47 protein-coding genes and 1 pseudogene are annotated in these 55105 nt (G+C 64.8%); 9 read left to right on the forward strand and 39 right to left on the reverse strand.

The window, feature by feature from the left end; translation table 11 throughout:
• Window positions 1-548: ATP phosphoribosyltransferase regulatory subunit (locus HMPREF1023_RS03600; protein WP_198006013.1), on the reverse strand; the 548-nt coding region annotated here is incomplete at its 3' end.
• A 104-nt stretch (window positions 549-652) separates the two neighbouring features.
• Between HMPREF1023_RS03600 and HMPREF1023_RS15400 the strand changes: the two genes are divergently transcribed.
• Window positions 653-1162, forward strand: a complete 510-nt coding sequence (locus HMPREF1023_RS15400) for a hypothetical protein (protein WP_139019518.1) — start codon at window positions 653-655, stop codon at window positions 1160-1162.
• Here the strand turns inward: HMPREF1023_RS15400 and HMPREF1023_RS03605 are convergent.
• The 6 genes from HMPREF1023_RS03605 to gatC form a co-directional block, all read right to left on the reverse strand.
• Entirely contained in the window at window positions 1159-2052 is an 894-nt protein-coding gene (locus HMPREF1023_RS03605) for a DUF2797 domain-containing protein (RefSeq protein ID WP_009304792.1), read from the reverse strand. The genes HMPREF1023_RS15400 and HMPREF1023_RS03605 overlap by 4 nt on opposite strands.
• Window positions 2053-2265: 213 nt before the next feature.
• Window positions 2266-2550, reverse strand: coding sequence for a hypothetical protein (locus tag HMPREF1023_RS03610; RefSeq protein WP_009304793.1), 285 nt, complete (start codon window positions 2548-2550; stop codon window positions 2266-2268).
• Window positions 2551-2628: 78 nt separating this feature from the next.
• A complete protein-coding gene (locus HMPREF1023_RS03615) occupies window positions 2629-4143 on the reverse strand; it encodes a sodium:alanine symporter family protein (protein WP_009304794.1) in 1515 nt (504 codons plus the stop codon).
• A gap of 63 nt (window positions 4144-4206) precedes the next feature.
• Entirely contained in the window at window positions 4207-5781 is a 1575-nt protein-coding gene (gene gatB, locus HMPREF1023_RS03620) for an Asp-tRNA(Asn)/Glu-tRNA(Gln) amidotransferase subunit GatB (protein WP_009304795.1), read from the reverse strand.
• 2 nt (window positions 5782-5783) lie between these two features.
• On the reverse strand, window positions 5784-7472 hold the full coding sequence (gene gatA, locus HMPREF1023_RS03625) for an Asp-tRNA(Asn)/Glu-tRNA(Gln) amidotransferase subunit GatA (RefSeq protein WP_009304796.1): 1689 nt from the start codon (window positions 7470-7472) through the stop codon (window positions 5784-5786).
• The gene (gatC, locus tag HMPREF1023_RS03630; RefSeq protein ID WP_009304797.1) at window positions 7472-7783 is read right to left on the reverse strand and encodes an Asp-tRNA(Asn)/Glu-tRNA(Gln) amidotransferase subunit GatC; all 312 of its coding nucleotides are present in this window, start codon (window positions 7781-7783) and stop codon (window positions 7472-7474) included. Before gatC ends, gatA begins: the two co-directional genes overlap by 1 nt.
• A gap of 857 nt (window positions 7784-8640) precedes the next feature.
• Between gatC and HMPREF1023_RS03635 the strand changes: the two genes are divergently transcribed.
• The 3 genes from HMPREF1023_RS03635 to HMPREF1023_RS03645 are packed head-to-tail and all read left to right on the forward strand — an operon-like array spanning window position 8641 to window position 10611.
• On the forward strand, window positions 8641-8955 hold the full coding sequence (locus HMPREF1023_RS03635; protein WP_009304798.1) for a PadR family transcriptional regulator: 315 nt from the start codon (window positions 8641-8643) through the stop codon (window positions 8953-8955).
• Window positions 8952-9584, forward strand: a complete 633-nt coding sequence (locus HMPREF1023_RS03640; RefSeq protein ID WP_009304799.1) for a DUF1700 domain-containing protein — start codon at window positions 8952-8954, stop codon at window positions 9582-9584. Before HMPREF1023_RS03635 ends, HMPREF1023_RS03640 begins: the two co-directional genes overlap by 4 nt.
• A complete protein-coding gene (locus tag HMPREF1023_RS03645) occupies window positions 9577-10611 on the forward strand; it encodes a DUF4097 domain-containing protein (RefSeq protein ID WP_035578348.1) in 1035 nt (344 codons plus the stop codon). The genes HMPREF1023_RS03640 and HMPREF1023_RS03645 overlap by 8 nt, the downstream gene beginning before the upstream one ends.
• 74 nt (window positions 10612-10685) lie before the next feature.
• Here the strand turns inward: HMPREF1023_RS03645 and HMPREF1023_RS03650 are convergent, their stop codons facing one another.
• A complete protein-coding gene (locus HMPREF1023_RS03650) occupies window positions 10686-11393 on the reverse strand; it encodes a pirin family protein (protein ID WP_009304801.1) in 708 nt (235 codons plus the stop codon).
• Window positions 11394-11559: 166 nt separating this feature from the next.
• Window positions 11560-13605: an ATP-dependent DNA helicase RecQ gene (locus HMPREF1023_RS03655; RefSeq protein WP_009304802.1), complete on the reverse strand. Its 2046-nt coding sequence runs from the start codon at window positions 13603-13605 to the stop codon at window positions 11560-11562.
• Between the two features lie 706 nt (window positions 13606-14311).
• Between HMPREF1023_RS03655 and HMPREF1023_RS03660 the strand changes: the two genes are divergently transcribed.
• The 3 genes from HMPREF1023_RS03660 to HMPREF1023_RS03670 are packed head-to-tail and all read left to right on the forward strand — an operon-like array spanning window position 14312 to window position 17027.
• Window positions 14312-14764, forward strand: coding sequence for an RNA polymerase sigma factor (locus HMPREF1023_RS03660; protein WP_227100943.1), 453 nt, complete (start codon window positions 14312-14314; stop codon window positions 14762-14764).
• Window positions 14754-15350 (forward strand): hypothetical protein, encoded by a 597-nt coding sequence (locus tag HMPREF1023_RS03665; RefSeq protein WP_035578351.1) that lies wholly within the window; start codon window positions 14754-14756, stop codon window positions 15348-15350. Before HMPREF1023_RS03660 ends, HMPREF1023_RS03665 begins: the two co-directional genes overlap by 11 nt.
• 21 nt (window positions 15351-15371) lie before the next feature.
• On the forward strand, window positions 15372-17027 hold the full coding sequence (locus HMPREF1023_RS03670; RefSeq protein ID WP_009304805.1) for a VWA domain-containing protein: 1656 nt from the start codon (window positions 15372-15374) through the stop codon (window positions 17025-17027).
• Here the strand turns inward: HMPREF1023_RS03670 and HMPREF1023_RS03675 are convergent.
• The 4 genes from HMPREF1023_RS03675 to HMPREF1023_RS03690 all read right to left on the reverse strand — a co-directional run bounded on the left by HMPREF1023_RS03675 (window position 17024) and on the right by HMPREF1023_RS03690 (window position 21274).
• Window positions 17024-18334: an amidohydrolase family protein gene (locus tag HMPREF1023_RS03675; RefSeq protein WP_009304806.1), complete on the reverse strand. Its 1311-nt coding sequence runs from the start codon at window positions 18332-18334 to the stop codon at window positions 17024-17026. The genes HMPREF1023_RS03670 and HMPREF1023_RS03675 overlap by 4 nt on opposite strands.
• A gap of 137 nt (window positions 18335-18471) precedes the next feature.
• Window positions 18472-19419, reverse strand: a complete 948-nt coding sequence (locus tag HMPREF1023_RS03680; RefSeq protein ID WP_009304807.1) for a HipA domain-containing protein — start codon at window positions 19417-19419, stop codon at window positions 18472-18474.
• Between the two features lie 101 nt (window positions 19420-19520).
• Window positions 19521-20153 carry a 7-cyano-7-deazaguanine synthase gene (locus HMPREF1023_RS03685; RefSeq protein ID WP_009304808.1) on the reverse strand — a complete coding sequence of 211 codons (633 nt, stop codon included), beginning with the start codon at window positions 20151-20153 and terminating at the stop codon, window positions 19521-19523.
• Complete coding sequence (locus HMPREF1023_RS03690; protein WP_009304809.1) at window positions 20150-21274, reverse strand: aldo/keto reductase; 1125 nt, start codon at window positions 21272-21274, stop codon at window positions 20150-20152. The genes HMPREF1023_RS03685 and HMPREF1023_RS03690 overlap by 4 nt, the downstream gene beginning before the upstream one ends.
• Before the next feature lie 336 nt (window positions 21275-21610).
• Between HMPREF1023_RS03690 and HMPREF1023_RS03695 the strand changes: the two genes are divergently transcribed.
• Complete coding sequence (locus HMPREF1023_RS03695) at window positions 21611-23446, forward strand: oleate hydratase (RefSeq protein ID WP_009304810.1); 1836 nt, start codon at window positions 21611-21613, stop codon at window positions 23444-23446.
• A 54-nt stretch (window positions 23447-23500) separates the two neighbouring features.
• Here HMPREF1023_RS03695 and ychF read toward each other — a convergent pair whose 3' ends face one another.
• Both ychF and HMPREF1023_RS03705 read right to left on the reverse strand, forming a co-directional pair.
• Window positions 23501-24565: a redox-regulated ATPase YchF gene (gene ychF / locus HMPREF1023_RS03700; RefSeq protein WP_009304811.1), complete on the reverse strand. Its 1065-nt coding sequence runs from the start codon at window positions 24563-24565 to the stop codon at window positions 23501-23503.
• Between the two features lie 1088 nt (window positions 24566-25653).
• Complete coding sequence (locus HMPREF1023_RS03705; protein ID WP_009304812.1) at window positions 25654-27036, reverse strand: sodium-dependent transporter; 1383 nt, start codon at window positions 27034-27036, stop codon at window positions 25654-25656.
• 514 nt (window positions 27037-27550) lie between these two features.
• Between HMPREF1023_RS03705 and asnB the strand changes: the two genes are divergently transcribed.
• Window positions 27551-29500, forward strand: coding sequence for an asparagine synthase (glutamine-hydrolyzing) (asnB, locus tag HMPREF1023_RS03710; RefSeq protein WP_009304813.1), 1950 nt, complete (start codon window positions 27551-27553; stop codon window positions 29498-29500).
• Between the two features lie 35 nt (window positions 29501-29535).
• Here asnB and HMPREF1023_RS03715 read toward each other — a convergent pair whose 3' ends face one another.
• The 24 genes and pseudogenes from HMPREF1023_RS03715 to HMPREF1023_RS03830 form a co-directional block, all read right to left on the reverse strand.
• Window positions 29536-30324 (reverse strand): hypothetical protein, encoded by a 789-nt coding sequence (locus tag HMPREF1023_RS03715; protein WP_035578354.1) that lies wholly within the window; start codon window positions 30322-30324, stop codon window positions 29536-29538.
• 41 nt (window positions 30325-30365) lie between these two features.
• On the reverse strand, window positions 30366-31133 hold the full coding sequence (gene truA / locus HMPREF1023_RS03720) for a tRNA pseudouridine(38-40) synthase TruA (protein ID WP_015760370.1): 768 nt from the start codon (window positions 31131-31133) through the stop codon (window positions 30366-30368).
• 270 nt (window positions 31134-31403) lie between these two features.
• Complete coding sequence (dnaE, locus tag HMPREF1023_RS03725; protein WP_009304816.1) at window positions 31404-34865, reverse strand: DNA polymerase III subunit alpha; 3462 nt, start codon at window positions 34863-34865, stop codon at window positions 31404-31406.
• Between the two features lie 160 nt (window positions 34866-35025).
• Window positions 35026-35496 carry a hypothetical protein gene (locus HMPREF1023_RS03730; protein WP_009304817.1) on the reverse strand — a complete coding sequence of 157 codons (471 nt, stop codon included), beginning with the start codon at window positions 35494-35496 and terminating at the stop codon, window positions 35026-35028.
• Window positions 35497-36141: 645 nt separating this feature from the next.
• Complete coding sequence (locus tag HMPREF1023_RS03735) at window positions 36142-38355, reverse strand: EAL domain-containing protein (protein WP_050784804.1); 2214 nt, start codon at window positions 38353-38355, stop codon at window positions 36142-36144.
• 254 nt (window positions 38356-38609) lie between these two features.
• Window positions 38610-39020, reverse strand: a complete 411-nt coding sequence (gene atpC / locus HMPREF1023_RS03740) for an ATP synthase F1 subunit epsilon (RefSeq protein ID WP_009304819.1) — start codon at window positions 39018-39020, stop codon at window positions 38610-38612.
• Window positions 39020-40459 carry a F0F1 ATP synthase subunit beta gene (atpD, locus tag HMPREF1023_RS03745; protein WP_343085337.1) on the reverse strand — a complete coding sequence of 480 codons (1440 nt, stop codon included), beginning with the start codon at window positions 40457-40459 and terminating at the stop codon, window positions 39020-39022. Before atpD ends, atpC begins: the two co-directional genes overlap by 1 nt.
• Before the next feature lie 12 nt (window positions 40460-40471).
• The gene (atpG, locus tag HMPREF1023_RS03750) at window positions 40472-41380 is read right to left on the reverse strand and encodes an ATP synthase F1 subunit gamma (RefSeq protein ID WP_009304821.1); all 909 of its coding nucleotides are present in this window, start codon (window positions 41378-41380) and stop codon (window positions 40472-40474) included.
• Between the two features lie 12 nt (window positions 41381-41392).
• A complete protein-coding gene (gene atpA, locus HMPREF1023_RS03755) occupies window positions 41393-42967 on the reverse strand; it encodes a F0F1 ATP synthase subunit alpha (protein ID WP_156996442.1) in 1575 nt (524 codons plus the stop codon).
• Window positions 42961-43539 carry an ATP synthase F1 subunit delta gene (gene atpH / locus HMPREF1023_RS03760; RefSeq protein ID WP_009304823.1) on the reverse strand — a complete coding sequence of 193 codons (579 nt, stop codon included), beginning with the start codon at window positions 43537-43539 and terminating at the stop codon, window positions 42961-42963. The genes atpA and atpH overlap by 7 nt, the downstream gene beginning before the upstream one ends.
• A complete protein-coding gene (gene atpF / locus HMPREF1023_RS03765) occupies window positions 43529-44149 on the reverse strand; it encodes a F0F1 ATP synthase subunit B (RefSeq protein ID WP_009304824.1) in 621 nt (206 codons plus the stop codon). Before atpF ends, atpH begins: the two co-directional genes overlap by 11 nt.
• 54 nt (window positions 44150-44203) lie before the next feature.
• Window positions 44204-44422, reverse strand: coding sequence for an ATP synthase F0 subunit C (gene atpE / locus HMPREF1023_RS03770; RefSeq protein ID WP_009304825.1), 219 nt, complete (start codon window positions 44420-44422; stop codon window positions 44204-44206).
• A 148-nt stretch (window positions 44423-44570) separates the two neighbouring features.
• On the reverse strand, window positions 44571-45356 hold the full coding sequence (gene atpB, locus HMPREF1023_RS03775; protein ID WP_009304826.1) for a F0F1 ATP synthase subunit A: 786 nt from the start codon (window positions 45354-45356) through the stop codon (window positions 44571-44573).
• 19 nt (window positions 45357-45375) lie between these two features.
• Entirely contained in the window at window positions 45376-45657 is a 282-nt protein-coding gene (locus HMPREF1023_RS03780; RefSeq protein ID WP_009304827.1) for a hypothetical protein, read from the reverse strand.
• 315 nt (window positions 45658-45972) lie between these two features.
• Window positions 45973-46431, reverse strand: a complete 459-nt coding sequence (locus tag HMPREF1023_RS03785; protein WP_009304828.1) for a cytidine/deoxycytidylate deaminase family protein — start codon at window positions 46429-46431, stop codon at window positions 45973-45975.
• Between the two features lie 224 nt (window positions 46432-46655).
• Window positions 46656-47291, reverse strand: a complete 636-nt coding sequence (upp, locus tag HMPREF1023_RS03790; protein WP_009304829.1) for a uracil phosphoribosyltransferase — start codon at window positions 47289-47291, stop codon at window positions 46656-46658.
• Window positions 47292-47327: 36 nt separating this feature from the next.
• Entirely contained in the window at window positions 47328-48584 is a 1257-nt protein-coding gene (gene glyA / locus HMPREF1023_RS03795; RefSeq protein WP_009304830.1) for a serine hydroxymethyltransferase, read from the reverse strand.
• A gap of 73 nt (window positions 48585-48657) precedes the next feature.
• A complete protein-coding gene (gene rpiB / locus HMPREF1023_RS03800) occupies window positions 48658-49098 on the reverse strand; it encodes a ribose 5-phosphate isomerase B (RefSeq protein WP_009304831.1) in 441 nt (146 codons plus the stop codon).
• A 108-nt stretch (window positions 49099-49206) separates the two neighbouring features.
• Entirely contained in the window at window positions 49207-50709 is a 1503-nt protein-coding gene (gene glpK, locus HMPREF1023_RS03805) for a glycerol kinase GlpK (protein ID WP_009304832.1), read from the reverse strand.
• A complete protein-coding gene (locus tag HMPREF1023_RS03810) occupies window positions 50691-51665 on the reverse strand; it encodes an alpha/beta hydrolase (RefSeq protein ID WP_009304833.1) in 975 nt (324 codons plus the stop codon). Before HMPREF1023_RS03810 ends, glpK begins: the two co-directional genes overlap by 19 nt.
• A gap of 358 nt (window positions 51666-52023) precedes the next feature.
• The gene (locus tag HMPREF1023_RS03815) at window positions 52024-52632 is read right to left on the reverse strand and encodes an L-threonylcarbamoyladenylate synthase (RefSeq protein ID WP_009304834.1); all 609 of its coding nucleotides are present in this window, start codon (window positions 52630-52632) and stop codon (window positions 52024-52026) included.
• Between the two features lie 75 nt (window positions 52633-52707).
• Window positions 52708-53415: an ECF transporter S component gene (locus tag HMPREF1023_RS03820; RefSeq protein ID WP_009304835.1), complete on the reverse strand. Its 708-nt coding sequence runs from the start codon at window positions 53413-53415 to the stop codon at window positions 52708-52710.
• Window positions 53412-54872: an ABC transporter ATP-binding protein gene (locus HMPREF1023_RS03825; protein WP_009304836.1), complete on the reverse strand. Its 1461-nt coding sequence runs from the start codon at window positions 54870-54872 to the stop codon at window positions 53412-53414. Before HMPREF1023_RS03825 ends, HMPREF1023_RS03820 begins: the two co-directional genes overlap by 4 nt.
• Window positions 54860-55105 (reverse strand): annotated as a pseudogene (locus HMPREF1023_RS03830) (hypothetical protein); the annotation flags it as partial. The gene HMPREF1023_RS03825 and the pseudogene HMPREF1023_RS03830, both read right to left, overlap by 13 nt.

Raw genomic sequence — 55105 nt, forward strand, 5'->3', positions numbered from 1 at the left:
GCCAGCACCCGCTCGGTCCACTGCGCGGACGCCCCGCTGGCCGCCAGCAGCGCGCGCAGCACGCCCACCGTGGCCAGGGCCAGCTTGCAGCCGCGCGCGCCCGCGAGCTCCAGCGCCTCCGCCATGAGCTCCACCACCTCCGCGTCGGCTTGCGGCCCGGCCTCGCCGATGCATTCCACGCCGATCTGCGTCATCTCGCGCGCCTGCGCCTGCATGCGCCCTTCGGCCTCGCGGAACACGCGCTGCATGTAACGGAAGCGGAACGGCCCCGGCTGGCCCGCGAGGCGCGTCGCGCACATGCGCGCCACCTGCAGCGTCACGTCGGGGCGCATGGCCAGAAGGTCGCCGCTCGCGTCGAAGAACTTGAAGGGAGAGCCGGGCATACGGCCGCCCGCGCGCATGACGTCCATGACCTCCAGCGTCGGCGTCTCGATGGGCAGGTAGCCGCGCGCCGCGAAGCATGCCTGCACGTCGCGAGCGATGCGCTCGCGCATGCACGCCTCGTCGGATAGCACGTCTCTGAACCCTGCCGGTGTCACGTAATCCATGGTTCTCTTCCTTCGCTGCATCGTTTCGCCGGTTCGCACGCGGCCGCGCACGCCGTTCGTTTGCTGGTAGTACTTTATCACAGTAGAGTAGTAAAGCAAGCCGTTTGCAGAACGTTTCGGACAACCGCTTTATTTTACGTCATAGAAGGAGCGCGATCACGGCTCGCCGCACCTCGAGGAAAGAATGTTTAGCCGAAGAAAAGGACGCTGCATCCTATCGATTCCCCGCACGCGGAAAAACGCCGTCCGCATCAAGCGACGGATGTACGCTTTGGACTGAGCTATCTGCTGCAAAAACGGGTTCTTGGCAGCAATTTCGCGGCTTCAGCGCCACCGAAAGCCCTCGAACACGGGGAAGTCTGAAAAACACCTGGTCGCAAGATTTCCGCCGGGAGCGTTCGTTCCCCTTGCCGCCAAAAACCCGTTTTTGCAGCAGATCGAACCGACCATCCGTGCCGTTCCTGAAAAGCAGCGATTCCGAAGCCGCAATGAAGCCTGCCCGTAGAAAAGGCAAGGAAGTCGAGGGAAGCCGGATCTGCGGCATTTCGGTCGATACCGCACACGCGATGCCGCCGTCGGGGCGAAGGCGCACGCCCTCGCCCACCCCGCCTTAGAACAAGGAGAACTGTTGGGGCGCGAAGTCGTACGTGCACACCACTTCGTCCAGCAGCAGCTCGACCTCGTGCGACTCCCACTCTTTGACTGACACGACGTAGTTCGTGCCCTCCTGCTGGAACACCAGCGCGCCGCCCACCATGCCGATGCAGCGTCCGCCGCATTCGCCGTCGTGGCCTTCGGGCACCTGCAAGTCGTGGCAGTCGGGCGACGGGCCGCCGAAGTAGTGGGGCGACAGGTCCTGAGCCGGCTCAGCGCCCTCGAGACCCAGACGTTCCACCACGTCGTCGAGCACCGCCTTCGCCTCGACGAAATCGAAGCGCTCGTTCACCAGCAAGTCCACTTTCTTCGACGCGCGCATCGTCTCCAGGATGCCGGGCTGCGCGCACAGCGCCGCCTCCAGCTCGCGCGCGTCGTCGGCGCATCCGAAGCGGCCGACGATGCGGGCCGCGCGGGCGCCCTGCTCCAGCAGGCGCTCGATGCCGCGCGTCTCCGACGAGATGCCGGCTTTCACGTGCTTCGGCGAGAAGTACGCCAGGTACGTGAAATGCGGCGTCAGGTTGTAGGCGCGCTGCTGGGCGGAGATGAAGTCGGCGTAGTAGAACGAGGGGTTGAAGCCCGTGGCCTCCTGGCATGCCGGACACATCGTGTCCTTCGCATCGGGAAGCAGCTCCACGTTGAGCGGGCACACCTCCTTCGTGTAGGACGCCAGATCGAAGCGTCCCACGCAGCGGCGCGTGGGAAGGCGGCGCAACGAGAACGTCTTGCCCAACACGGGAAAACGGTGCTGCTCGCCTTGCTCTACGTCGTTGATCAAGAGGTAGGGGCCGGACTCGGCGAAACCGTGGCCTGCCAGGACGGTCGTGTGACCGTTCGCGAAGTTCGTCATATCGTTATCCTTGTGCAACTCGTACTGAATGGATCACTGTTTTCGTTGGAAATGATAGCGCACAAGGAACATTCGCGATACGCTCTTGCGGCGAAAGGCGAAAAATCGCACAGGAGTCGTTCGCCTTCCGAAAAAGCAAGGGTCGTCCCGCTCGGTTGCGAGCGGGACGACCCTTCTTCCGCAGAGAGTCGCGAACCGAGCGGCGCGGACGACCTACGCCATGCCCGCCGCCATGAGCGCTTGCGTAGCCTGGTACATGGTCACCGAGAAGTACACCATGAACGCCACCGCCACCGAAGCGAGGACCTTCGCCACGATATGCCAGCTGCTCCTCCAGCACAGCACGATACCCACCGGCCAGAACACGATGAGGAAGAACACGATCCAAAACGTCTGCTTGCACCAAGCCTTCTGGTTCGGCTCTTCGATCAGGTCGTTCGCGTTCTTGCGCAGGTCGCGCTTCTGCCAGTCGCCCGCGCGACGGTCGTCGTCAGCCATGCCGCTTCCTTTCCCAAGGCGCGCCGCCCGCCCGCGCGCGTTTCCCTCTATCCTACCACGCCCGTCCAGCGGCGCGCGTCAGTTCAGCCCGACGTACTCGGGGTCGAGCGCGTCGTCCAGATACTCCTTGACCGGCGGCTTGCCGTAGTCGTGCACCTCGGACACGTGCCAGCATTCGGTCTTCGGCATACCGGGAATGCGATCGGCCACGAACACCGGATCGATGCCCTCCTTACGCTGGCGCGTGTAGTCGTCGAGCGCCGCAAGCGCCCATTTTCCAAGGAAGAGCAGGGCGATGAGGTTCACGAGCGCCATGAAGCCCATGAAGATGTCCGCGAGGTTCCACGCCAAGTCGAAGCTGTTCACGGCGCCGTAGAACACCACGCACAGGCACACCACGCGGAACACGAACAGCAGCGCCTTGCTGTCGCCCTTGATGAAGCGCAGGTTGTTCTCGGCGTAGAAATAGTTGCCGATGAGGCTGGAGAACGCGAAGGCGAAGATGGCGAACGTGATGAAGTGGATGCCGAACTCGCCCACCGAGTTGTTCACGGCCATCTGCACGAGCGGCATGCCGTTAAGGGCGGAAGCCGCCTGCGGATCCTGCACGTAGAACACGAGCACCATCATAGCCGAGCACGTGCAGATGAGCAGCGTGTCGATGTACACGGACAGGCTCTGCACGAGACCCTGCTTGCAGGGATGCGACACCGACGCCGTGGCCGCAGCATTCGGCGCCGAGCCCATGCCGGCCTCGTTAGAGTACAGGCCGCGCTTGATGCCCAGCATGACCACCGAACCCGCGAATCCGCCGAAGATGGCCTGCACGTCGAAGGCCGAGGCGAACACCATCGCGAACACGCCCGGCAGCTCCGTGATGTTGGAGAGGGTGGTCCACACCGCGATGGCGATGTAGCCGATGGCCATGATGGGCACGATGATGGACGTGATGACGCTGATGCGCTTCGCGCCGCCGAAAATGACGAACGCGGTCATCACCGCCAGCACGATGCCGCAGGCGATGGCCGTGCCGTTCGTGGCGTAGTCGGGAATGTAGTATTCCAGCGCCGAGGTGGCGTTGAAGGCCTGCAGGCCGTTGAAGCCGAACGCGAAGCACAGGATGAGCAGCACGGCGAACAGGATGCCCAGCCAACGCTTGCCGAGCGCCTTCTCGATGTAGTAGGCCGGGCCGCCGCGGAACTCGCCCTCCTTGCCGCGCACCTTCCAGATCTGCGCGAGGGTGGACTCGACGAACGCCGACGCCGCGCCCACGATGGCCATGAGCCACATCCAGAACACCGCGCCCGGGCCGCCCGTGGCGATGGCCGTGGCCACGCCCGCGATGTTGCCCGTGCCCACGCGCGAGGCCGTAGACACCATGAGCGCCTGGAACGACGAGATGGAGCGCTCGCCCTTGACGTGCTTCTTCTCCGTCAACTGCGTGAACATGTCCTTGATGAAGCGGATCTGCACGCCTTTCGTGCGGATCGTGAAGTACACGCCCACGAACACGAGCAGGACGAGCAGGATGTACGTGTACAGAAACCCGCTCACCTCGCCGGTGATGCCGACGAGCATCTCATTGAAATCCATTGGTCTTCCCCTTTACGAGAACGAAGCGCGCCGCCGCCTATCCCGAGGCGGCGGCGCGCATGCTTACCCGAGCTTCTTCGCCAGAAGCTCGTTGATGAGCTTCGGGTTGCCCTGGCCGCGCATCTCCTTCATGCACTGGCCCACGAAGAACCCGATGAGACCGGTCTTGCCGCCCTGGTACTGCGCCACCTTGTCGGGGTTGGCGGCCAGCACCGCGTCGACGACGGCTTCGATGGCGCCCGTGTCGGACACCTGCTTCATGCCGCGCTCCTCCACGATGGCGGCCGGATCCTTGTCCTCGTCGAGCACGGCCGCGAACACCTCTTTGGCCTGCTTGGACGAGATGGCGTCCTCGGCGGTGAGACGCACGAGCGCAAGCGCGCGCGCCGGGGTAAGCGGCGTGTCGGCCAGCTGAACGCCTTCGTGCGCGTTCAGGTAGGCGGTCACGTCGTTGATGACGAGGTTCGCCACCGGCTTCGCCAGCTTGGCCGCATCGGCGCCGGCCAGCTCCATGCACGCCTCGAAGAAGTCGGCCGTGGCGCGATGCTCCACCAAGTGGCGCGCATCGTAGGCGCTCAGGCCGAACGCGTCCTCGAAGCGGGCCGCCTTCTGGTCGGGCAGCTCGGGCAGCTTCGCGCGCACGGAATCGATCCACTCGTCCGTAAGGTCGTAGGGCGCGAGATCCGGATCGGGGAACAGGCGGTAGTCGTCGGCCGTCTCTTTCACGCGCATCACGATGGTGCGCTTGGCCGACGGGTCCCAATGCCGCGTTTCCTGGAAGATCTGGCCGCCCTCCTCGAGCACTTCCGCCTGGCGGCAGATCTCGTAGGCCAGGCCGTCGTGGAGGTTCTTGAAGCTGTTCATGTTCTTGAGCTCGGTCTTCACGCCGAACTCCTTTGCCCCGCGGCGGCGCAGGCTCACGTTGCCGTCGCAGCGCATGGAGCCCTCTTCCATCGAGCAGTCGGAGATGCCCAGCGCCAGGTAGATCTGGCGCAGCTTCTGCATGAACAGGCGCGCCTCCTCGGGCGTGCGCAGGTCGGGCTCGGTGACCAGCTCGGTGAGCGGGGTGCCTGCGCGGTTGTAGTCCACCAGCGAGTGCGTGGCGCCGGCGATGCGGCCTTCGCCGCCGCCGATGTGCACCATCTTGCCCGCGTCCTCCTCCATATGTATGCGCGTGATGCCCACGTGCGCGGTGTAGCCGGTCTCGGTGCGCGTCACGTTGCCGCGGCTCTCGCCCACGTCGAGGCCGTCCAGGTCGATGCGCTCCTTGGCGGCCGCGCCGTCCACGTCGAGGTCGAGGTGGCCGCGCATGCAGAACGCCACGGGGCCCTGCGTGGTCTGGTAGTTCTTCGACATGTCGGGGTACATGTACGTTTTACGGTAGAACATCGAGTGCTTCTCGATGTCGCAGTTCGTGGCCAGGCCCGCCAGCACGATGGACTCGATGGCCGCGCGGTTCGGCACGGGCAGCGCGCCCGGCATCCCCAGGCACACGGGGCACGTGTGCGTGTTCGGCTCGGCGCCGAACTCCAGCTTGCAGCCGCAGAACATCTTGGTGTCGAGCGTGGTGAGCTCGGCATGGATCTCCAGGCCGATGACGGCCTCCCAATCCTCGAGCACCTCTTCGAGCTTCCGCATGGCTACTCACCTGCCTTTTCTACCTGGAACGGGAGCCCTCCGGGGGCATCCAGTCGCTCAGACAGTCCTCGCTTCGCTGCGGAACTCGCTTGGTGGACGCCCCCGGAGGGCTCCCTGTCCATGCATAGTCCCGGCAGGTCGACGCCTGGGGTCGCGTCGGCGGCGTCGGGGATGTCCGCCATCGATCCTTCGGGGTAGGGTTGACCCGGGGCGAAGGCCGGGGCCACGGGGGCGGGGCCGTACACCGTTTCCAGCGCGGCGGCCACGCGCAGCATGTTCTGGTCCTTGAACTGGGGCGAGATGAGCTGTACGCCCACGGGCAGCTGCGTCTGGGCGCCGAGGCCCACCGGCAGGCTCATGCCGCCGTTGCCAGCGATATTGATGGAGATGGTGAACATGTCCGACAGGTACATGTCGGTGGGGTCGCTCACTTCGCCGAACGTGAACGCCGTGCGCGGCGACACGGGCGCGACGATGCAATCCACCTGCTCGTAGGCGCGCGCATAGTCCTGCGTGATGAGCGTGCGCACCTGCTGCGCCGGGTAGTAGTAGGTGTCGTACACACCTGCGGACAGAAGGTAGCTGCCCAGCATGATGCGGCGGCGCGCCTCGGGGCCGAAGCCCTTCGCGCGGCTGGCCTCGTACTGGCCGCCGAGGTCCTTGTGGCCCGGGTCGCAGTAGCCGTAGCGCACCGAGTCGAAGCGTGCGAGGTTGCTGAACGCCTCGCAGGGGCCCAGCACGTAGTAGGCGCTCATAGCGGCCTGGGCGTTGGGCAGCTCCACCTCCACGATGTCGGCGCCGAGCGCGCGCAGATGCTCCACGGCCTCCTCCACCTTGGCCTTCACCTCGTCGGTGAGACCCTGGGCTTCCATGAACGCGGGCACCACGCCGATGCGCATGCCCTTGACCCCCTCGGCGAGGTTCGCCGTGAAGTCGACGTCCAAGTCCTGGCTCGTGCAGTCCAGCACGTCGCGGCCGGCGATGGCGTTGAGCGCGAAAGCCGCATCCTCCACCGAGCGCGTGAACGGGCCCACCTGGTCCAGCGAGCTGCCGAAGGCCACCACGCCGTAGCGGCTGACCACGCCGTACGTGGGCTTGACGGCCACAGCGCCGCAGAAGCTGCCCGGCTGGCGGATGGAGCCGCCCGTGTCGCTGCCCAGCGTGATGGCGGCCAACCCCGCGCCCACGGCAGCGGCGCTGCCGCCCGACGAGCCGCCGGGCACGCGCGAGAGATCCCACGGATTCCTAGTGGAGCCGAACGCGCTCGTCTCCGTGGAAGAGCCGAACGCGAACTCGTCCATGTTGAGTTTGCCCAGCGGAATACCGCCGGCTTCGATGGTGCGCTGAACGCACGTAGCCGTGAAGGGCGACACGTAGTTCGCCAGCATCGCGGACGAGCACGTGGTGTGCGTACCCTCCAGGTTCATGTTGTCTTTGAACGCCACGGGCACGCCGGCCAGCGGGCCGCACGCGTCCAGCGTACCGGCCGCGACGGCGGCGTCGAGCGCAGCCGCCTGCCGAAGCGCCAGCTGCTCGGTGGTTTCGAGGAACGCATGCGTCGCGCCGTCGAGCGCGCGCACGCGGGCAAGCGAGCTCTCGGCGATCTCGCGCGCCGAGAAGTCCTTGGAGGCGAGGCCCGCGCGGATCTCGCGCACGCCCATTGCGGCGAACACGGGTGCGGTTGCAGCCATCAGCGATCGCCCCCTTCGCCCAGAATCGAGGGGATCAAAAAGCAGCCGTCCTGCTGCTTCGGCGCGTTCTCCAGCGCCTCCCCCTGCGTGAAGGAGGGGGATTCTTCGTCCTCGCGCATGACGTTTGAAAGGCCGCCGATGGGGTGGAACGTAGGCTCCACGCCGTCGAGGTCGTATTCGGTGATGGGCTTCAGGCTGTCGATGATGGCGTTGAGATCGACCGTCATCTGCACGACTTCGTCGGCGTCCAGCCCGATGCGCGCGTACTCCGCGATGCTGCGGACGTCGCGCTCGGTGAGGTGTTGGGTCATAGAGCCTGCTTTCCTTCTCTCGTTTTCACGCATCGGCTCCGCGCGTATCGCTCGAAAACCGAAGGTGGCACCGGTGAAAACATAACCCGTCTATAATAGCAAACCTCGGCGTTGCCAACCCACCGCGCTCCCGCCCCGCATGATTTTTCTCAACGCCCGCGCGCCTTGAGGAACGCGGCTCGGATCGCGCCGCGCCGGGTCGTCGCTTCGTGCCGTCGGGCGGGTTCGCGCGTCTCCTCAAGGCGATGTGCAGCAAAAACGAGGTTTTGGCACGCCGGACCCGTCCGGAAACCGCCGAACCGAGGCCGAATGCCGCATTCCCAAGGCTCGATGAAACGCGACCTGGGGTTTTGCTGCAAAGTTTCAACGAGCAAAATGCCGAAGAGCACCGAGGGGTGCCAAAAGCTCGTTTTTGCTGCACATGGAACCACGGAAACATGCCGCGCCGGTCGACGTGCCGCGCACTACCGTAACGGCGCCGAGCGCGCGATCGGCGTCTCCCGCCCGGGTTCTCGCGACCGATACCGTCGCGCCTCGCTTCGATGGAGAACCGCACAAATGTTTCACGTGAGACACTCGCGCACTTCGGCTGAGCGGGAAGGCTCCGCGACCAGGCCCTTCCCCATCTCGGAGCGTCCCCGCAGCCCCAGCAGCTCATCGGCAGCCGTCGCAGCCGTCGCAACCGCACAGCCCCGGCAGCTCATCGGCAGCCGTCGCAACCGCACAGCCCCGGCAGCTCATCGGCAGCCGTCGCAGCCGCGCAGCCCCTTCCCCGCCATCCTTCCCGCGGAATCTCCAAATACCCGTTGACGCCTTATACTATGTGTCATATAGTATAAGGCGAAAGGAGGTATGCGATGGATGCACAATTGAAACGAGGTTTCCTCGATGTTTGCGTGCTCGCATCGATCAACCGCCAGGACTCGTACGGGTACCAGATCGTCAAAGACGTGCCGTCGAGTTTGCATTTGACCGAATCGACGCTGTACCCCCTGCTCAAACGCTTGGAATCGGCGGGGCTGCTGACGGTTTACGCCATCGAGCACAACGGGCGCCTGCGCAAGTACTATCGCATCACGCCGGCCGGGGTCACGTACCTCGACGAGTTCTTGAAGGATTGGGACGACGTATTGGACGTCTACGAATATGTGAAACGAGGTGCCAACCGATGAACAAGACCGAGTTTCTGGATGCGCTCAGGCATGCGCTCGGCAAGCTGCCCTCCTACGAGGTGGAACAATCGATCGCGTTCTACGCCGAGATGATCGACGACCGCATCGAAGACGGGATGAGCGAGCAGGAAGCCGTGGCCGCGCTGGGATCGGTGCACGCCATCGCAGCTCAGATCGTCGCCGAAACGCCGCCCATTCCCAAGGCCATCGCGAAGGCGAACACCGGCAGCCGCACGCTCAACATCGTGCTGCTTGCCATCCTCTCCCCCATCTGGGTGACGCTGGCGCTGGCGTTCGCCTGCATGGTGTTGGCCATCTACCTGGCCATTTGGTCGGTCGTCGTGGCGCTGTGGGCCGTCGTGCTCACGCTGCTCCTATGCGCGCCCATCGGCGTGTTCGGCCTGGCCTGGTGCGCGGCCACGGGGTTTCCGCTCTCGGGCATCTGGGTCTTCGGCTGCGGCCTGGCCGGTGCAGGCCTGGGATTGTTCTCTTGGTTCGGCGTGCTGGCCGCCAGCAAGGGGCTCGTCAACCTCACGCATTCGTTCGCCCGCTGGGTGAAGGGGCTGTTCATCAAGCTGAAGCGCAACGATGCCAGCCCGATCGCGCCGGAAGGAGCAGCTCATGTCTAGCGGCAAAAAGACGTTGCTCGTCATAGCAACCATCCTCGTCATCGGCGGAGGCGCCATATCGTTCGGCGCGTTCGCGGCGGCCGGGTTCAACTTCGAGAACCTCTCGACCGAATCCCGCAATTGGACGTCCTCCACGAAGACGTTCGCACCCGAGACGGAAAACCCCCACACCGCCATCGTCCTGCGCGACATGGGCGAGGACGTGCGCATCGAGCCGACCGACGGCGACGCCATCGAGGTGACGTACTGGACGAACGAGCGCAAGAGCTTCGACGTGGACGACAACGGCGGCACCGTCACCGTCGAAGGCTCGCGCGAGCCGGCCATCGACATCATGATGATCGGATCGTTCGAGGACCACTCTACCGTTCTGAAGGTGCCGCGCAGCTACACGGGCACGCTCGACATCGACCTCATGGGCGGCAATGTGGATGCCGCAGATCTGGACAGGTTGGGCTCAGTGACGGCGAAAACCGCGAGCGGCAACATCTCGCTCTCCCGCCTCGCCGCGGACGATATCGTGACGAACGCCGCCAGCGGCAACGTGCAGGTGCAGCGCGTCCAGTGCGCATACCTGAGCGCAACCACGATGAGCGGCAACATCGAATTCTCCGACGTCGAGGCGACCGAGATCGTGAAGCTGGACACGGCGAGCGGCGGACAGCTGCTTCGAGGCGTGAACACGGCGACCCTCGACGCCCGCATGGGTAGCGGCGACATCCTGGCGGCGGGCGTGGCAGCCACCGACGCGAAGTTCGATGCCGTGAGCGGCAGCGTGAACGCCTCGTTCTCCAGTTCGGACGGCGAATACGCCATCGAGGCCTCCTCGGTCAGCGGAGACGTGCACTCGCCGGCCGGCAGCGCCACAGCGTCGAGGCATGTGAGCGCTCGCACCATGAGCGGAGACGTGACGCTCACGTTTTCCGGCGGCAGCGCGAGCGTCAGCAACGGCAATGGCGTCCGCAGCGACTCCGGCGCGCCGACCGCACCGGAAGCCCCCGAAGCGCCCGAGGCCCCGAAGCTCTAAATCACCCTTCTTCCTGCGCAAACGCGCAACGAAGGCCCGCGGCGTTGCCGCGGGCCTTCTGCATGCCAAAGCCGTTACGCCTCGTCAGCAGCCATGTCGAACATAATGTAGTGCGACGGCGTCTTCGCGCGAACGGACACCTCGCGCGTGGCGGTGATCTCGGCCGCGTCGCCCGCGTCCAGCTCGTTGCCGTTCACCATGCCTTCGCCCTCGATCTGGATGAGGTAGGCTTGCCGCGCCGGGTCGAGGTCGTAGTACAGCGTCTCGTCCGAGCCGATGACGCCTACGAGCACCTTCATATCCTGGTGGATCCGGATAGGCGCGAAGCCCTCCTCGCCCGAGGCGACGGGCATCCACTTCCCCACGCGGTCCTCCCAGTCGAAGCGGTGGTCGCCATAGTTCGGCTCCGCGTTCTTCTCGTCAGGCAAGATCCATATCTGCAGGAAACGCAGCGGCTCGTTCGTATCGTTGTACTCGCTGTGCATGATGCCGCTTCCTGCGCTCATGTACTGCACGTCGCCCCGCTCGAGGCGGCTCCCGTTGCCCAGGCTGTCACGGTGCGTGAGCTGGCCGTCCACGACGTAGCTGATGATCTCCATGTTGTCGTGGGGATGCATGCCGAACCCGCCGTGCGGGTCGAACCGGTCGTCGTTGACCACGCGCAGCGCGCCGAACTTGATGTTATCGGGTTTGTAGTACTCGGCGAACGAGAAATGGAACAGGCTGTGCAGCCATCCCCGGTCGCTTCTGCCCATGTTCTCGTGCTTGATGACCTTGATCATGGCCCATCGCTCCTTCTTGTTGTTTGATGAAGCGATGATAGCGTGCCCCTGCGCGCCACGCGTGGCGGTTGCATGTCGCTCGCGTAACGAGATGATGAGGAGCAAGCTTAGAGGGCAAGCGAGAGCGGGGCGGATTTTTCGCACGGGTCGGAAGCGGCGAGGCGGATCATCGCCCGTTTGCAAGCCCCTGCTCGAACGCGGCTATCTCGGACAGGAAGGCTTCGCCGTAACGGGCGAGCTTCGTAGCGCCCACGCCGCTGACCTCAAGGAACTCCTCGTCGGTTGCAGGCCTTTTCGCGCACATATCGCGCAGAGCCGCATCGGAGAACACGATGTAGGGAGGCTTGCCCGCTTCGTCGGCCAGGCGCTTGCGCAGCGTGCGCAGACGCTCGAACAGCTCGGGGTCGGCATCGTTCGCGGGCGCTCCCGACGAGCCGAACACGTGCGAACCGCCTGCAGCCGAACGCGTGCGCTCGGGCTTTCGCAGAACGCGCTTCATCGACAAGCTGAAACCCTCTTCGGCAGCCTCGCGGGCACGCGGCCCCAGACCCACCACCGGGTACGTCCCCTCGGTAATCAGCAGGTAGCCGCCTGCAGCCAGCAGCTCGATCACTTCTTTCACCTGCGCAGCCGGAGCGTTCACCGTATCGTAGCACGCGGCCTCGTCCAGATGCATGTCCAGCAGCTTCGCGTTCTGCGAGCCGCGCAGCACATCCACCACCATGCCCTTGCCGAAGCGACCCCGCAGCTCCTGCACGCAGCGCATGGCGGCGAGCGCGGTGTCGGTGACGTCCATCGACTCGAACTCCCCCGCGCAGTTCGAGCAGTTGCCGCAGGAAAAACCTCTGTCGCCGGTCGTTCGTAACGTCAGCGAGGAGGCTTCTGGCGCCGAAGATTGCGGTGAAAGTCCGACGTGGCGGCCTTCGGGCCGTGAGGAGGACTTGGAGCCGCAAGGTTCGGCGCCAGAAGCCTCCGCAGCGTCGGCTCGTTCCGTCGGCCGGCAAGCCGACGGAACCTTCTGCTCCCCGAAGTAATCGAGGATGTAGCGGCGCAGGCAGCCGGTGGTGTGGCAGTAGCCGGTCATCGCCGCCAGCAGGCGGCGGCGCGAGGCGCGCACGGCTTCGGCCTCTTCGGGCGAAAGCTCCTCGTTGCCCGATTCCTGCTCTATGAAGAAGCGGCAGGTGGACACGTCGCCGTCGCTCCAGTACAGAAGGCACGTGGAAGGCTCGCCGTCGCGGCCGGCACGACCGGCCTCCTGGTAGTACGCCTCGATGCTGCCGGGCATGTTGTGGTGGATCACGTAACGCACGTTCGACTTGTCGATGCCCATGCCGAACGCGTTGGTGGCCACCATCACCGGCGCGTCGTCGGCGATGAACGCGCTCTGGCTCTCAGCGCGGTCGGCCGCCGACATGCCCGCATGGTAACGCGCGGCGCGGACGCCCTCCTCCAGCAGCGCGGCGTGCACCTTGTCGGTGTCCTTGCGGGTGGAGCAGTACACGATGCCGCTGTCGCCCGCATGCTCCAGCGCGTAGCCGGCGATGCGCGCGATCTTGCGCTTCGGATCGAGCCGCTCAACGCCGAAGTACAGGTTCGGGCGGTCGAAGCCCGTAACCACCTCGTAGGGGTCGCGCAGGTCGAGCAGGCGCACGATGTCGGCGCGCACGCGCGCGGTGGCCGTGGCCGTGAACGCCGCCACGACGGGACGGTTCGGCAGCTGTGCGATGAAATCGCCGATGGTCAGGTACGACGGGCGGAAATCCTGGCCCCACTGGGACACGCAGTGCGCCTCGTCCACGGCAACGAGCGGGATGGCCGCCCTCTGCGCGAATTCGAGGAACCTCGGATCGGCAAGTCGCTCCGGCGCCACGTACATGATCTGGTAGGCGCCGTCCAGCGCGCGGCGCAGGACGGTGGACTGCTGCCCGGGCGTGAGCGTGGAGTTGAGGTAGGCACCGCGGATGCCGGCGTCCAGAAGCGCGCGAACCTGGTCGCCCATCAGCGACACGAGCGGGCTCACCACCAGCGCCAAGCCGTCCATCACCACGCCGGGCACCTGGTAGCACACCGACTTGCCCGCGCCCGTGGGCATGACCGCGAGCGCGTCGCGGCGGCCGAGGATCGCCTCGACGACACCCTCCTGCCCCGGTCGAAAGGCCTCGTAGCCGAAGTGCTGCTTGAGCGCCTGGTGCGCCTGCGATAGATCCGTCACTGCTGCTTCCTCCCCGCCCGTTTCCGGCTTGCTCTCGTATTCCCATGATACTGCATTGTTCCTCGAACACGTCTTGCGCGACGGCAGGAAGCATGTATAATGCAGGGTGTCAGCGGTGCCCGTGGGATTGAAGCTCCGGACGGGTGACGCCGGTACGTTTCGGGGACGGTTAGGGACTAGGACTCCCGCCGTCCTTTCTGTTTCCTCGATGCCTTCCGCTTTCGTCGCGCCCAGTCGTAGGCTGCCATGAAGAATGACAAGATGGAACATAGTCCTGCGATCAGATTGAAACTATCCATCGGGTAATCACCTCCTCTCGAAGGCGCCACCCGCCGGAAACGGACACTGCTGACAGCCATGATTCTAGTGCCTCGCACGCTGTCTGTGAAGTAAAAGTTTTCCCAGATCAAACAATATTTTTGACGTTAGATCCGCGTTGGATCCACGCGTGATCCGCGTTGGATCCGCACTGGATCGACGCGTGCTGCGCGTGGTATCCGCGTACGATCCGCGCTAGAATCGCGCAAGATCCGCATGGACTGCACGCAAGAACCGCGTGGGCTGCGCGCAAGGTTTCGCAGGCTTGCGGAGCGAAGCATCGCCTTCCGCTACAATATCCTCCAAATTCATCCGACAAAACCCGCCGCTCGATCGTGTTGCAGTCAGAAAGGGAAAACCGCTGCAGAACAACGTCGACATAGCCGCACTGTTCAACCGCCACGCCGCGACGGTGTATAGGCTGTGCTACTCGTTTCTGGGCAGCGCGGCCGACGCGGAGGACGCGACGCAGAGCGTGTTCATGAAGCTGATCGACCGCCCGCGCCGATTCAACGACCCCGAGCACGAGAAGGCATGGCTCATAGTATGCGCCCAGAACCACTGCCGCGACGTGCTGAAAAGCGCGCACCGAACGCGGCAGACCGCCCTTCCCGAAGACATCGCGGACGAGAGGCGCGCGCGGCAGGACGAGACGCTGGATGCGGTGCTGGCCCTGCCGGAGAAGTACAAGACCTGCGTGTACCTGTTCTATTACGAGGGGTATCGCACGGCAGAGATAGCGGCCCTGACCGGAGTGCCATCCTCGACCGTGCGCAGCCATCTGAGCGAGGCGCGGGCGCTTCTGAAGACGATGTTGGGAGGTGAGAGACATGGACGATAGCCGTTTCCACGCGGAAGAATCGCTCGAGAAGTGTCTGGCGGATGCCTACGAGAGCATGAGTCCCGACGAAGAGGCCCGGCGGCGCATGCTGGCGGAGCTGCTGGCCGCAAGCGAGCGGCGCGCGCCGAAGCGCCGGTCGGCGCGGCGCGCGCTGATCCCCCTCGCCGCCTGCCTCGTGCTTGCTGCGGGCATCGGCGCGCTCACCTACGCCTCCTCCCTCACGCAGCCCCCGAGTTCCGGCGGTGCGGCGACGATCGCCAGCATCAACGACGAATTGAAATCAGCCGCCCCCTCCTCGGCCGACGAAGCGCAAAGCGAATCGGGCGCGGCTCCGTCCGACGGAGACGCACGTCACCCGTTCGTCACGCTCTCCTCGGGCGAGCGTCTGCGCGTCGCCCTCGGCGACGACGGCCCCCTACCTGCCAGCCCCGAAATCGTCGGAGAAGAATTGGAGCGCACCGTCGCCACCGGCCCCGGCGTAACGGCATCCTCGCCGTGCACGGTGTTCGCGACGAGCGACCCGGCCCACCCTTATGCCATCCGATACGACGAAAACGGCGTCACGTACCTGGCCGACCCCGCGTAAGCCCGACGAACGGAGAACATCATGCACGCTTCCAACCGCAGCCGCGGCAGGCTCGCCGCGGGCTCCATCGCCTTCGCCGCCCTGATCGCCGGCGCATCGCTTGCCGGATGCAGCCCCGACGGTCAGGCGGGCGGCCAGCTGGGATCGGCTGCAAGCGAATTGGAGATCATGGCCATCGGTTCCGCGCTGCCCGAGACAGCCTCCTCATGCCCTCCTCCCTATCCGTACAACCCCTCGCCCTCTCCCGGCGGCACCGAGGAATACCGTGCGCTCGACGAGCCGGGGTTCCTCTCCCCTGCGACCAGCCCGCTGTCCACGCTGTCGGCCGACGTCGACACGGCCTCGTACTGCAACCTGCGCCGCATGGTGGCGCAGGAATACGCGCCGGCCGTCGTACCTGCCGGCGCCGTGCGCACCGAAGAGCTGCTCAACTACTTCGACTACGCCTACCCGGCGCCCGTTGGCTCCGACTTGTTCGGCGTATCGACCCAGATGAGCGACTGTCCTTGGAACGACCAGACGAAGCTGCTGGTCATGGGATTCGCCACCGAGAAGGACGGCGACGCTTCGTCCGCGGGCGCCAACCTCGTGTTCCTCATCGACGTCTCGGGGTCGATGGACGACCCTGACAAGCTCCCCCTGGTCAAAGACTCGTTCGCCACGCTCGTCGAAGGGCTGACGGAGCGCGACCGCGTGTCCGTCGTAACCTACGCCAGCGGCGAGCGCGTGCTGCTCGAAGGCGTGCCGGGCGACGACAAGCGGCGTATCATGCGCGCCGTCGACGGCCTCGTCGCCGAAGGGTCGACGAACGGGGAAGCCGGTTTGGAGCAGGCGTACCGCCTGGCGGAATCGTCGTTCATCGAAGGCGGTGTGAACCGCGTCGTCATGGCGTCGGACGGCGACCTCAACGTGGGCATCTCGTCCGAGAGCGAGCTGCACGACTTCGTCGAGCGGAAGCGCGAGACCGGCGTGTACCTCTCGGTGCTGGGATTCGGCTCGGGCAACTACAAGGACAATAAGATGGAGACGCTGGCCGACCACGGCAACGGCGCCTACCACTACATCGACTGCGCCGAAGAAGCCCGGCGGGTGCTCGGACGGAACCTCCGTGCGAACCTCGTGCCGTTTGCCGACGATGTGAAGATCCAGGTGGAATTCAATCCTGACCGGGTGAAGGGCTATCGGCTGATCGGCTACGAGAACCGCGCGCTCGCCGACGAGGAGTTCCGCGACGATGCGGCCGACGCGGGCGAGGTGGGCGCGGGCCATGCGTTCACCGTGGCGTACGAGATCGTCCCCGCAGGATCGGCGTTCGAGGTGGGCGCGTCCGCATTGAAATACGGAAGCGATGCCGACGACCGGCAGGACGATCGCCGCTCCAAAGCGAACGGCGGGGAATGGCTGACGTGCACGATGCGCTACCGCCCTGCGGGAACCGTCGAAGCGGTGGAGCAGACGTTGGTGGTCGACGACGAGAGCTGCACCGACCGCCCGAACGACGACTGGACGTTCGCAGCCGCCGTCATCGAATGCGGCATGGCGCTGCACCGCTCGCCCCATGCCGGCACCGCCACCCTCGAAAGCGCCCGCGACCTGCTGGCAAGCTGCGAGCTCACCGACCAGCAGCAAGGCTTCGAAACCCTCCTCGCCGACCTCGCCCGCCGGCAGCGCCGCTAGACGGGCTTCGGCAGGAAGCCGTCGAGCTCGACGTCCAGTTCGGCAAGGCGCTTCACGCGAGGATGCTCGTCCAGCACGCCGCGAGCCATGACCATGCGCACGTCGCGAAGCGCCTCCAGGTTCTCCAGGGGGTTGCGGTCGAGCACGATGAGGTCGGCCGCCTTGCCCGCCTCGACGGAGCCCGTCTCGTTGCCCAGCCCCAGGATGCGCGCGTTGCCCAACGTGGCCGTATGCAGCGCCATCTGACGCGACGCGCCCACGATGCGCTCGAAGTACACCACCTCGCGCCACATGTCGTACTGGGTGATGTAGGGGCACGACGAATCGGTTCCCAAACCTACGGGGATCCCCGCCGCCAGCGCCTGCTTCGCCGCCTGCACGATGCCCTCGAACACGATGCGGCCGTTCACCTTCTGCACCTCGGTGGAGTGCGTTTTTGCAGGGTCGAGCTCGACGAACGGCAACGCGGGTGAGACGGTGCAGGTCAACGACGAGGCGCGACCGGCTCCGTTGCGCTTGAACAGCGCGATCAGCTCGTCGTCCAGAGCAGCGCCGTGTTCGATGGTGTCCACGCCGGCTTCGAGGCCCGCGCGCACCCCTTCGGCGCTCTCGATGTGCGCGGCGGTGCGCAGGCCGAGCTTGCGAGCCTCGTCGCAGGCAGCTTGCGCGACCTCGGGCGACATGCGCAGCACGCCCGGCTCGCCCTCCACCTCGGCGTCGAACACGCCGCCGGTGATGAACAGCTTCACGAGGTCGCACTTGTGCGCGAAGCAATCGCGCACGATGGCACGCGCCTCTTCCGGCGTGGACGCGACGTGCGCGAACAGGCCCGCGCCGTGGCCTCCCGGCACCGTGACCCCCACGCCGGATGCGACCAGCCGCGGACCTGGGTACCTCCCCGCGTCGATGGCGTCGCGCACGTCCACGTCGGCGAACCCGGGATCGCCCACCGAGCGCACCGTGGTCACGCCGCTGGCCAGCTGCTGCTGCGCATGCGCCTTGAGCGTGCGGCGCAGGTACCACCTGCCCAACGGGTTGCCCACCACCTTGTCGATGAGGTCGCCGGCAGCGCCCGCGCTCGTCGGCTTGCCCGAGCCGCACAGATGCACATGCAGGTTCACCAGGCCCGGCGCCAGATACGCTCCCGCCAGATCGATCTCGCGCGCGCCCAACGGCCCCACGGTTGAGGCGGCGGGACCCACCTTCTCGATGACGCCCTCGTTCACCACGACGGTCATGTTGGGCTGCGGCTCCATGCCCTCGGTGCCGTCGAGCACGGTCGCATGGGTGAAAACGTAGGAGGTCATGGCGTTCCTTTCGGTTGGGGCAAAGGCGCCGCCGCGCTCGCCGAAGCGGCGCGTCGTGCATCTCCCAGTATACGCCGTCGCGAACAGCGCGCGAAGCCCCGGCGCGTACCCGCCTTGCGCCCCGGGACGAGCGGCGGCTAGCCCTCGCGCTCCACGATGCGCGCGAGCAAAGGGGCGAAGCCTTCGTCGATCCTTCGACGAAGCAGAAGCTTATGGGAGGCTCGGACGGCCTCGGACATGATAGGCCGTCCGTACGCCTCCGCCGGAACGGAGTCGATGAGCGCGTCTATCCGACCCATGTCGACGGAACCCATGAACCGCTTGATCGCCGCATCGAGGTCGGGGTTGACGGTTTGCGCCATATAGGAGAAGGGGTGGATGGACGCCCCCCTCCCATCGCCCGAGGGCAGGCGATAGCACGACACGTTCGTCCCGAACGCATCCTGATCGATATCCGACTCGTCGAGCATCCTCCGCCGTGCAAGCGAATCGCCACGCTTGCTGAACAGCGAACTGCCCAGATCGTACACCGGCGCGAGCTCGTAGGAGAACGACGCGTCCATCAACACGCCCCAGTTACCGTTGTTCCGGTCGGGGTTCTTGATGAACGCGTCCACCACGAACATATCCCAGAAACGCTCGAGCACCCCGGGCACGCTGCGCAGGAGGTCGGATGTCTCTATCGTGGCGAGCACGTCGCCAAGGAAGACGCTCTCGCCGTCCGAGGGAGCCGAATCGAATCCCCCGTCATCGTCGGAAAGGGCGTTCTTGATATCCTTGAACTCGAATAGGCGCTTTCCGGGAAACGTGAAGTCCTTGCACGCGCAGACGATCTTGCCGTTTCGGTAACCGAGCATCGTCTCATGAACGGGAATGCCGAGCGACGCGTAGATTCGCGCGCCGAGATGCTCGGATACAGGGCTCGACGTGTACGGCGGAAGATTTTTGCCCTGGAGGTCGCGCGTCGTACGCGGATACTTCGCTATCCACGGGACGCCGTCCACGAGAATGCCCTCTTTCTGTCCGGCGCGCCCACCGTAGAAAAGGCCGCTGGCGGGACAATCTCGCAAATCCACGATCTTCATTCTGCAGGCTCTCCTTCGCCGACGATTGATGTCGAATCATTGTAGCACGCTCGACCAGCGCGGCTGCAGCCTACGACGAATCGTCAACCGGCGCGTCGCGCTTACGGGCGCTTCCCACCCGTCACGCCCAGGCGTTCGGCCGTCTCGGCAAGCGTCTGGGCGGTGACGGGACGTCCCGCGCCCACGTGCACGGCGATGCACGAGAAGCTGGGCTTGTCGGCCGTGAACAGGCCTAGCTCGCGCGACGCGGCGCGCACGTCGTCTTTCGCCATGCCCGCGCGGCGCAGCGGCGACACCACGCCCAGCTCGGCGAGCGCCCGGAAGCCGGGGCGGTTCGCCGGATCGTCCGTGACGTTCGTGCCGTCGGCCAGCACCTCGAAGCCGTCCTCGGCCATGCGCGCGAGGATGGTGGAGAAGATGAACGTCTTGCAGCGGTAGCACCTATCGGGTCCGTTCGCGCAGATCTCGCCCTGCGCCAGCACGTCGGCGTCGACCAGCTCGAAGTCCGCCCCCAGCTCGGCGGCGAGGCGCTTCGCGTCGTCGATCTCGAAGGCGGGCTGGAACGCCGTACGCACGCCGTACGCTTTCACGTCGCATCCGGCGCGCAACGCGGCGACCAGCAGGAACGAGGAGTCGCACCCGCCCGAGAACGCCACGGCCAAGCGCGGCGTGCGCGCGAAGAACGCGTCGAGCGCCTCGACGCCCACGTCCTGGCCGGGGCCTGTCGCCGTCATGCCGGCTTCTTCTCGAACAGCTCGGCGGCGCGACCCAGCTCCTTCACGATCTCGATATGCTGCGGGCACACGCTTTCGCACGCGCCGCACCCGACGCACGTGGACGCGGGGCCGCTCGACGCGTTCCAATCGTAGTTCTCCTGCGCCCGATGCATGTCGTGGAACAGCTCTAGGATGTTGAGCGACGCGAGGGCCGCCGGGATGCGCACGCCCTTCGGGCAGTTCTTCAAACAGTAGCGGCAGTCGGTGCACGGCACGGTGGACACGCCGTCGAGGATGGCCCGCACGCGCGCCAGCGCCTCGTCCTCCTCGTGCGTCAGCGGATGGAACGAGCGCATGATCTGCGTGTTCTCGCTCACCTGATCGGGCGTGGACATGCCGGACAGCACGGTGAGCACGCCCGGCAGCGATGCGGCGAACCGCAGTGCCCACGAGGGCAGCGACTCGTCCTGGTTCACGGCGCGCAGCACGTCCGCCGCCTCCTCGGGCAGATGCACGAGCGAGCCGCCCTTAACGGGCTCCATCACCACGACAGGCAGCCCGTGGGCGCGCGCAGCCTCGTAGCACTTGCGCGATTCGACGGTTTCGCTCTCCCAGTCGGCGTAATTGATCTGCAGCTGCACGAAGTCCACCTCGGGATGCGCCTCCAGCACCTCTTCCAACACGGCAGCCTTGTCGTGGATGGAGAAGCCCAGGTTGCGGATCAGACCCGCCTCCTTCTTCTCGTGCAGGAAGTCCCACAGGCCGAAGTCGTCGAACAGGCGCGTGCGCTCCTCGCCCAGGTTATGCAGCAAGAAGAAGTCAAAATAACCCGCCCCCGTCTCGCGCAGCGACTTGTCGAACATAGCGCGCGCATGGTCGGCGTTTTTCGCCAGCCACGCCGGCAGCTTCGTGGCAACCTGGAACGATTCGCGCGGATAGCGCTCGACGACGGCCTCGCGCAGCGCCGCCTCCGACCGGCCGTTATGGTAGCCGCGCGCCGTGTCGAAATAGGTGAAGCCCGCGTCCATGAACAGGTCTACCATATGCTTGACCTGCTCGATGTCGATCTCCTTGCCGCCGTCGCCCTCGACGACGGGCAGCCTCATGAACCCGAAGCCCAGCTTCCCGATCTCGTCCATAGATAATCCTCGCTCCCCGACCATGCTCACCCGATCGCGCTCGACACGCGCGGCCGCTCGAACCATCCGACACGCTTCAGCGCATTGTTCGTGATCAGTATACACAAACGGAAAACAAGCCGGCCGCAATCGTTCGAGCGGCAACAAAGCTACGAAGCCGACGCCGAACGCAATGCAAGCCGTTCTGGGTTCTTCGACACCGCGGCATGCGCCAACCCGAACCCCCACGTTACCCCTTCCAAACGAAACCGCATCAGGTCGGTACGCCCTCTTCGCCCTCGGACGCCCCGCATCACAATGGGGGCCGTACCCCCACGTCGAGAGATTGGAGAGCCTGTGTACTATTCCAGCGGAAACTACGAAGCATTCGCCCGCCCGGCAAAGCCGGAGGGCATCGAGGACAAGTCGGCCTACATCGTCGGCACCGGGCTGGCGGGCTTGTCAGCCGCGTGCTACCTGATCAGGGATGCTCAGATGGACGGCTCGCGCGTGCACCTGTTCGAACGCGACGCCGAACCAGGCGGCGCCTGCGACGGGTGGGAGTATCCCCAGCTCGGCTTCACTATGCGCGGCGGTCGCGAGATGGACAACCACTTCGAAGTGATGTGGGACCTGTTCCGATCCATCCCCTCCATCGAGGACGAGAACATGAGCATCCTCGATTACTACTATCAGTTGAACAAGCGCGATCCCAATTATTCCCTGTGCCGCGCAACGGTCAACCGGGGTGAAGACGCCGGCCTCGACAATACATTCAACCTGTCCGACAAGGCGTGCATGGAGATCATGAACCTGTTCTTCACCCCCGAAGAGCAACTCGACGACAAGCCCATAACCGACTATTTTTCCGACGATGTGCTCGATTCCAACTTCTGGCTGTACTGGCGCACCATGTTCGCCTTCGAGAACTGGCACAGCGCGCTCGAGATGAAGCGCTACATCCAGCGTTTCGTCCACCACGTCGGCGGGCTCCCCGACTTCAGCGCACTGCGCTTCACCCGGTACAACCAGTTCGAATCCCTCATCCTGCCCATGGTGAACTACCTGAAAGGCCAGGGCGTGCAGATCCATCTGAACACCGAGGTCGTCGACATCACGTTCTCCAGCACCCCGGAGCGCAAAGTAGCCACCGAGGTGCAGACGATATGCGAAGGGGCCGACAAGACGTTTCACCTCACCGACGACGACCTGCTGTTCATCACCAACGGCAGCTGCGTCGCCAATTCGTCCTTCGGATCGCAAGACGAGCCGGCCCAGTTCAACGCCGTGCTGGAAAAAGGAACCGGGTTCGACCTGTGGCGACGTATCGCACGGCAGGATTCCGCATTCGGGAATCCGGAAAAATTCATCGGCGATCCGGAGAAATCCAACTGGATGAGCGCCACCGTCACGACGCTCGATGAGAAGATCGTTCCCTATATCGAGAGCATTTGCCGTCGCGATCCGTTCTCGGGCGGCGTCGTAACCGGCGGCATCGTTACCGTAAAAGATTCGAACTGGCTTTTAAGCTGGACGTTCAACAGGCAACCCCAGTTCAGAGCCCAGCCCGACGATCAGCTGTGCGGCTGGATATACGGCCTGTTCACCGATGTGCCCGGCAACTACGTGAAGAAAACCCTGCGCGAATGCACCGGCAAGGAAATATGCATGGAGTGGCTGTACCACCTGGGCGTTCCCGAATCGCAGATCGAGGAGCTCGCCGAGAACAGCGCCAACACGGTTCCGTGCATGATGCCCTACATCACGGCATTCTTCATGCCGCGCGCCGCAGGCGACCGACCCGACGTCGTACCTGAAGGCGCGGTGAACTTCGCGTTCATCGGCCAATTCGCGGAAACACCACGCGACACCATTTTCACCACCGAGTATTCCATGCGCACCGGCATGGAAGCCGTCTACACGCTGTGCAACGTCGACCGCGGCGTGCCCGAAGTATGGGGCAGCGCGTTCGACATCCGCGATTTGCTGAACGCCACCACGTTGATCAGGGACGGCAAGCCCATCACCGACATGGAGATGAATCCCCTCGAAAAGCTCGCCCTGCACGAGGGAATCGAGAAGATCAAGGGAACCGACCTCTACGGTCTGCTGGTCGAGTTCGGCGTGATTCCGTCCGATCGCGGCGACGCGCCCGCGCCCGCCACCGGAGCCGTATACCCCGGCATGCATTAGACGTTTCCGTTAAAAACCGAACCCCCTGTTCAAAGGGGGTTCGGAACGAATTCCTTACACGTTGAACTTGAAGTGCATGACGTCGCCGTCCTGGACGACGTACTCCTTGCCTTCCTGACGAAGCTTGCCGGCATCGCGGCAGCCCTTCTCGCCGCCCAGCCCCACGTAGTCTTCGTACGAGGCCGTCTCCGCCTTGATGAAGCCGCGCTCGAAATCGGTGTGGATGACGCCCGCCGCCTGCGGAGCCTTCGCACCGACGGGGATGGTCCAAGCGCGCGTTTCCTGTTCGCCGGTGGTGAAGTACGACTGCAGCCCCAGAAGTTTATACGCCTCGCGCACCAGGCGCGCCAGGCCGCTCTCTTCGAGACCCATGGCCTCCAGGTACTCCTTCGCCTCGGCAGGATCGAGCTCGGCCAGGTCGGCCTCCACCTTCGCGCTGATGGGCACGGGGCGGCAGCCGTCGATCTCGGGCAGATCGGCGTCCAGTTGGTCCTCGTCCACGTTGGCGATGTACAGCATGGGCTTCATCGTCAGCAGGTGCAGATCGTAAATGGCAGCCTGCTCGTCCTCGTCCAGCCCCAACGTGCGGGCGCGGTGCCCCTCGTCCAGGCCCGCGAGCACCTTCTTCGCCACCTCGACCTTCTTGGCGCCGTCCCTGTCGCGCTTCGCCTCTTTTTCCAAGCGCGGCAGGGCCTTCTCGATGGTGGCCATGTCGGCCAGCATGAGCTCGGTCTTGATGGTGTCCACGTCGCTGCTCGGGTCCACCCGGCCCGCCACGTGCACCACGTCGGGGTCGCCGAAGAAGCGCACGACTTCGCAGATGGCGTCCGTCTCGCGGATGTTCGCGAGGAACTGATTGCCCAGGCCCTCGCCCTGGCTGGCGCCGGCCACGAGGCCCGCGATGTCCACGAACTCGATGGTGGCGGGCACGATGCGCGTGGGATGGTCGATGTTCGCCAGCGCGTCCAGGCGCGCGTCGGGCACGGGCACCACGCCCACGTTGGGCTCGATGGTGGCGAACGGGTAGTTGGCCGCGAGGCCGCCCTTGTTCGTGAGGGCCGTGAACAGCGTGGACTTGCCGACGTTCGGCAGACCGACGATACCGATGGATAGCGACATGGAACTTCCTTCTCATACGATGCAGATGTGTCGTCCCATGATAGCAAACTACCTGCGCCCTGCGCGGCCTCCCCTCGCATTCTCCGACGCTTCGGTATCTTTTTCATGCGGAGCACTCGAAGCGCGCCGTCTTGACCGACAGCATGCCGCCCTACGTGCACGGCGGCATACGTCAGCACCCGTCAATGCCGATTTGACGGCGAAATCCCCGCTCTGTGGCAGCAATCGGGCGGTTTGGTAATCCTATCGATTCGCTTTTATTTACGCTTCGAACATCCGACCTGGGAAAACCCCTTCGATCGCGCTCTGCGGGTCCGAGATGCCGCGACCGAGCCCTCGTCGAGATTACCAAACCGTTCGATTTCCGCCGTTCGACTTCGCTTCCGCCGTCATGCCATCTATCGGCGCAAAACCGTTCAGCGCGTCCGTTGCACGGTTTTGCCCGCGATGTTGCACTTCGAGCGCCCTTGGATGCCTCCGCGCCCCAAGACGCGCAACCCGCGACGTTACGCCAGGTCGCGCGAGGTTGGGAGCCGGACAGTCCGAACCGAACGCAACATCCCTGCGAAAACCGATCGCTGCCGCCGTAACGCCGCTTGCAGCGGGATCGCGCCCGAACGAAAACCGGATCCGGTATGCGGCAAAATCAACGGTTTGGCACTACTCGGCATCCCTCGACGCATCTTCCCGAAGGATGCCGAAGCGAAACCCCAGGTCGCATTTCGCCGCCCCCTCGGAATGCCACGCCCGAACGATCCGGCTGTGCCAAACCGTTGAATTTGCAGCACATGACCTTGCAAAAACGCGAAACCGGGCGGCGCGGGGGCCAGGCGTGCAAGGCGCGGACAAGCGAGGTAAGGCGGCCGGAGCTCGGCCAGGCGGAACGGGTTGGTCGAGGCGCGGCCAGGCGGGACGACGCGACCGACGCCTGGTTAGACGAGGCGGCGCGGCCAGGCGAGACGGGGCGGCCGGAGCGGCACAACCGGAACGCACACGAAGCACGAGCCCCATCCGCGCCGCTCGCGCCCGAAACGAAACGGAGCGCCCCGAAGGGCGCTCCGCGCGAATGCCTCGTATGCGCCTGAACGCTAGAAGCTGATGAGCCCGAACGTCTGCGCGACGAACGCAACGAGGATGACCACCACGAGCACCGGCGCCACGTACTTGATGATGACGGTCCAGGCTTTCTCCACCTTGAACTCGCTGGAGATCTTCACCTCGTCGACAATGGCCTTCGGCTTGATGATCCAACCGACGAAGATGCAGGTGAGCAGCGCGACGATAGGCATGATCACCGAGTTGGAGATGAAGTCGAAGAAGTCCAGCAGCGTGGTGCCCTCGCCCATCGGCTCGATGAACGACAAGCCGTTGTAGCCCAGGTTCACGAAGATGCCGGCCACCGCGACCACGCCGATGACGGCGCACAGCGCCTTTTTGCGCGACCAGCCCGCACCGTCCTGCACGATGGAGGTGCAGGTTTCGGTCAGCGAAATGGCGCTGGTCAAAGCTGCGAACAGTACCAGCAGGAAGAACAGGAAGCCCACGACGGTGGCCGCGCCGCCCATGTCGGCGAACACGGTGGGCAGGATGACGAACATGAGCGACGGACCGGAGTTGGCCGCCACGGCCTCGCCCGAGCCCATGGCCACGAACGCGGCCGGCACGATCATGAGGCCGGCGAGGAACGACACGCCGATGTCGAAGCCGCCGATGCGGGCGACGCTCTGCGTGAGGCTGGACTTCTTGTCCAGGTAGGAGCCGTACGTGATCATGATGCCCATGGCCAGCGACAGGCTGTAGAACATCTGCCCGAGCGCGCCGATGACCAGCTCCGGTGAGAACTTGCTGAAGTCGGGCGTGAGGTAGTACAGGGCACCGTCGACGGCGCCGGGCATGGTCAGCGTGTACAGCGCGATGCCTACGGCCATGATGATGAGCGCCGGCATCATGACGAGGTTCGCCTTCTCGATGCCTCCCTTCACGCCCAGCGACACCACGATGAACACGACGGCCATGAACAGGAGCATCCATAAGAAGCTCTCGGTGTTGCTCGAGATGAAGCCCGTGAAGAAGTCGCCGCCGTCGGCCAGCGCCTCCGGGCCGTTGATCAGGTAGGCGGCCGCGTACTTCGTCACCCATCCGCCGATGATGCAGTAGTACGGCGTGATGATGAAGGGCACGGTGGATGCCAGGATGCCGATGAAGGCGTACTTCTTGCCGAACTGCTTGAACGCGCCGATGGCCGACTGCCCCGTCTTGCGACCGAGCGCCGTCTCAAGCAGCAGCAACGATACGCCGAACGTGAACACGAGCACCAGGTAGGTAAGCAAAAACGTGCCGCCGCCGTACTTGGCGGCCAGATAGGGGAAGCGCCACATGTTCCCCAAGCCCACAGCGGATGCCGCCGCAGCCAGAATGAACGCCCACTTGCCCGACCAGGCCGAGCGCGCGTGCGCATGCGTTGAAGCCATCGAAAACCTCCGTTAACGTTCAGTTGGTATTCCCCGGAAAATCCGCTCGCGGAACGCGTCCGCAAAGGATCGGATACGGGCGCCCATCCACGTCGTGCACCTGCGCCGCGATCCAGATGCATCATTATACCGGGAAAACCCTGGTCGCCAACAACGTTTTGCCGAAAGATCCGTTTTGCCAGCAACCGACGCCCGAAGAGGTGCTACGGAAGCGTCCTCCGACGCGCGCACCGCCGCGCGGGAACCGCTTCGCATTCGGACGCCGGTCTCGCCGCTGCCGCACCGAAAGAACGTCCCGGGTCTGCGAACGTGCGCGGCGCTGCATCTTCGCCCGTAAAACACGCCACAGCGCGCGAGGCGTGTTTTACGGGCGAAGATGCGTTCCTACGGTGACTACTCGCTGCCAGCTCCCTCCAAATCTGCGGTTTTGGCGAGGGGGCGGGCAGGGCGCTTGGGGGTTGCGGGGCGCTTGGGCTATCATGGTGTGCAGACCAAACGAGAAGGAGAATCATTCATGTGCGGTATCTGCGGATTCACCGGCGCGACCGAAACCGACGCGCCCACGTTGAAGGCCATGTGCGACATCATGGCGCACCGCGGCCCCGACGGCGAGGGCCAGTACCTTGCCGACGGCGTGGCGCTGGGGCATCGGCGCCTGTCGCTCATCGACCTCGAGAACGGCAGCCAGCCCATGGTGCGCGCCACGGGCGCGCATGACTCCATCGTGACGTCGCCGGCTACGGAAGGCTCCGCTCCCGGATCGTTCACCATCGGCGACTACGCCATCGTGTTCAACGGTGAGATCTACAACTACCGCGACCTGCGCGACGAGCTGGCCGCGGACGGCTGGACGTTCAAGACCGAGTCCGACACCGAGACGCTGCTGGTGTCGTACCTGGCCTGGGGCAAGCTGCTGTTGGATAAGGTGCGCGGCATGTTCGCGTTCGCCATCTGGGACAAGCAGCGTGGCGAGCTGTTCTGCGCGCGCGACTTCTTCGGCATCAAACCGTTTTACTACACCGTGCAGAACGGCGAGGCCGGCTCGCAGTTCATCTTCGCCTCCGAGATCAAATGCATCCTGGAGCACCCCGCCTACGAACGCGAGCTCAACGAGGAGGCGCTGGAGCAGTACCTGTGCTTCCAGTTCTCGGCGCTGCCCGAGACGTTCTTCAAGGGCATCTACAAGCTGGAGCCCGCGCACTGCATGACCGTGCGCGCCGACGGCACGACGGAAACCGAGCGCTACTGGCGCCCCACGTACGACTTCGACCAGAACCGCAGCCGCGAGGACACCGTGAAGGCCATCGACGCCGCCATGCGCGAAAGCGTGCGCTACCACAACGTGGCCGACGTGGAGGTGGGCTCGTTCTTGTCGTCCGGCATCGATTCCAGCTACATGGCCGCATGCCTGGCGAAGGAGAATCCCGACATCAAGACGTTCACCGTGGGCTTCGCCGAGTACGAAGGCGAGCGCGACGAGATTGCCTGGGCGCGCGAGCTGGCCGACGAGCTGCACATCGAGAACAACTCCAAGCACATCGGCGAAGAGGAGTACTGGGAAAGCCTGCCCCGCGTGCAGTGGCACATGGACGAGCCGTCCGCCGACCCGAGCGCCGTGGCGCTGTACTTCGTCGACCAGGAGGCCGCGAAGAAGGTGAAGGCCGTGCTGTCCGGCGAGGGCGCCGACGAGTTCTTCGGCGGCTACCGCATTTACCAGACGCCGTTCGCCAACGCGAAGCTGTCCTGGGTGCCGAAGGGCCTGCTGCGCGGCGCGTCGAAGGCGGCTCACGCGCTGGGCGTGCGCGGCGCGAACTACCTGGAGCGCGCCAGCGAGACCCCCGAGGACTGGTACTACACCAACGCCAACGGCGTGGCGTTCAGCCCCGAGGAGCGCGCCCGCCTGCTGAAGCGCCCCGTGCAGGCGTGCTCGCCGCAAGAGCTGATCGCGCCTGCGTACGCGGAGGTGTCCGACCTCGATGAGACGACGCGCATGCAGTACGTCGACCTCTTCTTCTGGCTGGTGGGCGACATCCTGCTGAAAACCGACAAGATGTCGATGGCCCACTCGCTGGAAAGCCGCGTGCCGTTCCTCGACAAGGAGGTGTTCAACGTCTCGCGCACCATCCCCACCCCGTTCAAAGCGAACGGCGAGCAGACGAAGATCGCCCTGCGCGAGGCGGCCGAGCGCGCCATCCCGAAAGACTGGGCGCAGAAGGAGAAGCTGGGCTTTCCCGTGCCCATGGTGGACTGGCTGCGCCAGGACCGCTACTACAACCAGGTCAAGGAATGGTTCACCGGCGACATCGCGCAACAGTTCTTCAACACCGACGAGCTGGTGCGCCTACTCGACGAGCACAGGTACAAGATCGACCGCTCCCGCAAGATCTGGATCGTCTACATGTTCCTCATGTGGTACAAGATCTACTTCGTGGACAAGACCGTCCCCAAGAAACCGGCGGCGTAAACGAACGAAGGGCCCTACGGGGCTCTTCGCGTTCGCTAGGCGAGCTTCGACGAGTCGACGGCCACGAGGTGCCCGTGCTCGTCCTCGAAGACGCACAGGCCGCCGTCGCGGCTTTCGTACAGGTTGCGAAAACGCGCGAAACGGCGCTGCCGAGGCGGCTTCTCTTTGGGCGCAGCCACGGACTCCGGCTTCGGCTCCGGCTCTGGTCGCGGCTCCTGCTGCGGCTGCGTCGAGGAGGGTTCTTCCGGCTTCGTCGCCTCAACCTGCGCGGCAGGCTCGGCAACGGGCGCAGGATCGACGGGTTCGGGATCGACGGGCAAAGGAGCGGACGGCGAATCGACGCGCGCTACGGCCTCGGCCGCCTCGATGAAGTCGCTTTCGTCGGGATCGTTCTTCGCCACGAGATCGCACTCTGCCTGCACGCCGGCCGCCTGGAAATCGGTTTCGCTGGGTTCTTCCACGAAAACCTCCGGCTCGATCGACGGAGCCTCGATGATCGGAGGACGCCGTCCCCCTCGATCTCCCCGCTTTTCGATGGCGGCCTCGGCAAGCCCGCCCTCCATCACTTCGATACCCGACGCCATCACGCGCGAGGACGAGGGTTCCGAATCGAGGCCCAAGCGCGTGTACAGCGAGCGATTAGATTGGGCGATGGACACGAGCTCGCGCGCCAGCGAGACGCGCTCGGCCTCGTCGACGCCCTCTTGGAGCTGATTGCCTATTTCGAGCACGCGCGTCCACGAGACGGCGTCCATATCCTCTTTGAGCGATACGATCTTTTCCGCCTCGCGCGCCACGCGCTTTGCCGTTGATGTGCTGAACATGATACGCCGCCTTCGGTTTATCGGAGGCCTATTGTAGCACGTCAGTAGATGACTCGCCAGAATACAAGCCCTTGAGCTGGGGCGTTCTCCCCCGCAACCCGACGATCGCACGCCTCCAGCACCTCGCCCACCCAATCGGCGTCGCGCTGGCCCTTCCCCACCATCACCAGCGTGCCCACGATGGTGCGCACCATGGAGTGAAGAAACGCGTTGCCCACCACCTTGATGGACATGAGGTTCTCGCCCATCACCGTCTCGGGATGGAAGGAAATCTCGCGCACGTTGCGGTGCGTGGGCTTGCCTTCCGCCGAGGCGGCCATGCAGAAGCTCTTGAAATCGTGCTCGCCCAGCAGATACTGCGCACCTGCTTCCATGGCCGTGATATCGAGGCCGCCGGGGACGAACCACGAGAAGTCCTTCATGAAGATGGGGCACGTGCTGTCCACGCACAGGTGGTAGTGATACTCGCGCGCCTGCGCGTCGAAGCGCGCCGAGAAGCCCAGCTTCTTCGGTTCGACCTCGCGCACGGTGATGGCGTCATGCGTGAGCGCGTTGAGAGAACGGCGCAAGCTGGGCAGCGAGCGTCCTGCGATGTCGCGGTCGTCCACGTCGAAGCTGACCACCTGGCCGAGCGCATGCACGCCCGCATCGGTTCGTCCCGCGCACGTGGTTTCCACATCGCGGCGGAACAGCATGCGCAGGGCATCCTCGAGGTCGCCCTGCACGGTGGTCTGACCCGGCTGACGAGCGAAGCCGCTGAACGGCGCGCCGTTGTACGACAAGGTCAACGCCAGAGTATGGTCGCGCACGGGTTTATCAGCTGCCGCAGTGGCCGCTGCTTCGCGCTTACGCGCGGTGTTTGGGGTGATGGTTTGCGTATTCATAGCCGACATCATAAACGAACACGCCCCCTCTGCGAAGAGGGGGCGCTATCCGCTTGCCAAATTGTTTAAAAGCGCCGCGAAGCTACGTCGTATCGCGCGTTGCCCACCAAGCGAGTTCCGCACGAGCCGAAGGCCCCAGCGGGGCCTTCGAGCGAGCAGGACTGTTTGAGCGACTGGGCAATGCGCGATACGACGCTACGAAGCCCTCCACACCTGCGAACCGAACAGATCCTGGATCTCGGAACGCATGACGGGGCTGCGGGAATCCACCGACACGGGCAGTTCGGCGCGGAACTTGCGGCCATCGCTCTGCTGCACGAGCAGAACCACGCCGTCGCGACCCGGATACGACTTCAAGATGCGGTTGAGCCGCAGCGACTTCGACTGGTCGAAGTCCGAGGACGCAACTTTCAGCTCAAGGTGCGACGGACGCGCATCGGCCTCGTTCAGCTCGATGACCTCCACCTCGAACGCCATGATCTGATTGCCGCGGTCGTTCGCCTCGAACTTGCCCTTCACCTTCACGATGGCGTCTTCCTGGATGGCCTCGGCGTTGTCGTCGTACTTGAAGCAGATGCACTCCACATGGCCCGTCGTGTCCTCCAAGGTGAACGTGGCCATCTTCGTGCCGCGCTTCGTCAGCTTCGTCACCACGTTCGAGATCATGCCCACGAACACCGCGGACTTGATCTCCTTCGTGCGCTCGGCCAAGTCTCCCAGCGAGAACTTGGTCATACGCGCGATGGTGCCCTCGTACGGGCGCAGCGGGTGGTCCGAGACGTAGATCTTCATGATCTCCTTCTCGAACGTCAACAGCTGGCGCTTCGGCCACTCCACGCCGTCCGGTTCCGGAACCTCCTCCTCGAAGCCCGAATCGGGATCGTCGCCGAACAGGTCGAACATCGACACCTGGCCGCTCTCACGATCCTTCTGGCGCTTCGAGGCGCTTTCCAGCAGCGGCGTCTCGTCAACGAAGTACATGAGCTGCTTGCGCGTGTAGCCCGTCGAGTCGAACGCCCCGCCCTTGATGAGCGCTTCCAGCGTCTTGCGGTTGTAGCATTTCGCGTCCAGGCGGTTCACGAAGTCGTGCAGCGACGTGAACGGCCCGTTCGCCTCGCGCTCCTCGATGATGGCCTCGGCCACGTTCGCGCCCACGCCGCGCACGCCCACCAGGCCGAAGCGCACGCCCTCGTCGGTGGGCGTGAACTCGGCGTTGGACGAGTTGATGTCCGGCGGCAACACGGGAATGCCCGAGTGGTTGCAGCTTGCGATGTAGCGGATCAAACGGTCGGTGTTGCCCATGTAGGACGACAGCACGGCCGCCATGAAGTCGTTCGGGTAGTGCGCCTTCAGGTACGCCGTGCGCATGACCAGGATGGCATAGGCGGCCGAGTGCGATTTGTTGAACGCGTACTTAGCGAATTTCTCCGCGTCTTCCCAGATCTGCTTCGCGATTTCCAGCGGATAGCCGTTCTCCACCGCGCCGGTGTTCCAGTCTTCCTGCAACGCGCGCATGACGTCGAGCTTCTTCTTGCCCATAGCCTTGCGCAGCTTGTCGGCCTTGCCCGCCGAGAAGCCGCTCATAGCCATGGATATCTGCATGATCTGCTCTTGGTAGACCATGGTGCCGTACGTCTCCTCCAGGATGGGGCGGAGGCGCTCGTCGTAGTAGTGGATGGAGGTCTTGCCGCTGGCCACCTTGATGTAGTCCTCGACCATGCCGGATTCCAGCGGGCCCGGACGGTTGAGCGCGATCGAGGCGACGATGTCGGAGAAGCGCGTGGGAGGCAGGCGCGCGAACAGGCTGACGTACAACGCGCCCTCCACCTGGAACAGGCCGTCCATATTGCCGGACTGCATGAGCTTGAAGGCGCCCTCGTCGTCGATGGGGATGTCCTCGGGAATCACCTTCGTGCCGAAGCGCTGCTCGATATTGCGGCACGCGATGGTGAGCACGTCGAGCGTGCGCAGGCCGAGGAAGTCCATTTTCAGCAGACCTAGCTCGGGCGTGTAATGGCCGTCGTACTGGGTGATGATGCCGCCGCCCTTGGTGTCGCGCTTCATGGGCACGTGATCGGCCATGGGGTCGCGGCAGATGATGGTGGCGCACGCGTGCACGCCCTCGCCGCGCACGTGGCCTTCGATGGACAGCGCGGCGTCGATGACGGCCTTCACGTCCTCTTCGGTCTCGTAGGCCTTCTTGAGGTCGGGGTTCGTGGCCAGCGCCTTGTCGATGGTGATGCCCAGCTCGTCGCCGATCATCTTCGTGATCTTGTCGCCGGTGCTGTACGGGTAGTCCAGCACGCGCGCGGCGTCGCGCACGGCGTTCTTGGCCTGCAGGGTGCCGAACGTGATGACCTGCGACACGTGATCCTCGCCGTACACGTCCTTGATGTGGTTGATCACTTCTTCGCGACGGCCCTGCTCGAAGTCGACGTCGATATCGGGCATCTCCACGCGCTCGGGCGACAGGAATCGCTCGAACAGCAGGCCGTTGGACAGCGGGTCAAGCGCGGTGATGTCCATGGCGTACGCCACGATGGCGCCTGCGGCCGAACCGCGGCCCGGACCCACGCCGATGCCCTGGCTGCGCGCCCATTCGATGTACTCCTGCACGATGAGGAAGTACGCCGGGAAGCCCTGCTGGATGATGATGCCCATCTCGTAGTCGGCGCGCTCCTGCGCCTCCTGAGGAACAGGATTGCCGTAGTGCTTGACCAAGCCCTCCTGCACGCGCTTGCGGAAGTAGCTTTCCTCGGTCTCGCCCTCGGGCAACGGGAAACGCGGAAGGATAGAGTCGCGCTCCAGCACCACGTTCACCTTCTCGGCCACTTCCACCGTGGTGTCGCAGGCCTCGGGGAAGTCCTTGAGGGCCTCGCGCATCTCCTCCTCGGTCTTCATGTAGAACTGGTCGTTCTCGAAGCGCATGCGGTTGGCGTCGTTGAACGCCGCGCCCGTGCCGATGCACAGCATGTAGTCCTGGGCGCGCGCGTCCTCGCGCGTGAGATAGTGGAAGTCGTTCGTGGCGATGGTCTTGAGGCCGGCGGCCTTGGCCACGTCGGTCAGCATGTGGTTGAGCTCGGTCTGTGTGAACCCGGCATCGGTGCGGATGCCCTGGTTCTGCAGCTCGATGTAGAAATCGCCCGGTTCGAAGCAGCTGGCGAACTTCTTGGCCCATTCGACCGCCTCGTCTACCTGGCGGTTGTCGAGCAGCTTCGGAATGATGCCGGCGATGCAAGCCGACGAGCCGATGATGCCCTTGCCGTACTTCTGCAGCATGCTGAAGGTGGTGCGCGGCTTATAGTAGAAGTTGTCCACGTGCGACTCGCTGACCAGCTTCACCAGGTTGTGGTAGCCCTCGTTCGTCTTGGCCAGCAGCAGCAGGTGGTACAGCTTCGGCTTCGTGTCCTTGCGCAGCTCTTCGTCGGTGGTGAAGTACACCTCGCAGCCGTAGATGGGCTTCACGCGCTTGCCCGTCTCGGCTTCCACCTTGTCGCACATCTCGCACAGCTGCGGAACGCCCGACATCACGCCGTGATCGGAGATGGCCACCGCGGGCATGTCGAGGTCGGCGGCTCTCTTCACCATGTCGTAGATATGAGTGTGGCCGTCGAGCAGGGAATATTCGGTATGGTTGTGCAGGTGGACGAATGCCATATCTTGTGCCTCTTGTCAGTCATGGATGCGCGTCGTGGTATCGATGACATTCTAACAGCATTCGTCGTAAAGCGCCGTCTTCAAACAGCGAACAAACGATGGTTTTTGCGCGAACGCCGCCCGCAGCAGCAGGCGGCGTTCGCAGCGCTCGATCCGCCGCTTACGAGACGCCCGATATGACGCCGCCGCGTATCTGGCAGCCGACGAGCTTGGACTCGCAGTACACGCTCTCGACGTTGAGCGCCCGCCTGACCTTCTCGATAAGGTCGAGGATGGCCTGCTCGTCGCCGTGGGTGCTGTCGAACACGAGCGTGTCGTTCTGCACGACGGTCCCGTCCTCTTTGGCGAAGCCTCCTTCGGCCTCGTACACGGTATAGCCCGACCCCGCCTCGATGAACAGCGGGATGGCGATATCCTTCGCCTCCTCCATGGTGAGCTCCTGCTTGCCGGTGTCTTTGTCGGTGAGGCCGAAGTACAGGCAGTACACCACTTCCTGCCGATCGGTCACGCCGTTGACGAGCGGCTGCGCAGCATCGTCGGACGCCTTCGAAGCGCAGCCCGCGCACAGCACGGCGGCAAGTGTGCCGGCGCACAGGCACGCGCCCAGCTTCTTCCACGTTCTTGCGTTCATACGAACCCCTTTCGTTTAGGATTCGATCTATTGTAGGACGCACCGCTTCGCTCGCGCGCACCGAGTCGTGCCAAAATCGCGCATAACCTGCCCGATTTCGCACGACTCGCCGAGCGCTCGCGCATCCTTCCCCACCTTGGGCGCAAATCGACTCCCATGACAATATCCGGCGGGATCGGACCCTCGGAAGGCGCAGGGGGATTTCGCCACCAGGGATTTTGCATGCCTTCGCGGCGGTAGGCTTCAAAGGAATTGTCATAGGCATCGATTCGCGCCCAAACCGAAAGACTGCGGGAGCCCGACAGACTCCCGCAGGGCGCCGGTAGAGGCTCGACGGCGGAAACGGCGTCGAGGTAAAAATCGAACGGTTTGGTAATCCCACTGATTCGCTTTGTTTTACGGTTCGAGTATCCGACCTGGGGAAACGTTCCCAATCGCACTCGGCGGACTCGAAGCGCCGCAGCCGGGCTCCGCCAGGATTACCAAACCGTTCGATTTTTACCTCGACGCGTGCATTTCGCCGTCAAGCCGGTGTCGGCGGGTGCTGGGGTCGTTCGAGCCCTTAGCCTCGAGCAGACGACAGAAATCCCCGATTGCGCGAAGATCGACGCGCGCCGCCCTCGCATCGCGGCTCCGCAGGGTTCCCTATTCCCCTTCGCCCTCCGTCAGATAGCGCTCGGCTTCGTCCAGATCGATGTACATGCCCTGGGTGACGGGCCGCCCGTCGATGCCCGGAAGATTGCATTGCCGATACAGCACGCGTGCGACGGAGCCGTCGCGCCTGATGAAACGATAGGAGAACGGCTCCGACTCGCCGGTCTCTATCATCTCGACGCTCTTCTTGTACAGATGGTCGAGATCGTCGGGATGCACGATCATTCGAAGGTTGGCTCCAACCTCTCCGTAAAACTGCTCCTTCGTGTAGCCGAGGATGTCGAACATAGCTTGATTCATATAAGTTATCAGCATGTCGCCCGACAAATCGTAGCGAATGATGCCCACGGGCACGACCCCGTAGAATTGATCGAGCGCGGGGCCTTCGTCCAACCGCTCCATATCCATTGCCGCCATCTGCAAGGATCTATGCGAATGCCCCGAACGGTTGACTCGGTCGATCTTCATCTTGGTCAGAAGGACGCCGGCATCAGTTGCCAAACACGACGCACCGAAGTAGAAGACGCCCTGGTAGTCCACGTCTCCGGTGAACACCGCTTCGCCGCTCACCGCGACGAGGTCGCCGGACAGCTCGTTCACCGTGATGGCCTTGTACGCGATGGAGAGCTCCCGGCCGCTCATCGCGCGCTCGAGATGCGCGCGCACCGCGTCGATGCCCGAGAAGCAGCCCTCCTCGAACCGATCCTGCCACTGCACGTCGTCGAAGCAGCAGTCTGCGAACGCATCGAGATCCTGCCTTACGAAGGCATGATCGAACAAGCGCACGATGAACGACCGCGCATCCTCTTTGCGCAGCGGCGAGCGCTTCTGGGGCTCGTGCGCCAGGGCGCGTTCCAGCAAGCCGCCGAACGAAGCCTCGTCGACCGGGCGGCTGAAGAAGAAGCCTTGGGCAATGTCGCACCCGATGCCTTTCACGAACTCGACCTGCTCGGCGGTTTCGATGCCCTCGCAAACCACGACCAGACCCAGCACCTTGGCGATGTTCGCCATCGAGTACACCACGGTCGCGTTGCGGAAGTCGGAAAGGTCGCGCTGGAAGAACAGCTGGTCGATCTTCACTTCGTCGATGGGCAGGTTCTGCAGCATGCCCAGCGACGAGTACCCGCTGCCGAAATCATCCATGGCCACGCTGAAACCGTGCTCGTGCAGCCGCTTCACTTGGCCGATCACGGTGTCGAAATCCTCGACGAACGCGCTTTCCGTGATTTCCGCGCACAGATACGACGGAGGGACGGCGTAGCGGTCGACGATGCCTTTCAACGTGTCGGCGAACGAGTCGTCCAAGAAATGCAAGCGCGAGAAGTTGCAGTTCAGCGGCACGATGACCGCGCCCTTGTCGAGACGGTCGCGCAGGAAGCGGCAGCACTGCTCGAATATGGCCAGATCGAGGTCGACGATGGCGCCGCTGCGCTCGAGCGGCGGGATGAACACGGCGGGGCTGACCAGGCCGCGCGACGGATGCCGCCAGCGCGCGAGCGCTTCGGCCCCCACGATCCGGCCGTTCGAGGGCCTGAACAGGGGCTGGAAGAAGGCTTCGAACTCCCCGCGTTCGAGCGCATCGCCGATCTCGACGGACAGCTCCATCGAAAGCCGCATATCCTCCCGCAGACGCGCGAATTCCGCATCGTCGGTCTCGAACGCGTAGCGGCGGCTCCGGCCGAGCTGCTTCGCCTTGCGCAGCGCCACCTCGGCTTGATGGATGAGGGCCGCCGGCGTCAAGGCAGCTTCCCCGTCCCACGACACGACGCCCGCGCCGGCGGTCAGGCTGACGGACGTGGATTCCCCGGAAGGCCCTTCCCCGTCGATGGTCAGGCGCACGGAGAGCAGATCGCTCGTGAGGCCGTCCAGGACGTCCCGGTCGGCGCCGTCGACGATGGCGAGGTACTCCTCGCTGCCCACGCGTCCCACCATCTCGACGCCGGTCGAGAGGCTCGTCTGCAGATAGCGTCCGAACCGGGCTATGATCGCGTCGCCCACCGCATAGCCGTACGCGTCGTTGAACGACCTGAAATTGTCGATATCGATGACGATGAGGCTGAACGGACGACCCTTCTGGGCAAGGCACCGCTCGATACGACGCTCCAAGCTCGTACGATCCGGCAGCCCCGTCAGCGCGTCATAGCCGTCTTCCTCGCCCTCGATCTGCACGCATCCGGAGGATTCAAAGGACTTCCGACGACTCACGAGCGCTCTCCTTCATCTTTGCGCCGCAGCCCGTCGGCGCACAACGATTTCCCCCTTATCATACCACTCTCGAATCCGAACCTCTCGCATTGTCCGAGACCATCCCTCTTCGGGACGCCAACGCCTCGAAAACATAGCCGGAAAAAAGGAAGAGCCCCGTGCGGGGGCTCTTCCACATCTTGCTCGTCAACCGCAGCGCATCGGCCGTTGCGTTGCCAAGCGACCGAAGCCGCGCGTCTTCGAACGCGTCCGCCTTAAGCCGCTTTGGCGACCCTCAGCTGAACGTCGCACCACGCCTTATCGGCTGCGAGCGTCGTCTTGCGAGCCTCCTCTTCGGAGAGTCCGGACAGCTGCTCCTCGATGCCGGCCAGCTGCTCGCGCACCTGCTCGACATCGATGTCGGCCGCAGGCAGCGCACGATCGGCCAAGATGATGACCTTGTCGTCCGTCACCTCGACGTAACCGCCCTGCAAAGCGTAATGCACGGTCTCGGAGGCGCCGACCGCCTTCACGCGCGCCTCGCCGTCAGCAAGCACCGACACGAGCGGAGCATGGCCTTTCAGAAAGCCCATCTCGCCTTCGACGCCGGGCACGACGACGAGCTCGACCTCATCAGAGACCAGCTTCGCCACCGGCGTCACGATGTCGCATATGAACCCAGCCATTACGAGGCCTTCTTCATCTCTTCGTACGCAGCGTACACGTCTTCGATGGAGCCCTTCATGCGGAAGCACTGCTCGGGGATCTCGTCGCACTCGCCGTCGAGGATGGCGGCGAAGGAGCGGATGGTGTCCTCAAGCTTCACGTACTTGCCCGGCAGGCCCGTGAACTGCTCGGCCACGTGGAAGCACTGGCCGAAGAACTGCTGCGCCTTGCGGGCACGGTTCACGATCTTCTTCTGATCCTCGGACAGCTCGTCCATGCCGAGGATGGCGATGATGTCCTGAAGGTCCTTGTAGTTCTGCAGCAGCTCCTGGATGCCCACGGCCACGCGATAGTGCTCCTCGCCGACGATCTGCGGGTCGAGCGCGCGGGAGGTGGACTCCAGCGGGTCGACTGCCGGGTAGATGCCCAGCTCGGAGATCGAACGGGACAGAACCGTCTTCGCGTCGAGGTGCGTGAACGTCGTGGCCGGCGCAGGGTCGGTCAGGTCGTCGGCGGGCACGTACACGGCCTGCACGGACGTGATGGAGCCGGTGGACGTCGACGTGATGCGCTCCTGCAAGTCGCCCATCTCGGTTGCCAGCGTCGGCTGGTAACCCACGGCAGAGGGCATGCGGCCCAGCAGAGCGGACACCTCGGAGCCGGCCTGCGTGAAGCGGAAGATGTTGTCCACGAACAGAAGCACGTCCTGGCCCTGATCGCGGAAGTACTCCGCCTCGGTGAGGCCCGCGAGACCCACGCGCAGACGCGCTCCCGGAGGCTCGTTCATCTGACCGTACACGAGGCAGGTCTTGTTGATGACGCCCGAGTCGCTCATCTCCAGGTAGAGGTCGGTACCCTCGCGGGTACGCTCGCCCACGCCCGTGAACACCGACGTGCCGCCGTGCTCCTGGGCCAGGTTGTTGATGAGCTCCTGGATGATAACCGTCTTGCCCACGCCGGCGCCGCCGAACAGACCCGTCTTGCCGCCCTTGACGAAGGGCTCGACGAGGTCGATGGCCTTGATGCCGGTCTCGAAGATCTCGGTGGTAGTGGACAGCTCGTCGTAGTCCGGAGCCGGACGGTGGATGGGCATGTAGCCCTTCACCTCGGGCATCGGCTTCTCGTCGACGGGCTCGCCCATGACGTTCCAGATGCGGCCCAGGGTCTCGGGACCCACGGGCATCATGATCGGGTTGCCCGTGTCGACGACCTCGAGGCCGCGGACGAGACCGTCCGTCGAGCTCATGGCCACCGAGCGGACAAGGTTGCCCGGCAGGTGCGTCTCGACCTCGAGCACGAGGTGCAAGTCGCCCGCCAGGGTCTTGGCATCAACCGTCAGCGCGTTGTAAATCGCCGGCAGCTGATCAGGGGGAAATTCGACGTCAACGACAGGGCCGACGATACGCACGATGCGACCGGTAGCGCCCTTGCTGGCCTCGAGCTCCTCCTTCGTAAGCATTTGTTCAGCCATTTAATCCTCCAAAGCCGCTGCGCCACCGACGATCTCGGAAATCTCCGTCGTGATAGCGCCCTGGCGTACGCGGTTATACAATCTAGTCAACGTTTCGAGCACTTCGGTAGCGTTGTCCGTAGCCGACATCATGGCGTTGCGGCGCGCGCCCTGCTCGGCAGCGGCCGAGTCGATGAGCGCATGGTACAGCGTCGTGCGCACATACGCCGGCAGCAAGCGGTCGAGTACGGCCTCGGCGCTGGGCTCGAAGATCACGTCGCCCTCGAGCTTCGCCTCGCCCGCTTCCTGTTGCACGCCTTCGGCGGCCAGCTCGGCATCGAGCGCAGCCGTGTCCACGGGCAGCACGAGCTCCGTGCGCAGCACCTGCTCGGCAGCGTTCTTCGAGTGGTTGTACACGACAAACACCTCGTCGATCGTGCCGTTCTCGTATCCGTCGATGGCGTACGCCGCGACGGACGCGGCCTCCTCCACCGTCGGATCGGCAGAAAGGTCCGTGAACCCGAGCACCGGCTCCACCTTGCGGTAGGTGAAGTACCCGACGGCCTTCTTACCGCAGGCGACGACCTGGACGGACGCGCCTGCGGCCTGCTTTTCCTTCATGAGACGCTCGACGTGCCGCAGCACGTTGCTGTTGAAACCGCCGGCAAGGCCGCGGTCCGACACAACCACGACGAACAGCACGTTCTTCACTTCGTCGTGCTTGCGCAACAGCGCGTTATCGGAGCCACCTACACGCTTGGCAACGTTGGCCAACATTTCGACCATGGATTCGGAGTACGGCGTCGCAGCCGCCACGCGCTCTCCAGCGCGGCGGATCTTCGCGGCCGCCACCATCTCCATGGTGCGCGTGATCTGCTTCGTCGAAGAGACGGAGCCGATACGCCTTTCTATGTCGTGAAGGTTGGGCATAGTCTACCTGCCTTAAGAAGCCGAGGGCGAGAACTGCAGCTTGAAAGCTTCAATAGCGGCGTTCAGGTCGGTTTCGATTTCATCGGTAAACTTCTGCGCCTTCTCGAGGGCCTCGACGATCTCCGGCTTGGAAGCGTGGATGAAGTCGAGGAACTCGCCGCGGAAGCGGACGACGTCGGACACCGGGATGTCGTCGAGGTAGCCATGAGCACCTGCGTAGATGGACATAGCCTGGTCCATGACGGGCATCGGCACGTAACGACCCTGCTTCAGCAGCTCGGTCATGTGGGCGCCGCGGTTCAGCTGGTCCTGGGTCGACTTGTCCAAGTCGCTGCCGAACTGCGTGAACGCCTGCAGCTCGCGATAGGACGCGAGATCGAGGCGCAGCGTGCCGGCAACCTGCTTCATGGCCTTGACCTGCGCGGAGCCGCCGACGCGCGACACCGAGATGCCGACGTTGACCGCAGGGCGCTGACCCTGGAAGAACAGGTCGGTGGACAGGAAGATCTGGCCGTCCGTGATGGAGATGACGTTGGTCGGGATGTAGGCGGACACGTCGCCGGCCTGCGTCTCGATCATGGGCAGCGCCGTGAGCGAGCCCGCGCCGTACTCGTCGGACATCTTGACCGCGCGTTCCAGCAAGCGGGAGTGCAGGTAGAAGATGTCGCCCGGGTACGCTTCGCGTCCCGGCGGGCGGCGCAGCGTCAGCGACATCTGGCGGTACGCCACGGCCTGCTTGGACAGGTCGTCGTAGATGCACAGCACGTGGCGGCCCGGGTTGTCGGCCGTGGCCGGCTGGCCGTTCTCGCCGTTGTACATGAAGTACTCGCCGATGGCGGCGCCCGCCATGGGGGCGATGTACTGCAGCGGAGCGGAGTCGGACGCGGAGGCGTTCACGATGATCGTGTACTCCATCGCGCCGTGCTTCTCCAGCGTCTCCACCAGGCCGGCGACCGTGGACGCCTTCTGGCCGATGGCGACGTAGATGCAGATCATGTCCTTGCCCTTTTGGTTGATGATGGCATCAACCGCAATGGACGTCTTGCCGGTCTGGCGGTCGCCGATGATCAGCTCGCGCTGGCCGCGGCCGATGGGGATCATCGAGTCGATGGCCAGGATGCCGGTCTGCATCGGCTCCTCGACGGGCTGGCGCTGGATGACGCCGGGGGCCTTGAACTCCACCGGGCGCATGCCTTCGGCCTTGATGGGGCCCTTGCCGTCGATCGGCATGCCGAGCGGGTTCACCACGCGGCCGAGCATCTCTTTGCCCGAGGGGATCTCCACGATACGACCGGTGGTCTTCACCTGGTCGTTTTCCTTGATTGCGGTGACGTCACCAAGCAGCACGGCGCCGACTTCGTCCTCTTCGAGGTTCTGGGCCATACCGTAGACGGTCTGGCCGTTGGAACCCACGAACTCGAGGAGCTCGCCCGCCATGGCGTCCTTGAGGCCGTCGACGCGCGCGATACCGTCGCCGATCTGGATGACGGTTCCGACTTCGCGAGATTCGACGCTCGTATTGAGCGCATCGAGCTGCTTGCGCAGTGCCTCGTCAATAGACTGTGCGGTGATTTCAGTCACTAGCATTCACCTCCATCTGTTGATAGTTTGAGCACGTTGCGAGCGCTTTCCAACTGCGACAGGACGCTGGCGTCGATTCGCTTGCCGTTGGCACTCATCAATATGCCGCCGAGCAGGGACTTGTCGATATGCTCGCGCAACACGACGTTCGTTCCCAGGTCGGCCTCAGCTTTCTTCGTAATGACCTCGCGCAGACGATCGTCCAGTTCGACGACGGTCGTGACGTCGACGACGGTGACGTTCAGCTTGCGTTCGAGCTGTTCTCCATAGCTGGCCCATACGCGCGACAGCAACGCGAAGTCCTCGCGCTCGGCCATGACGGCCAGAACGTCGACGAGGACGGGATTGCTGGATGCGAACAGGTTGCGCACCAGCTGACCCCTCTGCTCGGGCGTATAGGAGCTGTCCTCCAAGGCGTCGGAGAGATCCATGTTCGAACGCGCGATGCGCAGGATGCGCTCGGCCTGGTCGCGGACCTCGAGCACGGCGTCTTGACCGCCTGCTTCGTATGCGCCGTCCAGAAGCACGGACGCATACGTCGCGACCTTCTCCTTGAGAATTTGGCGGTTAGTTGGCATTGAAACTGCCCGCCTCGTTCACGTAGCGCTCGATGATCTTGCGGTGCTCGGCATCGTTGAGATCCTCGCCGATCAGGCGAGACGCAACGGAGACGGACAGGTCGGCAACCGAGCCCTGCAGCTCGGAGATGGCGGCCTTCTTCTCCGCTTCGATGGCGTTGTGCGCCTTCTCGATCATCGCGGTGGCCTCGGACTGCGCCTTATCGGTGATGTCGGCCTTCACGGCCTCGCCCGTCTTCTTCGCGTCTGCGACGATCTGGGCGGCCTGGGCTTTGGCATCCTCCAGCTGGCGTTTGTATTCCTCAAGCACGCGCTCGCTTTCGACGCGAGCCTGCTCGGACTTCTCAAGGGAATCCTTGATGGTCATCTCGCGCTTCTCCAGCATGGCCTCGAACTTCGGCCAACCGAACTTGGCCAGAACGATCCAGAGCAGGATGAAGATCACGAGCATGGGGATGAACTCCGCCATGTCGGGCAAGATGGCGCTCAGGCCGCCCGATGACTCTTCTTCAGCCGCGAACGCGAGCGCAGGGAAAGCAAACGTCATGCCGGCGCCGGCAAGCGCGGCAAGCCCGATGCGGGCCGATGTTTCTTTCGCTTTAGCTTTCACGTACGTTACCTCCTATGTAAGCCTTATACGGCACGGTATCCGAATGAGGCTTAGTTACACGATGAAGGTAAGCACGAAGCCGATGAGGCCCAGAGCCTCGGCGAGAGCAGCACCGATGATGAAGTTCGTGAACAGACGACCCTGCAGTTCGGGCTGGCGAGCGGTGGCGACGCAGCAGCCGTAGCAGGCGATGCCGATGCCCAGGCCGGGGCCGATGGTCGACAGGCCGTAGCCCACGAGCTTCAGAGCCGCAAGAGCGAGTGTAATTTCCACAGTTTCCTCCTTTTACCGTTCTCGGGCTTCTCCCGAGAACCATGGACACCTTCTATGTCAACCAGCCGTGGAATAGCCGGTCAAACACCAAACGTTGCCGCGCGCAGGCGCGTGCGCCCTCCCCTTTCGGAAAGGATGCGGGGTCGACCTAGTGGTCGGACGTGGCCAGACCGATGTACACCGCGCTGAGGATGGTGAACACGTAGGCCTGCAGGAACGCAACCAGCACCTCGAGAGCGTACATGGCGAACAGGAACAGCATCCACGCGATGGAGATGCTTCCCACGCCGACGCCCGCGCCCTGGATGGCGGAGCCGATGAACACGCTGGTGAGCAGCGCGAAAATGCCGAGCACCATATGGCCGGCGAACATGTTTCCGTAGAGTCGAACGGCCAGCGTGAGCACGCGCAGCACGGTGGAGAACAGCTCGAGGAACCACACGATGGGAACCATGACCAGCGGCAGGCCCGACGGCGCGAACGACTTGAGGTAGCCGCCCAGACCCTTGGCCTTGATGCCCCAGAAGATGAAGTAGATGAACGAGATGGCCGCGAGCGCCCAGGTGATGCTGATGGACCCCGTGGGGGTCTTGCAGCCGGGGATGAGACCCACGAAGTTGCTGATCAGGATGAAGAAGAACAGCGTGGCCAAGAACGGCAGGTGCTTCTTGTAGCCGTGGCCGATGGCGCTTTCGCCCATGTCCTTCTTCACGAACTCGTAGCCGTACTCCACCATGTTGGTGAACTTGTTCGTGGGGATGATCGTGAGGCGCTTGCTGGCCGCAAGCACGACGACGAGCGTGATGAGGAAGCAGATGAGCATCCACAGCACGTACTGCGTCATGCCGAACGATCCCGACCCGAACACGAAGGCGGAATCGAAAGAATGCTGCAGGTGAGGTACCTGTTCCGCTAGGGATTCAAGAGGATTCACGTGTCTTTACCTTTCCATCTTACTTCCGCACTAGATTGCTGACGCCGAACCCGATAGCCGCGACGGAAAGAGCCACGACCTCGGCAAGAACGAAGGGCAGGACGAACTCGCGCGCGAGGAGCGCGCAGGCGATGGCGGTTACGAAGAGCACAGCGACCGAGAGCAGCACACCTAGAAGAAGGGCACCGGCGTGCCCCAGGTTGCTGGTGTCGGTCACTCGTCTCGTCATACGCAAGCCGGCGAACAGCGGAGCGAACCCCGCAGCGCCCGCGAGCGCCCCCAGAACGATTGCTACTGCCATGTCCCACTTTCTTCTTGACCGTCGAGCGCACAAGTACGCATCCTACCAAGCCGACTCGTATGATAACGGAACTTCACGTTCGGCTGACGGCAGGGTTACAAAAACTTACAAAATTTGGGTGAGTGGAAGAATAAACCGGCCAAAAAACTGCATAAAGCGCGGGGGAACGGTAAGCGAAACCGTATATTCTCCAAGCGGAAAAGGACAGGAATGAGACAGGGGGACGGGGCTAGTGGCTCATTTTACGTCAGGAGGGCGTGTCAAATCACCCGTCCCCCTGACACGCCCGTCCCCTATCCCATTCCCCTATCTCGTTTACAGGTCGAACACGCGCAGCTTCATGCCGGCTTCCTCGAGCATGGACATGGCCAGCTCGTCCGGGTACGGGTTCTGGTAGACGATCTCGTCGATGCCGGCGTTGATGAGCATCTTGGCGCACACGATGCACGGCTGCGTGTTGACGTAGATGGACGCCCCCGTGATGTTGATGCCGTAGCGCGCCGCCTGGATGATGGCGTTCTGCTCGGCATGCAGGCCGCGGCAGATCTCGTGGCGCTGGCCGCTGGGCACGCCGAGCTGCTGACGCAGGCAGCCGGTCTCGGCGCAATGGCGCATGCCGGTAGGCACGCCGTTGTAGCCGGTGGCCAGTATGCGGCGGTCCTTCACGATGACGGCCCCTACGGCGCGGCGCATGCACGTGGTGCGCGTGGCGACCTCGTTCGCCAGCGTCATGAAGTACTCGTCCCAGCTGGGGCGATGGTCGAGTGGTTCCATTGCTTACCTCTTTCAACCTGCGCGACCGGGTGGGCGGCGGCGCAACGCCCAGTCGCTCGGACAGTCCTCGCTTCGCTGCGGAACTCGCTTGGTGGGCGCCGCGCCGCCGCTCACCCTTCAAGGTTATCGAAACCGCCAAGCCGAAAACACCGGCCCCGCTCCCAAGCCAACAGCCATTCTGCGGGCGATCTTCAGAAAGGGAGATCCTACCTGCGGCTTTTCTGTTACTTGGTGCCGAAAATCCTGTCGCCGGCGTCGCCGAGGCCGGGGACTATGTAGGCATGTTCGTTCAGGCATTCGTCGATGGCGCAGGTGTAGATCTGCACGTCCGGGTCGGCGGACAGCACGGCCTCGATGCCGACGGGCGCCGCCACGAGCACGACGAGCTTGATGTTCTTCACGCCGAGCTTTCGCAGATAGTGGATGGCCGCCGTGGCCGAACCGCCCGTGGCCAGCATCGGGTCCACCACCAGCACGTCGCGCTGGGAGATGCTGTCGGGGAGCTTCGCGTAGTACTCGTGCGGCTCATGGGTTTCGGGGTCGCGGTACATGCCGAGGTGTCCGACGAACGTGGAGGGCATGAGCTCCTGCAGCCCCTCAACCATGCCGAGGCCCGCGCGCAGGATGGGGACGATGACCATCTTCTTGCCGGCCACCTGCTTGCACGCAGCCTTGCAGATGGGCGTTTCAACCTCGACGTCCTCAAGCGCCAGATCGCGCGTGGCCTCGTAGCCCTCGAACATGGCAAGCTCGCGCACGAGGGCGCGGAAGTCCTTCGACGACGTGTTCTTGTTGCGCAGCTTGGACAGCTTGTGCTGGACCATCGGGTGGTCGACGACGGTGACGCGGTCGTAGTGCATGGGATAAGCCTTCTTTCTTGCGATCCGGTTCGGGAACTAGTAATCGAGCTCGGGATACAAAGGGTGCGCGGCAAGGAGGGCGTCCACCTTCGCACGCACATCGGCGAGCTTCGCCTCGCTCTCGGCGTTGAACACCGTGGCGGCGATGAGCTGGCCCACCTCGTAGAAGTCGTCGGCCGTGAAGCCGCGCGTGGTGGCCGCAGCGCTGCCCACGCGGATGCCGCTCGTGACGAACGGGCTGCGCGGCTCGTTGGGGATGGAGTTCTTGTTCACCGTGAGGCCCACGCTCTCCAACAGCTTTTCGGCATCCTTGCCGGTGACGTCGGCCGGCGTGAGGTCCACGAGGCACAGGTGGTTGTCGGTGCCGCCGGACACGAGGCGCAAACCGCCGTCCATCATGCCCTGCCCCAGCGTGCGCGCGTTCTCCACCACGTGGTCGATGTACTCCTTGTAGGCGGGCTGCATGGCCTCTCCGAACGCCACGGCCTTGCCGGCGATGACGTGCATGAGCGGGCCGCCCTGCGAGCCGGGGAACACGGCCTTGTCGATGCGCTTGGCGATGTCCTCGTCGTTGGACAGGATGAAGCCGCCGCGCGGGCCGCGCAGGGTCTTGTGGCTGGTGGACGTCACCACGTCGGCATGCGGAACGGGGCTGGGATGCGCGCCTGCGGCCACGAGGCCGGCGATGTGAGCCATGTCCACCATGAAGTACGCATCCACCTCGCGCGCGATGGCGGCCATGCGCTCGAAGTCGATGACGCGCGGATAGGCGCTGGCGCCGCCCACGATGAGCTTGGGGCGCACTTCCTTGGCGATACGCTCCACCTCGTCGTAGTCGATGGTCTCGGTCTGGGCGTCCACGCCGTAGCTGGCGAAGTCGTAGTGGCGGCCGCTGAAGTTCACCGGCGAGCCGTGCGTGAGATGGCCGCCCTCGGCCAGGCTCATGCCCAGCACCGTGTCGCCCAGCTCGATGAGCGCCTCGTACGCGCCCAGGTTCGCGTTCGCGCCGCAATGGGGCTGCACGTTGGCGAAGTTCGAGCCGAACAGCTGGCAGGCGCGCTCGCGCGCGAGGTCCTCCACGAGGTCGACCTTCTCGCAGCCGCCGTAGTAGCGCTTGCGGGGATAGCCCTCGGCGTACTTGTTCGTGAGCACGCTGCCCACGGCTTCCATGACGGCGGGCGACGTGAAGTTCTCCGAAGCGATGAGCTCGACGGAGTCGCGCTCGCGCGTAAGCTCCTGGCGCATGGCATCGGCGACGGCGGGATCGGTCTGGGATACGTACTGGAGGGCCATGGTGTTCCTTTCGATGAGGGCGAGGCGAAGCGATCATGCTAGCACAGCGCGATCCGCGCTGCGCGCGTGCGGGCTATTCGTTTTCGAGAGCGGCGATCTTCTCGACGCGACCTGCATGACGACCGCCGCCGAAGGAGGTGGAGACGAAAGCGTCGAGGATCTCGCGGTTCACGGACTCGTCGATGAAGCGACCCGAGACGGCTACGACGTTCGCGTCGTTGTGCTCGCGCGCGAGGGCGGCGAACAGCGGACTGGTGACGTTGGCGGCGCGGATCCCGTCGATCTTGTTGGCGGCCACGGCCATGCCGATGCCCGTGCCGCACACGAGCACGCCGCGCTCGGCCATGCCGTCGACCACATCGTGCGCCACGCGCGCCGCATAGTCGGGATAGTCGACGCGGTCGTCGCAGTCGGGGCCGCGGTCGATCACGTCGTGGCCCTTGGAGGCCAGGTAGCCGACCAGCGCCTGCTTCTGCTCGAAGCCCGCATGGTCGCTTGCAATGCTGATCTTCATGTGAGGTTCCCTTCCTCTTCTCTTTCGTCACGTGACGGCTGGCGCCGCACGGGATCTTTCCCTAAAGGACTGGCTTTGCGTCGGAACTTCGCTCCTTCGGCGCTCCGCTCAGGATGACAGGGCGTCCGACATCGTGCGCTTCACGGCGCGAGCCCAGCCTTCCAGCAGCTTCGCGTGGCGCTCGTCCTCCATGCCCGGCTCGTACACGTCGTCCGAAGAGCGTAGGGCGCACAGGGCTTCCGCGTCCTTCCAGAACCCGGTGGCGAGCCCTGCGAGGAACGCGGCGCCGAGCGCGGTCGTCTCGGCATTCTGCGGGCGGCGCAGCGGCGTGCGCAAGATATCGCTTTGGAACTGCATGAGAAAATCGTTCGCGGACGCGCCGCCGTCCACGTTGAGCACGCTCAAGCGCACCCCCGCGTCGGCCTCCATAGCCACCGCGAGGTCGTGCACTTGGTAGGCCAGCGACTCCAGCGCGGCGCGCACGATGTGCGCCCGGCCGGTTCCGCGCGTGAGCCCGTAGATGGCGCCGCGCGCATCGGCGTCCCAATAGGGTGCGCCCAAGCCGGTGAACGCGGGCACCACGTACACGCCGTCGGTGCTGCTCACGCTACGGGCGATGGCCGAGGTCTCGGCCACGTCGTCGATGACGCCCATGTCGTCGCGCAGCCACTGCATGAGCGCGCCGGCCATGAACACGCTGCCCTCGAGCGCGTACTCGGGGCCGGCACCCGGACCCGAGGCGGCGATGGTGGTGATGAGGTTGTTCGTGGAGCGGCACGCTTCGCCGCCGGTGTGCATGAGCAGGAAGCAGCCGGTGCCGTACGTGTTCTTCGCCTGGCCCGGCTGGAAGCAGCACTGTCCGAACAGAGCCGCCTGCTGGTCGCCCGCCACGCCGCAGATGGGCACGTTCGGCACGATGCCCGCGGAAGCCGTGCGGCCGAACTCCCCCGACGAAGGGAGCACCTCGGGAAGCAGGGACTCCGGGATGCCGAACAGGTCGAGCAGCCACGGATCCCAGCGCAGCTCGTGGATGTTGTACAGCATGGTGCGGCTGGCGTTCGTCACGTCGGTGGCGTGTACCTTGCCCTGGGTGAGCGTCCAGATGAGCCACGTGTCGACGGTGCCGAAGGCCAGCTTGCCGGCTTCGGCGTCTTCGCGCGCGCCTTCCACGTGGTCGAGGATCCACTTGATCTTGCTGGCGGAGAAGTAGGCGTCGGGCACGAGGCCCGTCTTGTCGGCGATGATGCGCGCCGTCTGCGGGTCGGCCGTCAGCTCGTCGATGATGGGGGCCGTGCGGCGGCACTGCCACACGATGGCGTTCATCACGGGCTCCCCCGTTTCGCGGTTCCACACCACGGTGGTCTCGCGCTGGTTCGTGATGCCGATGCTGTCGATGTCCTTTGCGCCCAGGTTGTGCGCCACCAGAAGCTCGGTGAGCGCGCCCAGCTGCGACGACAGGATGTCGCGCGGGTCGTGCTCCACCCAGCCGGGCTGGGGGTAGACTTGCGGGAACGGGTTCTGCACCGCATCGACGACGCATCCGTTCGCGTCGACGAGCATGGCGCGCGACGAGGTGGTACCCTGGTCGAGCGCTACGACGTACTTTGGCATGCATGCTCCTCAATCCAACCGACCACCTCAGTATAAACCTGAGCCCGCCCCGGTTCGTTGAGGATTTCGTGGCGCATGCCCTCGTACAGCTTCACCTCCACATCCCGCACACCGGCGCGGCGCAACAGGTCGGCCGCCGCACGCACGCCCTTGCCGCACGCGCCCACCGGGTCCTCGGCGCCGGCGACGAACAGCACGGGCAATCCCTTCGGCACCTTCGCCGCGCACGACGGCGACACCACCTCGCCCGTGAGGTCGGTGAGCGTGGCGTAGCCGCCGACGGAGAACATGGCGCCGCACAGCTCGTCGGCGATGTAGGCGTCCACGACGGCCGGATCGGTGCAGACCCAGTCGTGCGGCGTGCGCGGGTTCTCGATCTGCTTGGCGAACGCGCCCACGCCCATGCCGTCCAGAAGCTTGCTGCGGTAGTCGGCGCCCTTCGTCTTCGCGAGGAAGCGCGCCAGCGCGTTGCCCGCCTTCGACAGGACGAGGGGCTGTTGGCCCGTGCCGCAGATGACGGCCGCCGCCACGTCCTCGCCGTGGCGCGCCAGGTAGGCGCGCGTGACGAAGCTTCCCATGGAATGGCCGAACATGATGTAAGGGGTTTGGCGGGAGTAGCGGGCGGTGACGGTCTTGCGCAGTTCGTGGACGTCCTCGATGAGCGTCTCCTTGCCGTCGACGGGCAGGCAGCCAAGCTCGTCTGCGCTGGCCACGCTCTTGCCGTGGCCGATGTGATCGGCGGCGCACACCACGAAGCCCTGTTCCACGAGGAAGCGCGCGAACTCGTCGTAGCGGCCCACATGCTCCACCATGCCGTGGACGATCTGAATGACGCCGCGCGGCGCGACACGGCGGCTGCCCCTCGTGCGCTCGGGCTCCCACACGAGGCCTTTGATGGTGGACGTTCCGTCATGAGACAAAAAGCCGATCGGCGCGACTGCGACCGTTGTATCCATACAAATCCCCTCCCCAGGAGTTTTCAACCATTATACCCAAGCGCGGCTCGCTCGGAGGGAAGCGTTACGCGAACGTCGACGCCGAGCCGGGCGCGTTCGGCAAGGCGGAAGGCTCAAGGAGGCTTGAGGAGGCGAGGGAAACGAGGGTGGAGCTTGGGAGCCGTCGCCTTGCTGGCACAGATTCACCGTTATGCACGATTTTTTCCTGATGCGAAAAATCTGACCTGGGGTTTTATGCGCACGCACTGAAATCATGCGCCGAAAATCGTGCGGTGAATCTGTGCCAAAAAAGAGGGGCGTGTGGGCAGGGAGGGCGGATGCGGAGAGCGCGCCGACCGCCGCGGCGGCGGCCGAGAGACTACCTCACCGCGCGGATATCGGCTTCAGCGACGGCGCCTTCGCGGAGAATGCGCGGGGGGTTTACGGTGCAGTCGAGGACGGTGGACGCCACGCCGCTCTTATCGTCGTCGGTGTCGTCGGGCACCACCACGCCGACGCGAGCGGCGAGGCGGGGGTCGAGCGCGTCGAAGGCCCCCGGCGCTTGCAGACCCGAGATGTTCGCGGACGTGGTGGCCAGCGGGCAGCCGACCGCCTCGATGAGCTCGAGGCCCGTATCGTTGTCGGGCATGCGCAGGCCGATGGAGCCCGCCGCCGAGCGGAAGGCCGCAGGCACGGCGTCGCCGGCTTCCACGATAAGCGTGAGGGGGCCCGGCCAGTACGCTCGTGCCAGACGTCGGGCCAGGTCGGGCACGTGCGCTCCGTAGCGATCGAGGTCGTCGACGCCGCCCACGAGCCAGGAGACGGGCTTGCCGCGGTCGCGCTCCTTCAGATCGTAGAGCGCCTCGGGGCTCGCCGCCGCCTCGACGGACACGCCCAGGCCGTACACCGTCTCGGTGGGAAAGATGACCGCCTCGCCGCGCTTGAGGGCGGCGACGGCTTCGCGCTTCGAGCTGGACAGTGGCGGCATGGGAGCTCCCTTCTTCGATGATCGGGAGGCATTGTAGCACGCGCACGGCCGCCGCGCCGCAATCGGCGGCATCCGTCAGATCAGCGCGTACTTCCTCTTGATGCGCTCGAGCTTTTTCCGCCAGGGAACGTAGAGCGCCGCGAGGAACACGACGGTGGCCACGCCATGCGTCGCGTCGAACGGCAGCGCGGCGCCGAACGCGACGAGCGCGGCCGGCCAGGAGAACGGCTGCACGAAGCCGATGACGTACCACCCGTTCAGCAGCAGGCCGTACAGCAGGGCCGACAGGAACCCGTAAGCGTACAGCACGGGCAGCCGGTCGAGCCAGCCACGGTCGGCCAGGACGCCGGCCAGGTAGCCTACGAGGCCCCAAGCGTACATCTGCCACGGCGTCCACGGCCCTTGGCCGAAGAAGAAGTTGGACACGAGCGCCGCGAGCGCGCCCACCAGAAAGCCGCTGCGGCGGCCGAACACGGCTCCCGCGAGGATGCAGATGGCCGACACCGGCTTGAAGTCGGGAACGGGAGCGAACAGCATGCGACCTGCCGCCGCAAGAGCCGCCAACACCACGGTCGGCATGATCTGGCGCAACGCCGGGCGCGAGGCCTCGAAGCTGGCGAAGAACACGCCCACCGCCGCGAAGGCCACGACCACGGTGAGCAGCGCGCCCTGCTCCACCTGGAAGTACGCGCACACGCCCAGCACGAGAGGCACGGCGGCGAGCGCCGGCACCTCGAGCAGCGCGAGGAGGCGCGCCGCCGCGCGGGAAGGCGGGCGCGTCACGAGCGTTCCTCGCGCCACAGCCGGGAGAACGCATCCTCGGTCGGGCGGTAGAACAGGTTGCCCGCGAAGAACGCGGCGGCCGGCTCGGTGCACACGGCCTCCCCGTCGAACAGCATGGTGGCGGCATCGGCGACGAGCGCGGCGAACGTCAGGTCGTGCGTGGCGAGGACGACGGTCGCCCCGGCCTGCGCGAGATCGCGCAGGGTGCGGGCGACCAGCAGCTTCGACGGCGCGTCGAGCCCCTTCGTCGGCTCGTCGAGCAGCAGCAGGTCGGGATCGGCCAGCAGCAGCTTCGCGAACGCGAGCAACTGCTGCTGGCCGCCCGACAGATCATAAGGATGGTTGGAGACGCGCGCGTCCAGACCGAAGCGCGCGAGAACGCCATCGATCGCAGCGTTGTCGTAGCCGCAGTTCGCCTGCCACTCGCGCAGCTCCTCGGCCACCGTATCGCACACGAAGAGGGTTTTCGGATCCTGCGGGAGCAGCGCCTGGCGCGCGGCCAGGCAGTTCTCAACGCGGCCGCGCTCCGGCTTGACGACCCCGGCGATGGCACGCAGCAGCGTGGACTTGCCGCAGCCGTTGCCGCCTACGACGGCGTGGATGCTGCCGGCGGTGACGCGCAGATCGCAGCCGCGCAGAACCCAGTCGGCATCGCGTGCGTAGCGCAGATGGATGTCGTGCAACGAGACGGCGTATGCGGCTTCATCATCCTGAGCGGAGGCGGGCGCCACCGGGACGGATTCGGAACGACGGAGGGCCGACACCCCGGCGCGCGGTTCGAAGCGGCGGATCAGCGTGCCCTCTCGCAGCTCCACCATGTCCGTCGCGTACTCGGCCATCGCCTCGGGGGCGTGGGTGGCCACGACGACGGTGATGCCCAGCTCGCGGTTCACGCGAAACAGAGCGTGCAGGAAGTTCTTCTCGGCCACGGGATCGAGCTGGGCGGTGGGCTCGTCAAGCAGCAGCAGGCGCGGCTGCATCGCCAGCGTGCCGGCCAACGTGGTCATCTGCTTCTGGCCGCCCGACAGCTCGGCGACGGAGCGGCGGAACCACGGCTCTATGCCGAAGAAGTGAGCGACCTCGGCCACGCGGCGGCGCATCTCGTCCTGTTCCACGCCGAGGTTCTCCAGCCCGAACGCCAGCTCGTGCCACACGCTGTCGCACACGATCTGGTTCTCGGGACTCTGCGCCACGTAACCCACCGTCGCGGCGGCCTCGCGCGCATCCAGCTTTTCCACGGATCGTCCGAACACCTGCAGCGAGCCCGCGCGCGCTCCAACCGGCGCGATGGCCGGCTTGCAGCTACCGAGCAGCGTGGTCTTGCCGCTGCCCGTGGCGCCCACCAGAAGCTGGAACGCGCCCTCCTCCACCGCCCAATCGAGCGGGCCGATGCCGGCCGTCGACTCAGGGTAGCGAAACGAGAAACCGCGCGCCTCGATCGCCTTCACGCTCGCCATCTCAGATGCTCCTTCGCGGTGATCGCAAGCGGCAGGCACGCGAACAGCGCGTACGGCAGATAGTTCCACCAAGGCGCGAGCCCGCCGATCGTCGGATAGAAACGGAATTGCGCGCATGCCGCCCAGGCGGCGGCTGCGGCCAGCAACGCGAGCGCGCCGCCGAAGACGAGCGCCGCGGCGTCGAAGCGACGGAACCGGTAGCGCGCGTACGTGGTGCGCCGCGCGGCGGCCCC

This window comes from Eggerthella sp. 1_3_56FAA (assembly GCF_000185625.1).
GTDB classification, from domain to species: Bacteria; Actinomycetota; Coriobacteriia; order Coriobacteriales; family Eggerthellaceae; genus Eggerthella; species Eggerthella lenta.

Coding starts and splice junctions, on each gene's coding strand:
- HMPREF1023_RS03605 (WP_009304792.1), bottom strand. CDS start 2,052: ATGACGAACTTCGCGAACGGTCACACGACCGTCCTGGCAGGCCACGGT.
- HMPREF1023_RS03610 (WP_009304793.1), bottom strand. CDS start 2,550: ATGGCTGACGACGACCGTCGCGCGGGCGACTGGCAGAAGCGCGACCTG.
- HMPREF1023_RS03615 (WP_009304794.1), bottom strand. CDS start 4,143: ATGGATTTCAATGAGATGCTCGTCGGCATCACCGGCGAGGTGAGCGGG.
- gatB (WP_009304795.1), bottom strand. CDS start 5,781: ATGCGGAAGCTCGAAGAGGTGCTCGAGGATTGGGAGGCCGTCATCGGC.
- gatA (WP_009304796.1), bottom strand. CDS start 7,472: ATGGCTGCAACCGCACCCGTGTTCGCCGCAATGGGCGTGCGCGAGATC.
- gatC (WP_009304797.1), bottom strand. CDS start 7,783: ATGACCCAACACCTCACCGAGCGCGACGTCCGCAGCATCGCGGAGTAC.
- HMPREF1023_RS03635 (WP_009304798.1), top strand. CDS start 8,641: ATGGATGCACAATTGAAACGAGGTTTCCTCGATGTTTGCGTGCTCGCA.
- HMPREF1023_RS03640 (WP_009304799.1), top strand. CDS start 8,952: ATGAACAAGACCGAGTTTCTGGATGCGCTCAGGCATGCGCTCGGCAAG.
- HMPREF1023_RS03645 (WP_035578348.1), top strand. CDS start 9,577: ATGTCTAGCGGCAAAAAGACGTTGCTCGTCATAGCAACCATCCTCGTC.
- HMPREF1023_RS03650 (WP_009304801.1), bottom strand. CDS start 11,393: ATGATCAAGGTCATCAAGCACGAGAACATGGGCAGAAGCGACCGGGGA.
- HMPREF1023_RS03665 (WP_035578351.1), top strand. CDS start 14,754: ATGGACGATAGCCGTTTCCACGCGGAAGAATCGCTCGAGAAGTGTCTG.
- HMPREF1023_RS03670 (WP_009304805.1), top strand. CDS start 15,372: ATGCACGCTTCCAACCGCAGCCGCGGCAGGCTCGCCGCGGGCTCCATC.
- HMPREF1023_RS03675 (WP_009304806.1), bottom strand. CDS start 18,334: ATGACCTCCTACGTTTTCACCCATGCGACCGTGCTCGACGGCACCGAG.
- HMPREF1023_RS03680 (WP_009304807.1), bottom strand. CDS start 19,419: ATGAAGATCGTGGATTTGCGAGATTGTCCCGCCAGCGGCCTTTTCTAC.
- HMPREF1023_RS03685 (WP_009304808.1), bottom strand. CDS start 20,153: ATGACGGCGACAGGCCCCGGCCAGGACGTGGGCGTCGAGGCGCTCGAC.
- HMPREF1023_RS03690 (WP_009304809.1), bottom strand. CDS start 21,274: ATGGACGAGATCGGGAAGCTGGGCTTCGGGTTCATGAGGCTGCCCGTC.
- ychF (WP_009304811.1), bottom strand. CDS start 24,565: ATGTCGCTATCCATCGGTATCGTCGGTCTGCCGAACGTCGGCAAGTCC.
- HMPREF1023_RS03705 (WP_009304812.1), bottom strand. CDS start 27,036: ATGGCTTCAACGCATGCGCACGCGCGCTCGGCCTGGTCGGGCAAGTGG.
- asnB (WP_009304813.1), top strand. CDS start 27,551: ATGTGCGGTATCTGCGGATTCACCGGCGCGACCGAAACCGACGCGCCC.
- HMPREF1023_RS03715 (WP_035578354.1), bottom strand. CDS start 30,324: ATGTTCAGCACATCAACGGCAAAGCGCGTGGCGCGCGAGGCGGAAAAG.
- dnaE (WP_009304816.1), bottom strand. CDS start 34,865: ATGGCATTCGTCCACCTGCACAACCATACCGAATATTCCCTGCTCGAC.
- HMPREF1023_RS03730 (WP_009304817.1), bottom strand. CDS start 35,496: ATGAACGCAAGAACGTGGAAGAAGCTGGGCGCGTGCCTGTGCGCCGGC.
- atpC (WP_009304819.1), bottom strand. CDS start 39,020: ATGGCTGGGTTCATATGCGACATCGTGACGCCGGTGGCGAAGCTGGTC.
- atpD (WP_343085337.1), bottom strand. CDS start 40,459: ATGCTTACGAAGGAGGAGCTCGAGGCCAGCAAGGGCGCTACCGGTCGC.
- atpG (WP_009304821.1), bottom strand. CDS start 41,380: ATGCCCAACCTTCACGACATAGAAAGGCGTATCGGCTCCGTCTCTTCG.
- atpA (WP_156996442.1), bottom strand. CDS start 42,967: ATGCTAGTGACTGAAATCACCGCACAGTCTATTGACGAGGCACTGCGC.
- atpH (WP_009304823.1), bottom strand. CDS start 43,539: ATGCCAACTAACCGCCAAATTCTCAAGGAGAAGGTCGCGACGTATGCG.
- HMPREF1023_RS03780 (WP_009304827.1), bottom strand. CDS start 45,657: ATGGCAGTAGCAATCGTTCTGGGGGCGCTCGCGGGCGCTGCGGGGTTC.
- HMPREF1023_RS03785 (WP_009304828.1), bottom strand. CDS start 46,431: ATGGAACCACTCGACCATCGCCCCAGCTGGGACGAGTACTTCATGACG.
- upp (WP_009304829.1), bottom strand. CDS start 47,291: ATGCACTACGACCGCGTCACCGTCGTCGACCACCCGATGGTCCAGCAC.
- glyA (WP_009304830.1), bottom strand. CDS start 48,584: ATGGCCCTCCAGTACGTATCCCAGACCGATCCCGCCGTCGCCGATGCC.
- rpiB (WP_009304831.1), bottom strand. CDS start 49,098: ATGAAGATCAGCATTGCAAGCGACCATGCGGGCTTCGAGCAGAAGCAG.
- glpK (WP_009304832.1), bottom strand. CDS start 50,709: ATGCCAAAGTACGTCGTAGCGCTCGACCAGGGTACCACCTCGTCGCGC.
- HMPREF1023_RS03810 (WP_009304833.1), bottom strand. CDS start 51,665: ATGGATACAACGGTCGCAGTCGCGCCGATCGGCTTTTTGTCTCATGAC.
- HMPREF1023_RS03815 (WP_009304834.1), bottom strand. CDS start 52,632: ATGCCGCCACTGTCCAGCTCGAAGCGCGAAGCCGTCGCCGCCCTCAAG.
- HMPREF1023_RS03825 (WP_009304836.1), bottom strand. CDS start 54,872: ATGGCGAGCGTGAAGGCGATCGAGGCGCGCGGTTTCTCGTTTCGCTAC.